This is a genomic window from Paenibacillus sp. J22R67 (assembly GCF_059692175.1).
In genome coordinates this window covers 115,343-171,980 of the sequence record NZ_JCAUAX010000001.1, presented here as the reverse complement: position 1 = coordinate 171,980, position 56,638 = coordinate 115,343, and the positions used below count along the sequence as shown (strand labels likewise).

Here is a 56,638-nt window from a genome sequence, read left to right as displayed (position 1 = left end):
AGCATTGAAGAGGCGATATTCCTATCGGACCGCATCTATGTTCTCTCGAACAAACCTGCACATGTGATCGAGGAGTTTGTTGTACCTTTTGAGCGGCCACGTCATGAAAAAGTGATGATGGACCCGAAATTTCACGAGCTGCGCCAGCATATTCAGAGCTTACTGCGTCAGGAGATCCTATCATGAAAAATCATACAGCTATTGATGCACATATTCATCTTGATATGTATGAAGAAACGAAAGCTCAGAAGATCGTATCTGAGCTAGATCAGTTTCAAGTCGAGGCGCTCATTGCTGTTTCCAGAAATTTGACATCCTGTGAGGCGACTGAAAAGCTGAGCTTACAAGTGCCCAAGCAGGTTTATGCGGCTTATGGCTATCATCCCGAGCAAGACATTCCCCATGAAGCCGAGCTCCAGGAGCTGTTAGAATGGATAAGCGAGCGCGCGAATGCCATGGTCGCGGTTGGTGAGATTGGCTTGCCTTACTATCGGAGGCTCGAAGCGGAAGAGAGAGGGGAATGTCTTGACTATACCCCTTATGTTCAACTACTAGAGCGCTTCTTGAAACTCGCTGCGAAGTTAGCAAAGCCTGTCGTCCTGCATGCGGTATATGAAGATGCTGACATTGTATGCGATCTTCTACAGAAGCATGGTATACAGAAGGCGCACTTTCACTGGTTTAAAGGGTCGCCTGAGACCGTACAGCGTATGATTCGAGCTGGATATTATATTTCGATCACGCCGGATGTTCTCTATGAAGAAGAAATCCGCGAGCTCGTTCGAAACTATCCGCTTGAGCTGCTTATGGTCGAAACAGACGGACCATGGCCGTTCGAGGGAATCTTCGAGGGTCAGGAAACGCATCCGGGTATGATCCACAAAGTCCTTGAGCAAATTTCACTTCTTCATGAAGTAGAGACAGACATCGTGGCGGAAACGATCCTGCACAATACGAAACAATTTTACAACCTCCTTACCAGTGGTTAATCGAAGCTGGACATCTGTTCGCATTGGTTTTATAATAAAACAGAACAAATGTTCGATTTCTAGATGAGGTGAGTATATAAAATGACGGTCAGATGCTCTTGGGTCAATGAGGATCCGTTATATGTTAATTACCATGATCATGAATGGGGAGTTCCCGTCCATGATGATCGCAAATTATTCGAGATGCTGAATCTAGAAGGGGCGCAAGCTGGATTAAGCTGGTATACCATACTGAAGAAGCGCGAAGGTTACCGCGATGCATTTGACGGATTTGATCCGGAAATCATCATTCAATATGATGACAAGAAACTGGCTGAGCTTCTGTTGCATCCTGGGATCGTACGCAATCGATTGAAGATCGCATCTGTGGTCCAGAATGCAAAAGCTTTCCTGAAAGTGCAGCAAGAATTTGGGTCTTTCAATCAATATATTTGGGGGTTTGTTGGCGGTCAACCGATCAAGAATCACTGGACGGATATGAGCCATGTGCCAGCTACATCAGAGATTTCAGATGCTATGAGCAAGGATTTGAAGAAACGTGGTTTCAAGTTCGTAGGTTCGACGATTTGTTATGCGTATATGCAAGCTGTCGGCATGGTGAACGATCATAACCAAAAGTGTTTCCGGTATCACGGTGTGAACTAAAAAGGAGAAGGCCATCGGTTGAGGACGAATGTCCCAAGCAGATGGCCTTTTGTGTGCTTCACTCAGGCATATTGGAGTTGTTTCTCCATCAAATTATGTTTAATTAAATAGATCCGCTTGCGTACATAAAAATCATAAACGGCACCCGTTAATTCTCTTGGCTTGATGCGGTTATTCGTGTCATTGTCTATGATAATCACGGAGCCGTCGTCATAAAACTTGAACGTGTAATCGGCATAGTGAGAATGTGCTTCGTCCAGCATGGCGTCGATCTGTCCAGGGAGAAGATGGTCAGTGTCACACAATGTCTTATGGTACCAATAATCTCTCTCAATAAACCGGAAATTGTGACTGGCGTTCATCATGTAACTACCTCCTCATCTAAATGGAACATTTGTTCTTGTTTTCATTATAACAAACAAATGTTCGCATTGGAAGAGGAATCTCTGAAAAACAGGAAATATTTTCATAGAAAACACCCTTCAATCAGCTAGATTGAAGGGTGTTTGTGGACATGATATGTTTGGTGATTGCTAAGCCATGCATACGGCCTGTTTCAATGAAAATTTCGTTCGCAGCATATTTGGATGAAGCCACAACACCTGCAACATACAAGCCGGGGATACTTGTTTCCATTGTTTCGGGATTAATGATCGGAGCATTCGTTTCTTCGTGAAAACCGACGCCTAGCGAAGTTAGGAGCTCCCGATCAGGCCGGAAGCCTGTAAGGGCAAGCACGAAGTCATTGTCCAACGTGACATGTTCGGTTTCTTTTCGAACCTGAATCGAATGTTCTTCAATGCTCTCAACCTGGGAATTAAACCACATCTGGATTCGGCCTTTGTTCACCATACTTTCAAAAAGAGGGCGGACCCAGGGTTTAATATTCGCCGAGAAATCTTTCCCCCGATAAATAACCGTGACCTCAGCGCCTACTCGGATTAAATCCATGGCAGCATCGACAGCGGAGTTATTCCCGCCGATTATGGCCACTTTGGTACCCGAATAAGGATGTGCTTCTTTATAATAGTGTGTTGTTTTCGGCAGATCCTCGCCAGGAATTCCCAGCATATTAGGATGATCAAAATAGCCAGTAGCTACAATAACTTTCTTAGCCGTATAGACCTTCTTTTTGCCAAATTGATCAGCTGTATGGACGCTAAATCCTGTCTCTATTGGTTCAATAGAGACAACTTCTTCATAAGAATTAATGCGAAGCTGCTCTCTTCTGGCGACCTCTCTATAGTAAACCAATGCTTCTTGGCGATATGGCTTTTCATGAGGGGTGGAGAATGGGTAGCCGCCAATTTCGAGCAGCTCCGGTGTGCTGAAAAACTGTAAATACGTAGGATATAAATAGATAGCGTTCACGATGCAGCTTTTTTCTATCAATAAGGGGGAAAGCCCTTCACGCTGCAAAGCGACGGCGGCGGACAATCCGCAAGGTCCAGCCCCAATGACGATAACTTGTTCCAAAGTATGACAACCTCCTCTTAGCATTTCCCTCATCCTATAGTATCGCAAGCCGAAGGGGATGCCAAGTTCGGGCAAGCAAAAATAGAGCAGAGAGCTCCCCCGATTTAGTTTCGGAAAGCAATCTGCCCTTCATTTTAAAGGAAACTGAGTTACTTTTGGTTCAATTGGTGCCCCTCATCGCCTTCGCTAATATCGTCTTTGGCTAGATTGACGGGGGTAATACTAGGTGCATTTTCTAAGGTGTCATTCACGAACTCCATGTCCTGATTTTTTGCATTCATATTCGTTGTTCCTTTGTAGTTGCCTGTATGTTTTTTGTTTTCCATCGTTTGTCATCCTTTCTGCGTCAGATTAACGTTCAGCCTTAACGTGTACACTTGCGGGGTATTTTATTCCCCATATTAAGGAAGTGATGCGAAAATGCTCTCTGGAGCTGTGCATGAAAGCTGTCAAGCAGGGTTGTGTAGTTCGCTTCAGCAAAATCCGCTATAATAAGTGGAGTTGGATAAAAAAGGAGACATGAGACGATGAATTCAAAGCGCATTAAACATATGGTTATTTTTAATTTGCAAGTTGGCAAGGATACTTCGGAAGCGGAACAATTTCTCAGAGGAAGCGCGCAAGAACTTGCTGCAATACCTGGCGTCGAGCAATTTGAAGTATTTCGTCAAGTGAGTGCGAAAACGGATTATGATTTTGGATTTTCAATGGTTTTTGCGGATCAAGCGGCCTATGACGCGTATAATGTTCATCCCGTACATACGAAATATGTGGCAGAACGCTGGGTAAAAGAAGTTAGCCGTTTTCAGGAAATTGATTTAACTCTATACGAATAAGGAGCCTCCAATTGAAACCATTGAAATTACCGAAAGAAGAGAAAGATACGCTGATCAGTGACTTGCAGGAGCACATGGAAGCCGATCACGGCGTTGCCATGGGAAACTTAGCGGCAGAGCAACTGTTAGACTATATGCTTCAACAATTGTCGGCACCTATTTATAATCAGGCGATTGAAGATGCTAGCAAAACATTAATGGATAGAATGAGTGTATTGGAAGACGATTTGTACGCGATGAAAATATCGAAAAAAACGCGCAGATAACGCGGTGTCATGTAAGTCTGAGGAGGAACGGAGCACGTTGAATAAGTCAGAAGAAATGTTTGATATCTATGATGAGAAAATGAATTGGCTTGGACAAGCACCACGCTCCGAAGTTCATGCCAAAGGCTTATGGCATGCTACTTTTCAATGTTGGATTGTAAGTCTGGCAAACGAAGAGCCAGCGCTGCTGCTTCAGCTAAGACATCCAGATAAGGACTTGTTTCCTAATTTGCTCGACATCTCCTGTGCTGGACACCTGGCGGCGGGGGAAACCGTTGAAGATGGCGCTCGCGAGCTGAAGGAAGAGCTGGGCTTGAACGTGGATTTCAATGAGCTGATACCCTGCGGGTTGTTTGCGGAAGAAGATCTGATGTCCGATCATCTTATCGATCGTGAGTTTTGCCATGTTTTTATTTATCGCTGTGATCAATCTCTGGACAAGTATGTTTTACAAGCAGACGAGGTTACGGGTTTATTTAAAGTGAGTGCAGCGGGGTTAGAACGTTTGGTTCATGGTGAAATAGGAGAATTAGAAGCAGTGGGCTATCAAACAGGACGAAACGGACAGCTTGAAGAAACGAGTTTGCTTGTGACACCGAAAGATTTGGTCCCGCATCCTGCCGCTTATTACGATCTTGTTTTTCAAACGCTAAGGAAACATGCATTGTTCGTATGAAAAAGAGCCTATTTCGATGAAATAGCGCTCTGTAGTTCCCCTTGCCAGGGAAAAAGCGCTCAAGAGATAGCAACAAATTTCTTGGGGTATAGTGCTCAACACAAATAAATCTGGGGTAAGCTTCGCTTACCCCAGGACCCAAAACATACAAATTGCTTATATATTGAAAAAGAACCGGATCGGTTAAACCCGACCGGTTCTCCAAAGCGTTTTAGACGAAGTATTTATTCGCTATGTAGGAGTAAACGATATAACCTGCGATAGAGAGTCCGAAACAAACAATTCCTAACGCGATTTTACGTTTAAACAAAAGCAAGAATCCGGCACTAAAGGCCGATCCTATAACTAACATTGCTACAAATGTGAGAATTCCCATCGATCTTTATCTCCCTACCCTTTGTTTACGTAATCACGTACCATGTCCTCGGTTACATAAGAACGTAGAGGAGAAATACCTTCTTTGGCGTGGGCGATGATTTGAGCCGTAACCGCATTGATTGCATCAACGGTAAACGGAAGCCCGCTTTTGCACAGCTCTACAGCTGCATCAATTGCACTCTCGCGCTGCGCATCTAGTTCTGCAAATCGCACAAGGTGCAGATGCTGTGCAGTCGAATGTTTGGTTATTGCTTCGTGTACATTCATCTTCAAGTTCTCCCTTTCGTGACCAGATATTCCTTCAGTATACACGATTGAGTGGGTCAGGAACAGTTTTTACAGGTGGAATTCTGAATAATAATCGACAAATATCCAGACATTTCGGAGAAAAAGACTTGAAAACATATCAAAGTGTACAAAGTAAGCGATCTGAAGACTTATTGATAGCTCGGAGTGAAGGAAATGAAGACATTACCGATTGAGTCGGTTCTCCCGCAATTGAAAGAGGCATTGCGAAACCAGGTATGCGCAGTGCTGGTCGCTCAGCCGGGTGCAGGGAAGACAACGCAAGTGCCGCTTGCCCTTCTGCAAGAAACATGGCTGAATAACCAGAAGATCTTAATGCTGGAGCCTAGGAGATTGGCAGCCCGCGCTGCGGCGCGTTATATGTCGCGACTGCTGGATGAAGCGGTTGGACAGACTGTTGGATATCGCGTGAAAAATGATACCTGTGTAGGTCCGAGCACGCGGATTGAAGTCATTACGGAGGGAGTCCTTACCCGTATGCTTCAGACAGACCCTGCCCTGGAAGGGGTAGGGATTGTTATTTTTGATGAGTTCCATGAGCGCAGCCTGCATGCTGACTTGGGCTTGGCGCTAAGCCGGCAATCCCAAACGCTTCTGCGAGAAGATCTGCGAATTCTCATCATGTCTGCGACGATTGAAGCAGAGCCAGTAGCAGACATGCTGGATCGGGCTCCAATTATTCAAAGTGAAGGGCGCGCTTATCCCGTTACAACGCATTACTTGAATACGAAACAAGAGGAAAAGTTAGAAATTACAGTGGTTAAAAGCATTCGCCAAGCCTTACAAATGGATGCAGGCAGCTTACTTGTATTTCTTCCTGGCGCAGCAGAAATCCATCGCGTGGCTGGCAGCCTTGCGGCGCTGCAGCTGGGAAAAGAGGTGGAGATCGCACCTCTATACGGGAATTTGACGCAGGAGGCGCAGGATCGAGCCCTGGCGCCAAGTCTACCAGGGCACCGCAAGGTCGTGCTCGCGACCTCGATCGCCGAGACCTCCTTAACCGTCGAAGGTGTCACGGTTGTGATCGACAGCGGCCTCATGCGAGTACCGCGCTTTTCGCCGCGCACCGGCATGACTCGGCTAGCGACGGTGCCCGTGTCCGCGGCCTCTGCGGATCAGCGCAGGGGCCGGGCAGGCCGTCTCGGTCCAGGCGTGTGTTACCGCCTATGGACCGAGACCGAGCAGCGGCAGCTAGCGGCAAGCTCCACGCCAGAGATCCGCGAAGCGGATCTGGCGCCGCTTGCGCTCGAGCTGGCCGCCTGGGGCGTGACAGACCCAGCGGAGCTGGTCTGGCTGGACATGCCGCCTGCTGCTGCTTATCAGCAGGCGCGGGAACTGCTCGTGCAGCTAGGCGCGCTGCACGAGGACGGCGGCCTAACACCGCACGGGAAGCGTGTGGCGGCGTTAGGCCTGCACCCGCGGCTTGCGCACATGGTGCTGCAAGCCATGCCGCTTGAGCTCGGCGCGCTGGCGTGCGAGCTCGCCGTGATGCTGAGCGAGCGCGACATTCTGGCGGGCGCTCGGGGCCGTGATACGGATGTTCGCACCCGCATCGAAGTGCTTTGGAGCGCTGCGCAGGGCGAGCAGCGCGCGGACGTTGACTTTGGCTTATGCCGCCGGATTACGGCGGAGGCCAAAGGGTTGATGCAGTCGCTCGGCATACGGAGGGGCGAGCAGCGGGCATCGGCGAGCGGCTTGCTGCTCGCCTTCGCCTACCCTGATCGCGTCGCGCAGCGGCGATCGACCGGGCGGTTCTTGCTCAGCAGCGGACGTGGCGCCGTGCTGCCTGAGCTGCAGGAGCTCTCAAACGCGCGATATCTCGTCGCGGCCGAGCTGGATGACAATGGGGCGGAAAGCCGTATTTTTTTAGCCGCCATTGTCGAGGAAGAAGATCTGCTGGAAGCCTTCGGAGATCGCCTCCTGCAGGAACAGGAAGTGCTTTGGGATCCAGCGGCAGGAGGTGTTAAAGCCAGACAGCGGCTGCGATTAGGCGCAATTATACTCAAAGAGAAGCCGTTGCATGAGCCTAATCCTGATCTGCTCGTGCAAGCTTTGATTACGGGCATTCGTGCTGAGTCGCTCGAGCTGCTGCCGTGGAGTCGTAGTGCGCGCCAGCTGCAGGAGCGAGTTGTTTTTCTGCATCACAGTCATGCAGGCGAATGGCCGGATATGCGCGATGAGGCACTGCTCGAGGCACTGGAAGATTGGTTAGCGCCGCATCTCTACGGGATGACAAGTAAGGGAGCTCTCGGGCGGCTTAACTTGACAAATATATTAGAGGAAATGCTAACATGGGAGCAGCGGCGATGGTTGGAGGATTGGGCGCCAACTCACATTCAAGTACCCAGCGGTTCGCGCATTCCCGTTGACTATAGTGTGGCAGAGTCGCCGACTTTGTCTGTGCGTCTGCAAGAAATGTTCGGGTTGTCCGATACCCCGCGAATTGCCAAAGGGCGGGTGCCGCTTACCCTGCATTTATTATCGCCGGCACAACGTCCCGTCCAGGTGACGAAGGATTTGGCGAGCTTTTGGCGCGATGCTTATTTTGAAGTCAAAAAAGATCTTAAAGGTCGTTACCCCAAGCATTATTGGCCGGACGATCCGATGGCTGCTATGCCGACCAATCGGGCGAAACCGCGTGTTTGATTTATTTGGCAGAAGTTGTGCCGTGAAGGGAACTGAGTGATCCATGACCGTTCACTCCGAATCGGAGGAAATCGTCATCTACATAACGGCTGGCTTTGCTACGGCGCCTGATTTCTTGGACCGGTTTGGCGCGGCGCTTGCGGCTTGTTTTGAAAAGGCTGGTGCGAGGGTCCGCGTTGTTATCCATTTTCCGTATGGGGACTGGAGCCGGCAGCGCCAAAAGCAGCTTCGCGAAATTACGAGTGATCTGTGGAATAATGCCCACAAGAGGCCTTCGCGATATGGCGGCAAAAGCTTAACAAAGCTGATCACAGACCACTTGAGGCCAGGTCAGAAATTGCTTTTTGTCGGACACAGTGCAGGTGCTGTGGCGTCTGTTCAAGCGGCAGGAGCTTTGATGAGAGCGGGCATCCCCGTACTTGGTGTGATCCAGATCGGATCGCCGAAATGTGCGATTCCTCCCGAATTGAAGGATCGAGTGCTATATCTAAATGGGGTCAATCAAATGGACCAAAAGGTGGACCCGATTCCGCGGCTTGGCACCTGGGGAGGCTGGATCAAGTCTCGTTTTGGCGTATTACGCTGGCATCGATTGAAGCATGCACCTATTCACAGGAAAACCTTGCCAATGATTGGCGGACATGCTGATTATTTTAGAGATCACAACCCCTACATCTGGCAGGAAGCAACGAATCTGCAAACGACGATTGATTCAATTTGGTCGTGGTTGACGCAATTGCAAGAACATTTTATAGAAAAGAAAGAGGAAGATTAAGATGATTACCATCATAAAAGCAAACATGGAACACAGCAAAGCGGAGGGGTACCTTGGACATGTTCAGTTCAGCGTAGAAGGGCACGAGCATCCTTATGAAATTACGCTGCAAAGCATGCGCAACAAGGACGATTGGAGTTACGCGCTGAACTTTTTAAGTGAATCCGGTAAAGAAGAGGATATTGAAGCAGTTGAAGAGCTTTTGGAAGAAGACGAGTGGTTCGATCTGTTAGTGAGTGCGGGACTTCAGGTTTTAGAGAAATAGTTAGGACAATGGATGCAGATGTAAAGGGGGATGATGAGCTTGGATTCATCGAATGATTCCGAGGTCAAACAGGTGCTGAAGGCGAGTTATGACCAGCAGGCTAGACAACGAAATGGGGAGACGATGCAGTCTTGGAAGTTAGACGAGCTGAGTGGTTTCCTAGAGAGATTGGAAAAGTCTGGTGGCAGCAGCAAGCGTGTGTTAGATCTTGGCAGCGGTCCGGGTCATCAAGCTGATTATTTGCGGGAACACGGCTGCGAGGTGGTGTGCATCGATTTGTCTGAAGAGATGGTCGCCATTTGTCGTGAAAAAGGACTCGAAGCCTACGTCATGGATTTCTTCGCTTTGGATCTGCAGCCAGCGTCGTTTGATGCGGTTTGGTCAATGAATGCCTTGCTGCATGTGCCGAAAGATAACCTTCTGGAAGTGCTCAGAAACGTTGAGAGCGTGCTGAAGCCTGACGGCATCTTCTATTTGGGACTCTATGGCGGGTACGAAAGCGAAGGGATCTGGGAGAACGACTCGTACAGACCGCAAAGGTTTTTTGCTTTTTATGAGGATGCGCATATTCAGCAGAAGGTGGGAGAGGTGTTCGATGTTGAGCGCTTCAATGTGCTCCAGATGCCGGATATGCAGCCCGATTATCAATCGATCATTGCGAAGCGCAAGCAATTAAACCCGTGATTTCACGGGTTTTTTGTTGAGTCGATGGATTGCTTAACATTAACACCGATTACTCCTGTTATTTTCCACATATTATCCACTTTAACCCAATTAACTGTACTTCCTCCCGCTAATTTCAACTAATATAGGTAATTTCGTCCAATATCGATAATTTAAAGGTAGTTTCTCCGGCTATTTCATTCCCAGGAGCGATGTTGCCCCGATTAACGCCAGATTTTCCTTCTATTCACTTCTATTCAAGCTGAAGCATCGTCCAAGTCATAGCGTATTTGAGTTACAACTTTAGTTCGCTTACCCTCCAGCAGCTCCGTGATTTCCTCTTACCTCGTTAATCCGTCATACCAGTCGTTTTTGCACATCCCCCCAATATGTACATACAAGTTAAGCGAATGTTATAATACGTTCAATATTACGTTCAGAATCAAACGCCTGAGGTGAAACCGAAACATGAAAGAAAAGCAAATGCCGAAATACTTACAGCTTAAACAGGAAATTTTAACGTGGCTTCACACGGGGAGACTGAAACCGAACGATCAGATGCCATCGGAAAACGAAATTGCCGAACAATTTCAGATGAGTCGTCAAACAGTTCGCCAGACGTTTGGTGAACTTGAGCAAGAAGGTTGGTTGTACCGGATGCAGGGAAAAGGAACCTTCGTATCTACGCCACAAACGCAAAAAGGCCGTGATGTGCAGACGATCGGCATCCTGACCACGTATATATCCGATTATATTTTTCCTCATATCGTGAGAGGGGCGGAATCGGCTTTACGTGCAAGAGGCTACAGACTTGTCTTGTCGTCAACAGACAATGATAAGGACAAGGAAAAGGAAAGTTTGACGATGATGTTAAGCCAGCCCCTAAGCGGTTTGATTATAGAGCCTACGAAAAGTGCGGAAGGCAACCCGAATCTCAACTATTATCTTTCGCTCGACTACCAGCATATTCCGTATCTAATGATTAATGAACGCTATCCGGAGATGAACTGTCCATCTCTAGTAGTAGACGATGAAGAGGGCGGCTTCAAGGCGGCGCAGCATCTGATCGAGCTGGGGCATCGCAAGATTGCCGGGTTTTTCAAGACGGATGATTTGCAGGGAATTAATCGTCTGAAAGGATTTATTCGCGCCCATCACCATTACCAAGTTCCATTATTACCGGAGCTCGTCATCCACTACACAACAGAAGAAAAAAGGCAGAAGCCTTACGAGCACGCGCTCTCTTTGCTCAGCCATGAGGACGAACGTCCAACCGCTTTCATTTGCTATAACGATGAGCTGGCTGTCCATCTACTTGAAGCTGTACGTACGTTAGGGCTTCAAGTGCCTCAAGATGTCTCGTTAGTAGGTTTCGACGACTCTTCTTTAGCGATGGCAACTGAGGTGAAATTAACGACACTTTCGCATCCCAAAACGGAGTTAGGCACAGATGCTGCTGAGCTTTTGATCGATATGATCGAGAATAAGCGAGTAACAGGAAGAGAGACAGGCAAGGTCTATAAGCCAGAACTCATTGTCAGGGAGTCGACAATCCGCCTTTCTGGAGGAGAAATTTAATCTAGCCAACTTGTACGTACAAGTGTTATACTGGACATAGAGATTGGAAAATCGAAGGAGGTTCTCTATGTCTAAGAAGTATGCAATTGGCGTTGACTATGGTACGGAATCCGGACGCGCCGTTCTAGTTGATTTGAGTGATGGCACAGAGGTTGCAGATCATGTGACCCCGTACCCGCACAATGTTATTGACGAGAAACTGCCGATTTCTGGCATTAAACTTGAATATGACTGGGCGCTTCAGCACCCGCAAGATTATCTGGATGTACTTACGCGCTCAGTACCTGCTGTCGTGCAAGCTTCCGGCGTAGATCCAGCCGATATTATCGGACTTGGTATCGATTTCACAGCATGCACGATGCTTCCGGTGGATACGCAAGGTCAGCCGCTTTGTTTCAATCCTGAGCTGACGAATAATCCGCACAGCTGGGTGAAGCTGTGGAAACATCATGCTGCCCAAGACGAAGCGAACCTGATTAATGAAATCGCTGAGCGCAGAGGCGAAGATTTCCTTCCACGGTACGGCGGGAAAATTTCATCGGAATGGATGATTGCGAAAGTTTGGCAAATATTGAATGAAGCTCCTGACATTTATGAGCAAACAGATCGTTTCTTAGAAGCGACTGACTGGGTTGTCTCGCAAATGACAGGCGCAGCTGAGATTGTACGTAACAGCTGTACGGCTGGTTATAAAGCGATTTGGCATAAGAAGAAAGGCTTCCCGAGTAACGAGTTCTTCAAAGCGTTGGACCCTCGTTTGGAGAATGTAACTCAGACGAAGCTGCGCGGTGAGGTTGTAGCTCTTGGCACCAAAGCCGGTGAATTAACGGAATCGATGGCTAAATTGATGGGCTTACAGCCAGGCATCGCCATTGCTGTAGGGAATGTCGATGCCCACGCGGCTGTGCCGGGTGTAGGCGTTGTAACGCCTGGCAAATTAGTGATGGCGATGGGAACTTCGATTTGCCATATGCTTCTTGGGACAGAGGAGCGGGAAGTTGAAGGCATGTGCGGTGTTGTGGAAGACGGCATCATCCCGGGATATTTAGGCTACGAAGCTGGGCAGTCAGCTGTTGGTGATATTTTTGCTTGGTATGTGGAACAAGGAGTACCTGCTTATGTGCAAGCTGCGGCGGAGCAAGAAGGAACGAATGTACACGAATGGCTGGAACGTCATGCATCCGCTTACAAACCAGGCGAAACAGGTTTGCTCGCGTTGGACTGGTGGAATGGAAATCGATCCGTACTGGTAGATACAGAACTTAACGGCCTTATTCTTGGCTACTCGCTTTTGACGAAGCCGGAAGAGGTGTATCGATCGCTGCTGGAGGCTACGGCTTTTGGGACTCGTAAAATTGTCGATGCTTTTCACAATAATGGCGTTGAAGTACAGGAATTGTATGCATGCGGCGGACTTCCGCAAAAAAATCGCTTGCTGATGCAAATCTATGCGGATGTTACGAATCGTGAGATTAAAATCGCTGATTCCAAACAAACGCCGGCGCTAGGTGCAGCCATGTTCGGTGCCGTTGCCGCAGGCGCAGCCAAGGGCGGTTACGATAATATCGTAGATGCCGCACAGAAAATGGCGCGTGTACGCAAAGATACCTTTAAACCTATCCCAGAAAATGTTGCTGTTTACGAGAAGCTTTACCAAGAGTACAGCAAGCTGCACGATTATTTTGGTCGCGGAGAGAACGATGTCATGAAACGCCTTCGTGCAATCCGTGAGGAAGCGCGGCACTAATTCACATTCATCCATTCCCATAATCCAAGGAGGCAAAATTGCCATGAAAGCTTCAGCAGAAAAGGTATTTTGGTTTGTAACCGGAAGTCAACACTTATACGGACCTGAGACATTGCTCCAAGTAGAGGATCATTCGAAACAGATTACAGAAGGAATTGACCGTGATCCCTCGATACCTTGTAAGCTTGTGTTCAAACAAGTGTTGACGACGCCAGATGCTATTCGCAGACTATGTTTGGATGCTAATGCGGATGACAACTGTGCAGGTATAATTACTTGGATGCATACATTTTCTCCAGCGAAAATGTGGATAGCTGGCCTAGCCGAGTACCGCAAGCCGCTGCTCCACTTACATACCCAATTCAATCGCGATATCCCATGGGAAACGATTGATATGGATTTCATGAATCTCAATCAAGCGGCGCACGGTGATCGTGAGTATGGCTTTATTGGAGCGCGTATGGGCATTTCCCGTAAAGTGGTTGTTGGTTACTGGGAAGATCCTGTTGTCCTTTCCCGCATTGCAGGATGGATGAGCACAGCGGTAGCTTTTGTTGAAGGACGCAGCTTGAAAGTGGCTCGTTTTGGCGATAACATGCGCGAAGTGGCTGTAACTGAAGGGGACAAAGTAGAAGCGCAAATTAAATTCGGTTGGTCCATCAATGGGTATGGTGTAGGCGATCTTGTTCAGCGCGTAAGAGACATTTCCGAGTCGGAAGTGGATCAATTAATGGATGAATACAATGAAGTTTATGATATAACGCCAGAGGGACGTTCAGCAGGTCCGGTGCGTGAGGCGATTCGTGAGCAAGCCCGCATTGAACTTGGTATGAAGAGCTTTCTGCAGGAGGGCGGTTTCGGCGCATTCACGACGTCGTTCGAAGATCTTCATGGTCTCAAGCAGCTCCCAGGACTTGCCGTTCAGCGCTTGATGGGGCAAGGGTATGGCTTTGGCGGTGAAGGTGACTGGAAAACAGCAGCACTCACACGTGTCATGAAGATTATCGCAGGCAATAAAGGGACTTCCTTCATGGAGGATTACACATATCATATGGAGCCAGGAGCTGAGCTTGTACTTGGCGCTCATATGTTGGAGATTTGCCCGACAATTGCGGCGACACGTCCAAAAATTGAGGTTCATCCGCTTGGAATCGGCGGGAAAGCTGATCCAGCACGCCTTGTTTTTGATGGAGCTTCCGGCCCAGCACTGAATGCATCCCTTATCGATATGGGCAACCGTTTCCGCTTGTTAATTAACGAAGTGGATGCGGTAAAGCCTGTGAAAGAGATGCCTAAGCTGCCCGTGGCGCGCGTTTTATGGAAGCCGCAGCCGTCCCTGCGTGATTCAGCAGAAGCATGGATCTATGCAGGCGGGGCTCATCACACCGTCTTCTCCTACCAAGTAACTACAGAACAGTTGGTAGATTGGGCAGAATTAGCTGGTATTGAAGTTGTCATTATTAATAAAAACACATCTACGCTGCAGTTCCGGAACGAACTTCGTTGGGGCGAGGCGGCTTGGAAGCACTAGAATCGCAAGCCATTCAACTGTACGTACAACTGAGGACCGTTCTTCCCTTGAGGGAAGACGGTTTTCTTTTTCCGCCTGAATAAAAAAGTCACTTTTGTCGATATCCGTGCAATTTTCATCCATTGACTTCCTTGTTTCTCATGCTTTAAAGTAAAATCATATGAGCCTGTCCAAATTATGGGCATCGCATTAGGAGGATTACACAGATGACAACGAAAGCCTACGAAGGAACATTCCAAGGAGAGAAAGCGGTGTGGCTGCAAGCGGGCCGTTATGAAGCAGCTGTTTTACCGGAAATCGGCGCGAACTTGATTGCTTTTAGAGACAACGAAAAGGAATACCGCTTTCTGCGTGAGCCATCCCTTGATGAAATGGAAGCGTTTAAAGAACGTCCTATTATACATGGTATTCCTGTTTTATTTCCGCCGAACCGTTACGAAGACGGGAAATTTCCTTGGAAGGGCAAGGTTTTTCAATTTCCGGTTAATGAGCCAAAAACGGGCAATCATCTGCATGGTTTTGTCCATGATATCCCTTGGGAAGTAGAAAGATTTGGCACAAATGAAAGCGACAGCAGTGTCACTTTAGCGCTTAAAGTTAGAGAAGGGCATTCCGTGTATACGTATTTACCGTTCGAGTTCACGCTCCGCTTGACTTATGTGCTGAATCAATTCGGTTTGCAACAGCATATTTCTGTCCATAATGAAGGTCAAGAAGCGATGCCTTGCCTAATTGCCTACCATACAACGATCAATGCGCCTTTTGCGCCGAATTCACAAGCATCGGATTACAGTTTCAAAATGACCATCGGCGATCGTTGGGAAATGAGCGAGAGAATGCTGCCGACTGGCGAGTATCAACCGCTGTCAAGTGAGGAAGCGAAGATGAAAGTCGGAGGCTTATCCCCATTCTTCGAGTCAATGGACAATCATTATACGACGGCTCCACAAAATGGACGTAACTACATGGAATTGACAGACGCACGCGAAGGCGTCAAACTTGTGTATGATGTGGGTACATCCTATAAACAATGGATGATCTGGAACAATGGCGCTACAGAAGGCTTCTTCTGTCCAGAGCCACAAATGAATTTGGTTAACGCCCCTAATGTCGATATGCCAGCTGATCAAATCGGTCTAGTGAGTCTGGAGCCAGGCGAAGTGTGGAGCGAGTCAGCCCGTCTTTATACGATTGAATCAAAGAAATAAGGCAATAAGCAAGCCCCCTTTTGACGCATGGAGAGAATCCACCGTGATGCTCTGCAAGCGGAGAGGGGGCATTTTTATCGAAAGCTCAGGTGAACATCATGGATAAAGAACAATTAATCGCAGAGAATGAACGTTTGAAGTTGGAGAACGAGAAGCTTAAGCAGGAAATAGCCAAGCTTCGCGGAGTTAAGCGGTCCACAGCCGGTTCAATGGACAGCATGTCTACGAAGCTGAAGGAAGCGCTCAGAGAGTAGGGAATCCGCAGCGTTCGACAAATCGGATCTCATTGGTTATAATGAGTACTGGAAAAAGGAGGGAAACAACGATGAACGAAACATTACCACCAAAAACTTGCACCATTGACCGCCTTGTGACCAAAGAAGCTGAAGTTGGCAAAGTATTAGCTGGCCAAAAAACAGCTTGCAGACGTAACGGACGTTATGCAGACATCGGTGAAACGATGGATCTTCAGGGCAATACGTTTACTGTAACGAAAGTCTACCAGCAAGCGCTTGGTGAACTGACAGTGGATGATGCAAAAGCTGAAGGACATGAGACGATCGACGAATATCGCGACAGTATCTTATCCATTCATCCTGGCATGCCTTGGCTGCCACAAATGAAAGTATGGGTACACGAATTTCAAAAAGCCGAATAAGAGATGAAAAAAACAGTGTGGATCGTAGGATCTACACTGTTTTATTGAATTTTTCTACAGAATGGATGATGGAGTTGTCCTGGTACATATTGCTTTTATATATTCATATTTTTAGTGTTGTACTCAGCATTGGTCCTTATTTTGTGTTATTTCCTTTATTGGCGAAAATCAGAACAGCGCCGTTTGAGCTTCTGCCTGAGTATTTGGAGCCCTTCCGCATAACGGTACGGCTTACGAAACATGCTGGCCATGTGTTGGTAGCGACCGGAATTTTGCTAACTTGGCTAACGGCATGGACTTGGAAAACATCATGGATCGTTTTCACGGTGCTCATTATGGTAGCTTCCTTATATTTTATTGCGCGTGCGTTTTCACCGCTGCTGCGAAAGCTCCGTGCGCCACACGATGACCGCAGCGTATTAGTGAACCAACTGCGCAGCGCGTTAATCTGGTATGTGATCATTACGCTGACGATGATGTGGTTCATGGTGGCCAAACCTTCGTTTTGGTAAGGTTAAGCTTCTGGCTTCTGAGCGAACATGACGACAAAGTTGTAATATTTGTAGACACAGTCTACATCTGCGAAGCCGCAGGCTTTAAGCCAAGTAAGCTGCTGATCGAGAGGCGCCATTTTATCCAGTTTGGTTCTTTCATAGGCGGCTTGAAGCTCTTCGCGGGTTAAGTCAGTTGCTTCTATTTTCGCTTCCCAATCCGCGCGATACAAGCGATCAAGAAAAGGCGTACTACCTTGGACTTGTTCCGCATTTACGAAGATCCCTCCAGGCTTTAGCAGCTCAAAAATCCGCTCATATAGGTTCTGTTTGGCTTGATCCTCCAGATGATGAATGGACAAGGCCGATACCACACAATCAAAGGGTTCGTCTGATTCAAAAGCGGTGTAATCGCCTGCCTGAATTGTCAAATTTGAGCTCGACTCACTAAATCGCAGCTTAGCGATGTCTAGCATCCCTTGGGATAGGTCGATTAACGTTAGCTGTGCTTCTGGATATTGGCCCATGATATAGGAGGAGAGAAGTCCCGTTCCAGCACCGAGATCAAGAATGCGTGGTGAAGCAGCTTGCGGCCGAACAAGCGAAGTGGCCGTCCTGTAGAAATCATCAAAGCAGGGAATGAGCTTCCTTCGTTGACCATCGTACTTTTCAGCGATCTCATCGAATTTCGTTATCAGCTGATCATTATATTTCGCAGTCATGGGGATCATCTCCTTATCGTTGTTTGGCGGTATTTGCTTCTTGGGACTATTTTATAGGGAAAAGAAGGAAAAATCTAAGATATAAATCCGATCATATTTATAGGTTAAACCTATGAATGTTCTGCGACCTATTGTGATAGGTCAAAAATGGCTATTTGGCCCTCCGGCGAAAAAGCTGGTTCAACACTTCGGAGAAGACAAGTCCGATCGCGATTGCGCCAGAGAGCATGAAGGCTTTGGCAGCCAGCTGCACGGCAACATCGTAATGATTGAGGACGGCATTTTTCATCGCGTCATAAGCTAAACCGCCTGGTACTAAGGGAATAATTCCAGCGACACTGAACACAATGACCGGAGTCTTGTAAATTCTAGCAAAAAATTGGCTAATGACAGTTACCAAGAAAGACGCAATCAGAGTTGCCAGAATTGGATCTATGGGAATCAATTGTGAAGAAACGTACATCATCCAACCAACCATTCCAATGAATCCACATTGGATGATCGTGCTTCTAGGCACATTGAAAAGAATGGCAAAAGCTGCCGTTGAGATGAAGCTGGTGACGAGCTGCCCAAGCATATTCACGCCATGCCCTCCCCATTGTAAAAGGATAAGACGAAGGCAATCCCGGCCCCGATTGCAAAAGCCGTTAAAAAGGCCTCAGCGCCCTTAGAAACGCCTGACACAAAATGACCAGCCATTAAATCCCTCACCGCGTTCGTAATGAGGAGCCCTGGAACTAGCGGCATCACCGAACCGATAATGATCGTATCCAAATCATGACCAAATCCTATGTACACGAATAAAAAAGCTAACGCTCCTATGAATAATGAGGCCAGGAATTCAGCAAAGAACTTAATTCGAACTAAGCGATTAAAATAACCGAGGAAGGTTAAACCTGCCCCGCCAGTAACAAATGCCGGTAGGAAGTCATGCCACATCCCTTTGAACATGATTAAGAAACAACCGCTCGCTACCGCGGCGGCAAGTATTTTAACCCATGTCGGAAAGCTGGTATTGGCCGCATCGATCTCTGAAAGCAGGCGATAGGCCTCCTGAGGTGTTAAATCTCCTTTGCTGATGCGTCTGGAGATCGCATTCACGACGGTTACTTTATGCAGATCGGTTGATCGTTCCGAAATTCGAATCAGTCTTGTCGTCTGCTCAGGCCCATCGATCGAGAAAATAATGCCGGTGGGTGTGACGAAGCTATGTGAGTTAGGGACACCAAACCCTTCTGCTACGTGGGTCATGGTATCTTCGACACGATAGGTTTCACCGCCGTTTTCGAGCATAATTTTACCGGCTAACAGACAAACTTGAGCGATTTCATAATTGGTTGGCGGGAGAGGTTCCTTCATTGCTTTTCTCCTGTTTTCGTATTTGACCAAAGTATAATACATTTGGGTAGTAATTCCTAAGACAAGCCTAACGTATAGTGAACATCTCGTAAATAGCAGAAAAAATAGGGGTGTCTCCTAAGGTTATGAAAACCTGATGGACAACCCCTTTTGAATACGGTACATTCATATTATTGAGCTCGTTTGGCAGGATGAACAGCTGTTTTCTCCCAATCCAGCAGCAGTTTGATGGTCTCATCCAATTGCTGCTCCGCAGATATTTCTGCAGGCTGATCCCCTTTTTGAAAGCCATAACTGCCAAATTGCGAATGATTTCCGCCTCGGATCGTATGATATTCAGCTGTATTTGGTAAATCATTTTTTGCCTTGGTTAGTGCAGCCATATTGACGGCTCCATCATTTGAGCCTACGACGGAGAACACAGGCAAATTAGACGAAACTAAGCTTCCCTTTGGATCTGGATAGGAAGCAAGGAAAAACACGCCTTGCAGTTCGCTGGCATGCGCAGCAGCATAACGAGCTGCCATCACGCCGCCGAGGGAATGACCGCCAAGCAGAAAAGTCTCATCCGGATGCTTCGCGGCAATAATCGGCTGAGCGCGGTCTCCCCCGAAAATGGCCAGATTCAGAGGCATTTTCACAATATAAACACGATGACCTGCTTGCGCAAATGCTTGGGCATAGGTCGCATAGCTCTCTGGCTTCACGAGACCGCCAGGATAATAAATGATGCTGGGTTGTACAGGTGTTTTCGGTTCAAACCGTATAACCTGCTCCTCATCACTGACCATGATCTCGTCATTAGACTGCATGGCAGACAAGGCTGCTAGACTAGGTTGGTATGGTCTCAAGTACCAATAGATTAATCCCATCAGAATGATAAGAAGGGCTAGCCCTCCTTTCCACCAGTGGCGTTTGAAAGCTTTCACGATCCATCACCTCTCGCCAAGTAGGTTATCAATTCAAAGGGGGAAGTGTCAAGTGAATCCATGTGAGGAGGTTGTTTGATGAACAGAGGTTATTATTTGACTGATTTAGACGGAACCTTGCTTCGCTCAAATGCCACCTTATCTGATTACAGTGTGCGTGTAGTCACTGAAGCTTTAGAAGCTGGAACGGTTATCAGCTATGCAACAGCAAGGAGTTATCAAAGCTCTACGGCTGTTGTTTCTCAAATTCCATGGCGATACCCGCTTGTACTTTACAATGGGGCTTTACTATTTGACCCCGTGCATGAAAGCGTGTTAGACGGTTACTTTCTTGATCAGGAACGAACAGAAGCGATTTTAGCTATCGGCAAATCAAGAGGATTTGTTCCTCTCTTATTCGCGTTAGACCATGAAGATCAGGAAAAGGTCTTGCATGAAAAGCTTATTAGAACAGGAGATCTGCAATTTGCTGCAAGTCGACCGAATGATCCTAGATTCAGCGAAGTGAAAGAGCTAAGCTGTCCCCCCCATTTACGAACGCTGATCATCACTTATATTGGTTTACTGGAGGAGCTGGAGCCACTTAAACAGGCCGTCACTACAGCATTTGGCACAGAGGTTCACGTTCATTTGATGAAAGACAATTATATTGAGCATCATTATTTTCTGGAATTTAGCCATCCGCAAGCTAACAAACAGGAAGGGCTCCTTTTATGGGCAAAACACGTTGGCTGTGCGCCCGGCGATATCACGGTATTTGGCGATAACCTTAATGATGTCGGTATGTTCCTCGCTGCTGGCCGCAAAATTGCTGTGGAAAATGCGCATTCTGAGATTTTGAGCATGGCAGATGAAATTGTGCCTAACAATGATCAGGATGGCGTCGCCGCCTATGTGGAAGCTCGTTTGAAAATGGGTGTATAATGGAAATAAATAGGGGAAAGGAGTGAGTTAACCTATGCCTTATAACGATGAGCATATGAGTTATACGAATACGTTCATTCAGGTGGCAGCAGATTGTCCAGTTGAAATGGGCGTCGTTCCGCCGATGAAAAAAGAAAGCAAAACAGCTCATCGGATTCAATATGAGCTGTTGTCGCAGAACCCGTATAAATTCACGCAAGGCGAACTCATTTATGCCGTACATCTACAGCACAAGCAGATTCCAGATACGGACAGCGAGCTGCACGGTGCAGAAATTCGTGAGGCGTTGTTTGCTAAGAATCACCCCTGTCTGCGAGCTTCCATGCTTCCTAAGAAGCACGGTTGGGGCGTTCACTACGATGAAGAAGGCAAAATAGCGATCTATCCGATGGAGTCGGAAGCGTACCGGCAGTTTGTTGAAGCAGGGACACACCAGCCAGACGGGCCGACGCTTTTATTTGCAATGCGCAGTTCACGCGGATGAGATTTACATGTTTATGGGGTAACCGTGGGTTATCCTTTTTTTTGCGTTTCGTTGACATTTTAATAAACAAAATAATATAATGTCTATGAATTAATAAACAACTTGAGGAAGTGTTTGCTTTGGAAGTGTTTGATAAGTTTTGGCAGGCTTCAATCGATGACTGGAAACGCGGTTATGTGAAAGAGAATGATTTCTATACCTGTCTGCTTTGCGGCAAGCGGACGGAAGCGGGAATTATCTATCCGGAAAGCGGAATTCTATATGAAGCAGAGCGTTATATGAAATGGCACATCCAGCATGCGCATATTTCGGTTTTTCACTATTTAATCGGACTGGACAAAAAGCTCACTGGCTTAACTGATCATCAGAATAGTTTGCTGAAGCTTTTCTATGAAGGCAAGAACGATAGTGAGGTACAGCAGGAACTTGGGATTGGCAGCGCCTCAACCATTCGGAATCATCGCTTTGGACTGAAGGAAAAAGAGCGGCAGGCCAAGGTTTTTCTAACCATGATGGAGCTATTGAAAGAAAAAGATCAGCATGCGCCAACCTTTGTAGATATTCATAAAACGGCTACGATGGTGGATGAACGATACAATGTAACGCAGGATGAGTATGAACAGATTGTTCAAAAATATTTCCCAGAAGGCACTTCGGGAAAACTTACCTCCTTTTCGCAGCAAGAGAAACATAAGTTTGTTGTTCTGCGTGAGATCGCCAAACGATTCGAACTGGATCGCTTTTATGGAGAAAAGGAAGTCAATGAATTGTTAAAGCCGGTGTTTCACGACTATGTGAAAGTCCGCAGGTATCTTATTGAATATGGGTTTCTGGACCGCGAACCAGATGGCAGTCAATATTGGTTGAAAGGATGAAAATGAGAACATGACAAAAAGAGAATCAAATCAACGGAGACAAGAACTGCAACAAATGTACAAAGAGACAAAAAAGGAATCAGGTGTATTCCAAATCCGCAATACGGTGAATGATAAACGATGGATTTCGAGCACGAAAAATTTGCGTTCCTTGAATGGCAAGCGAATGGAGCTTGACATGGGTAAACACATGAATAGTGCTCTGCAATTGGAATTGAACGAATTTGGGAGCAGCGTATTTGAAGTAGAGGTATTGGAAGTGCTTGAAGTAAAGGAAACAGGGTACTTCGACGAGGACGACGCCTTGAGGAAGCTGGAAGACAAATGGTTGGAGCAGCTGCAGCCGTATGATGATCGCGGCTATAACAAACGAAAGCCTGTATAAGCCGGTAATTTCACCATTCATTATTAAGGTTTTGGTTTAGTAATGGATTTACTGAGATTTTTTAGTATAATCGTAGGTAGAGATTGAAAGCTCTTCCTACACTTTTACTAATAAGGAGTCGTATCATGTCAAAAACACTTATTTTCGGACATAAAAATCCGGACACTGATTCAATCACTTCAGCAATTTCTTATGCAGCACTGAAAACGAAGCTTGGCCAAGAGGTTGAAGCCGTTCGTCTAGGCAGCGTGAATGGTGAAACACAATTTGCATTAGATACATTTAAGGTCGCGGCGCCTCGTCAAGTTGAAACGGTTGCGAATGAAGCGGCGAATGTGATCTTGGTTGACCACGTTGAACGTCAGCAAAGCGCTACGGATATTGATCAAGTGCGTGTAGTGGAAGTTATCGACCATCATCGTATTGCAAATTTTGAAACTAGCCACCCGCTATACTACCGTGCGGAGCCAGTTGGCTGCACAGCAACAATTTTGAATAAATTGTACAAAGAAAACGGTGTTTCCATCGATAAGGACATCGCTGGTTTGATGCTTTCTGCTATCATTTCAGATTCCTTGTTGTTCAAATCCCCAACTTGCACAGAGCAAGACGTTGCCGCAGCTCGTGAACTTGCAGCCATTGCAGGCGTAGACGCTGAAGTATATGGTCTTGACATGCTGAAAGCCGGCGCGGATCTGAGCGACAAAACAGTTGCACAATTGATCTCCCTGGACGCAAAAGAGTTCCAAATGGGCAGCTACAAAGTTGAAATCGCACAAGTGAATGCAGTGGACGTGAATGATGTGCTTGCGAAGCAAGCTGAAATCGAAGCTGCTCTGAACACAATCATTGGCGAGAAAAACCTTGATTTGTTCCTATTCGTTGTTACAGACATTCTCAACAATGATTCCGTTGGTCTTGCACTTGGACGCAAAGCTGAAGCAGTTGAAAAAGCGTACAATGTAACACTTGCAGATAACAAAGCAATTCTTAAAGGTGTAGTTTCCCGTAAATCGCAAATCGTTCCAGTTCTTACGGACATTTTCAACAATCTGTAAGCTCGAAATGGCATAACGAAGGCATCGTTCACGCAAGTGGACGGTGTCTTTTTGGTTATCGCGCAAACTTTTGGTATGATAGAAGTGATTTCAATGAAAGAGGTGGAGAAAGAGATGGAAACTAACGTTCAACAAAGCAAGTATGACAAGGCAACATTTGCCGGGGGATGCTTCTGGTGCATGGTTACGCCGTTCGACCAGCTGCCAGGGATTGTGTCCGTCGTATCTGGTTATATAGGTGGACATACAAGTAATCCGACGTATGAAGAGGTATGCTCGGAAACAACTGGGCACGCTGAAGCCGTCCAAATTACATTTGATCCTGAACTTTTTTCGTACAATAAATTATTGGATACCTATTGGCGCCAAATCGACCCTACAGATGCTGGCGGTCAGTTCCATGACCGCGGCTCATCTTACCGTACAGCGATTTTCGCACATACGGATCAGCAGAAGGTGGAAGCAGAAGCCTCCAAGCAAGCGTTGCAGGACAGCGGCCGTTTTAACGCTCCAATCGCAACGGAAATCGTGCGTATTGATGCGGATGCTTTCTACCCTGGAGAGGACTATCACCAGGATTATCATCATAAAAATCCGCTGCGCTACAAAGCATATCGCAAGGGCTCCGGGCGTGATGCGTTTATCCAAAAACATTGGAACACAGCTAAAGATAAAGAGGAACGTAAGACAAAACTTACTCCGCTGCAGTTTGAAGTTACGCAAAATAATGCAACAGAACGCCCTTTTGAGAATGAATTCTGGGACTCCCATGAAAGAGGATTGTACGTAGACATCGTTTCAGGCGAACCGTTGTTCACATCCATTGATAAATTCGATTCTGGCTGCGGTTGGCCTAGCTTCACGAAGCCGGTATTCGAAGGCACCGTGAAAGAGAAAACGGACACCAGCCACTTCATGGTCCGGACAGAAGTTCGCAGTCAAGAAGCGGATTCACATTTGGGTCACGTGTTTAATGATGGTCCGGGACCAACTAAACTCAGATACTGCATCAATTCGGCGGCGCTTCGTTTCGTTCCGCTAGCTGATATGGAAAAAGAAGGATATGGCGCCTATCTTCGTTTCTTTGAAGGCAACTAAACTACGATATATGTGAAAAGACGCTAGTCAGGTTAAGTGCCTGATTAGCGTCTTTTCGCTGTTCAATCCTTTAATCTTCATACCAGGGATTCAAGTGGATGAGAACTTCATCTACATCCGCGTGCTGATCCATGATCGACTTTTTGATCACACGGGTAATGTCGTGCCCTTCTTGAACGGTTAGTTCACCAGGTATGGATATTCTAGCGTCTACAAGAATGTAGTGACCATGTTCGCGAGCACGAATACGGTCTATTCGTTTTACTTGGGGCACCGCCTCGATAAGTAAGATGTACTGGTGAAGTTTCTCTTGATCAACCGTTTTCTCCATCAAAATATCGAAGGATTCTTTGCCCATTTCCACGGCTAATCTTAGAACAAGCAAGGATACGATAATTCCCGCCGCGGCATCGCCAAAGGATAACCACCCAATGTCATAGGCTCCCCCGACAAAAGCCAAGCCAATACCTACAACTGCGGCAAGCGACGCATAGACATCCGCTAAGTGATCTTTCGCAGTCGCGATCAGCCCCTTGCTGTTCGTGCTAACACCAATTCGCATCGTGTATTTATATAGCACATATTTCCAAACGGTTGAAATAATAGATGCAGTAAAAGCGACCCAGCTCGGGGATTGAGGCTCATGAAATAAGGCAACAGTAGAATGATAGCCAATATAAAGAGCAGCAATAAGTAAGACAAAAGCGACAAATCCGGAACCAAGCACCTCGGCTTTGCCATGTCCATAAGGGTGGTCCTCATCGGCTGGAAGTTTGGATATACGCATGGCGCTAAGCGCTGCGATTGTGGCGATAATATCCCCGGCATTATGGAGCCCATCGGCAAGTAAAACTTCACTTTGGAACCATAACCCGATAATAATCTTCATGATGGTGAGAAAAATGTTGCTGATTAGCGATAACCAAATCGCGAACACGGATGATTTGTTGTCTCCAGTCATTAATGATGACCTCCTGCAGAAGTGTTTCCCGAAGGAAAAAAAATCCCTTGACCTAAGGTGCAGCTTAGGACAAGGGATTTATTGATTTATATAGGAATCTAGTAAATATTAATAGGCGCATAATCAACACTTCACTTTACACAAATATCTTTGTATAATACCACACATAGCAGAAATTAACAAACCACGAATCAGATGCTCTTGGAGAGGCATTTATTAGTGGGGGAAGGAAGTCTAAAGAAATAATGTTAAAGCCTTGGTTGCTCGAAATCGAACATCAATTATTACCACAATTAGAGATATACAGTAAACAACCCTACGAACCGATTGTCGTTCATTATATTCCGAAACCGTGGAAATTGCTTGGTTCAGGTAACTATGCTGCGGTACTTATGCACCCCAATTATTCGGATCTTGTTGTTAAAGTGTATGCGCCAGGCAGGCCAGGAATCGAGGAAGAAACAGAAGTCTATCGACGACTAGGCAAGCATCCTGCTTATTCCGAATGTTTACATGCCGGGGAAAATTACTTAGTTCTGCGCCGATTAACTGGCGTTACGCTATATAAATGTTTGCAGCGCGGGCTTCCTATCCCGAGGCAGGTGATTCAGGATATAGATGAAGCATTAGCATATGCGGTAAATAGAGGACTAAATCCACACGATGTTCATGGGAAAAATGTGATGATGAAAGATGGCCGAGGATTAGTCGTGGACGTTTCGGATTTCATGAAACAGGAATATTGTCCAATGTGGGATGATTTGAAGAACGCTTATGACCGATTTTATTATCCGTGGGTTCGTAAAATGCCTATTCCTAATTTCGCTTTAAATGTTGTGCGGAGAAGCTATCGGAAATGGAAGAAATTCCGCCGAACTCGTGGTACAATCTAAGTGGAAGAGATGAGATTTCCTAAATTTTAAACATAAGGAAGGCGCGTCTATGAGAGTACATGAATTCGAGCTTGGTGCTGATTTGCAGCGAAGTGATCTAACGGCGATTTCGGCTAAATCTTCTCATTTTATGTCTGACATTACCATTGATTTTGAGTATGATCATTCCAAGCACTGTGTCGATGTGAAAAGTTTACTAGGTATGTTATTGGTACCGATCAGAGCGGGAACTATGCTGCGCTTACTGACCAAGGGTAAGGACGAGGAAGAAGCGATGCACTTCATGTTCGATTTGTTTGAATCCTATCGGTAAAATAAGAATAAATGATCATAAAGACGTCCATTTTGACACTCCCGAATGTTTTGGTATTCGATGGTGCAGAAGGGACGTCTTTTTTCAGAACTGGATGTAAGCGGTTAAGTTAGGACAAGATGTGGCGATTATCCGTCAAGATTGGATAGAGCATGTGCCAGACAAAAGGGATAAAATAGGTTTATATAGACGCAATAGAGGAGCGTGACTACTTAAATGAGTAAGCATCAAATTGTGATCGTTGGTTGCGGAGGCATGGCAAAAGTCTGGGTTGACTACGTGTTAAAACGAGAAGATTGCTCGATTGTGGCACTCGTTGATATCAAGAAGGAATTCGCTCAGGCGATGGCGGATAGGCATGATCTTACATGCGGAATTTACACAGATCTGGAGCAAGCCATTGGGGAGACAGGCGCGAATCTGGTGCTGGACATCACCATACCGGCCAGCCATTTCCAGGTGGCGACGACGGCGCTTCGCCAAGGCTGCAACGTCTTCGGCGAGAAGCCGATGGCTGCCACCATGGCAGAAGCACGCGAGCTCGTGCGGCAGGTGGAGCAGGCGGGAGCATCGCTCTCCGTCATGCAAAACCGGCGCTATGACGCAAACATCCGCGCCCTGTGCGAGCTCATTCACGCGGGCACGATCGGCCGCGTGGGGTATGTGGGGGCCGATTTCTTCCTCGGCCCGCACTTCGGGGGCTTTCGCGATGCGATGGAAAGCCCGCTGATCCTGGACATGGCGATCCATACATTCGATCAGGCTCGCTTTATTACAGGGGCAGACCCGGTGTCGGTGTACTGCCAGGAATTTAACCCTCCCGGCTCCTGGTACGCCGGGAATGCTTCTGCGATCTGCATCTATGAGATGTCAGACGGCACGGTGTTTTGTTACCGCGGCTCCTGGTGCGCGGAAGGGGCGCCGACCTCCTGGGAGGCGTCATGGCGCGTGACGGGCGAGACCGGCAGTGCCATCTGGGACGGTGCTGGCGCACCGTACGCTGAGATTGTAGCCGGCGGCGACCAAACCGGCAAGTTCCTCCGCGAGCATACGCGTATAGACGCGGAAGTGAGCTGGCAGGGTCGCAGCGGGCACGCTGGCTGCTTGGACGAGATGTTCGCGGCGCTGGAGCAGGGACGTCCTGCGGAGACGGATTGCCGCGACAACATCAAGAGCATGGCGATGGTACTTGGCGCCATTGACAGCGCGAAGAGCGGCCAGAAGGTCGATCTGAGAAGCTACTGGAGATGAATAAAAGGGTTGAACAGGCAAGCTCCTGTTCAACCCTTTTATTGTGTTTAGTGAATGTCTTTCTTTTTGAAGCGGCCGCCTTTGACATCGTGAATGTTTCCGATGGCGAGAAAGGCTTTGGGATCCAGCTCATCGACGATGGATTTTAATTTGGCCTCTTCCAGCCGGGTAATGACACTGAAGATGACTTTCTTGTCATCTCCCGTGAACGCGCCTTCGCCTTTGAGATAAGTGACACCACGGCCTAAACGGGAGGTGATGGAATCACCGATTTTATTGAACTCATCGCTGATAATCCAAACGGATTTGGATTGATCCAATCCTTCGATGGTGATATCAATCATTTTGAATGCAATGTAATACGCAATCAGCGAGTACATGGCATGATCCCAGCCGAACACAAAACCTGCGCTGCCGAGAATGAAGAAGTTGAAAAACATCACGATTTCGCCAACAGAAAACGGTGATTTTTTGCTAAACAAGATCGCGACAATTTCAGTCCCATCCAGTGAACCGCCAGAACGGATAACGAGTCCGACACCGATACCCAGTATAATACCGCCGAAAACTGCGGCTAACAGAGGATCAATCGTGAATGCTTGAACGGGATGGAGCAGGGTCGTTCCGATAGACATTAAGATAACGGAAAATAGCGTAGATAGGGCAAAGGTTTTACCAATCTGCTTATAGCCGATCAATAGAAATGGCAGGTTTAACAACACCAGAAAAATGCCTAACGGGAAGTGGGTTAAATGCGACAAAATGATTGAAATACCCACAATACCGCCATCAATGATGTTATTCGGGACTAGAAAGATTTCTAAAGCGACAGATACTAGGGCTGATCCAATGATCATAAACATGACTCTGCGTAAAAATTTGAGACGGGTCAACTTTTGATGCTGGGAGCTTATTTGCACCGCTCCATTTGTAAGGTTAGACATTATAGGTTCCTCTTTTCCATCATTCATTTCTAACGTAGCGTTTATGAAATAGGAAGAATGAGGCCCGTATAACCCGAGGTGAATTTAAGGAATGACAGAAGAATGCTTTTTAATCTAAGCCAAATTTTCTTGACTAGATAAACAATGAATATGACAAAAATGGTAATTTCATATTGCGTAAAAATATCATACGGCCATAGGAGCTTATCGAAGCGTGTATAGATCGTTTTTTTTGTAGGAACATGCTCCTGAATCGAAAGAACTTGCGTGGTATTGGCGAGAACAAGTATTTCTGTATCTGATGAAAAATGATGGGAAATTGGTGGAGTCAAAGGGAAAATAAATAAACCGAGAATGATCCAGACCAATATTTTCCACTGATGTTGCCGCGTAAATCGATGCAAGAGTCATCCCCTCCTTGTGCAGCGTACAACCAAATTTGTTTGAATTGTAGCACTTCATCTTATCTGAGTCAAACCGCCAGGCGGTTGATTTATTATTTTCAATTCATGCAGGGGGTGATAAAATGGGTTAAGAAAACAAAAACCGACAAAGTAAAACAGCAGGGCGATTGACTTACATTATTTGTAAGCGCATACAGATTATTTGAGATTGAAAATTCGTCATTTTTTTTGAAGGAATTGAAGCAGGGCACAACCAATTCATATAAAAAGAAGAGCACATCCGTAGCCAACAGCATCAGAGGTTCAGCATCTGTGGGGGGAATTTGTTTGATTAAAGGGTTACTGCACAAAAATACTTGGTTGCGGTATGGGATTGCTGGCTTAGTGTCTTGTGGCCTATTTCTAGGGTTATATCACATGATGACGGTCGAAGGGGCCGATAACAATCCGCGGTTCATGATGTTCCGATTGGAAGACATTGGACCAGGCGGTTACTATAGCTCTCTTGAGGGACTCGGCAAGTTAAGGGCGGTCCTGGGTTATTTGGACGAGAAACACGTGCAGTTCGCCATGGCTGTCGTTCCGCGTTGGATAAATATGACAGAAGACGGTGCTCGATACGATAAATCCATCGATCAGTTGGATGATACTTATATCCAAGCGTTTAATAAGGTTATCAAAGAGGCTGCTGAACATCGAGGAACCATCGGCATGCACGGTTATACGCATCAAGCGGGAGAAGTGCACCGCGATGATGGCCAGCATGCTTCCGGAGTTGGCAATGAGTTTAATGTCAGCGATTTGCCGGAGACGAAGACCACAGCGTTTGCAGAGAGTCGGGTCAAAGAAGGTTGGGGGCGATTCCGTAAAGCTGGCATCACGCCTCATTTCTGGGAAGCACCGCATTACCATACAGCTCCCGAGCAGGATAAGGTGTTCCGTTCCTATTTTGGACTCCTGTATCAACCAGATGTTACAATCGATCCCAACCCGCCAGTGGCGAGATATGAAAATATCGTTAATAAAGGTTACGGAAGTACATCGCTTGGCAGCGTATATGTACCAACGACGCTTTCCTATATTCCAATGGGCAAAGATGAGAAGTTTATACTGAATCAATTAGGGGTAGCAGAACGCATTTATTCTTTCTTTTATCATCCTTTTTTGGAATTCAGCTATTTGGAGCCTGAGCTTGATGAGTTTGGCATTCCTGTCGTCCGCGACGGAATTCCAGCTTACCAATATACGGGTGAGAATAAAAGTGTACTTCAAAAATTGATCTCACAAATTCAGCTGAAGGGATATCCATTCTATTCGATTCATGATTATGTCCCTTTTACACCGGCGGAACGAGTAAAGGTTGGCAACACGAAAACAGCGTTAGTTGAGATTGGGAACGTCAGCGGCAGCGGACAGATGGACATTGTGACATGGGATAAGAAATCGGCTGCAATGTCAGTCATCCAAGGGCAATACACAGAGCTGCGCAATGACCGTCAGCCTGCTTCGCACGCTTGGGCGTCGATTCCGTATACCGATGGTTCGGCATTTACGTTAAACAGCAGAATCGATGCGAAGAAAAAAGGACTTTGGATCGTGCGTCCAAACGGCAAGCTTGAAGCTTACGCATCAACGGGAGATTCATTCAAGCGCAGCCAAGTCTGGCCGATTCCAGCTAATCGCTGGTACGATTTATATGAACTAAGGCAGCCTAATGGCGACTGTATTCTAGCTGGTCAATCGCAGGATCGAAGTAAGCTTCTCGGCGTATACCTGCACGGAAACGAAGTTAAAATCATTAAACCTTATACGTTCAGATCAAGTGCATCTCGTGATTTAATCGTGCGGAATTTACTTAACCAAAATCAGCAGAAACTGATGTTGTTTAAAGAAAATACATCGCAAGGCGTGGAATTTGAACTGGATCAGACGAGTATGCAGTGGAAACTGGACAAAGTAGAGCTCGATATTCCAGACGAGTTAGGCAGCATTCGATTCGGTGATTTTAATGGCGACGGGAGAGAAGATATTCTCCGCTGGGACTCCGGAAATTTAACCAATCGTGTGTATCAACAAACAGAGGATCATACGTATAAGCTGCTGTCTATTTTTGGACCATGGGGAAAAATGAACGGACGGTTATCTGTCGCTGATTTCGATGGAAACGGGAAAGCGGATATTGCGATGTATGGGAATGAAGATGGATTCTTAGATGTAGCTTTATCGTTTCAGAGCGATCATGTAAAATAAAATAGGTTCATTCGGAATGAAAAATTTGGAGGATCACCATGCGAACACCTATTTTATATGGATCGGTACACATTTTATTTTATCGAAATGATGAGGTTTTATTGTTAAAACGGCAAAATACCGGATTTCAAGACGGCAATTGGAGCGTAGTTGCCGGCAGGATGGATGGCAACGAAGAGGTCGTTGCTGCGGCGATCCGAGAAGCCAAAGAAGAAGCTGGGGTGGAGATTGAGCCCGAACAGCTGGAAATCATCGGAATGATGCATCGCAAAAATACGACTTCCGAATGGGTGGATTTCTTTTTGAAAGCACATGCTTGGAAAGGCGAGATCACAAATATGGAACCAGAGAAATGCGAGCAATTGAAATGGTTTCCTATAACCGAGCTTCCGAGCCAGATGGTTAGTTATATTCGGGTTGCCATTGAGCATAAACAAGATGGTCTTTGGTTCGAGAGTATAGGTTGGAAATGAAATCGATGGCGAAACTTGAGGAATTAGCAGGATAATTTCCATCTAATGTCCCGAGAGCAGCAGAAATGAACAAATTAACAGCACTATTTCCCGTTAAATTTGGGTGATGGGTGATGGTGACGGTGATGGGCCACTGACGGTAACCCCCGGATATCTCGATAACAAAAAAGCTTAGCCGGATCCCCAAGATGGATCTAACTAAGCTTTTTTGCTGTGACAAGCTACGATTACTTTTCGCAGCTTCCGTGTTGTGCTGCCTTAATGCCGTTCTTTCGGACCAGAAGGAAAGCAAATGCATACAGTGTTATTGATGATTTTTTGGTGGAGGTGTTCATATGCGCAATGTAGTGGGCATTCTTTTGGATCGAAAAACGTACTTAGGTATTCAGAGCAAACAGACCGGGTATGAACAAATTGAGCTGTATAATCAAGCGGCTGAGAAACTTGGTATAACGCTTTTTTATATTTGCCTGCAGGAAACAAGCGGGAAATCAGCCCTTGGTCTATGTTATGAGGACAAAAGGTACCGTCTTCTCCGTCTTCCATTCCCCAAAGTCATCCATAACCGGGCCTTATCGCTCTCGCCCCACATGCTTAAGAAATTGAAACATCTTGCTGCTTCAAGTCGGGTCTTCAATCGTCAAAATCGGTATGATAAGCTGCTTATTCATAAACTGTTACATACGAAGGAGTCGCTACGGGCGCACCTCCCAGCGACTTTAGCGTATTCTCGCGCGCATGTACTTGAGGCTATGGAACGATTCACAGATTTCTTCGTCAAACCAACCAACAGTTCATTAGGCAAAGGGATTATGAAGCTTTCGAAGTTAGAATATGACACTTGGGAATTGTTTTGGAGCAATAAAGAGCCCAGGGAGTTGAGCCGGGAACAAACGCTGGCTTTTATACAAACGAAGGTTGGAAAGCAATCCTATCTCATTCAACAAGCCATTTTATTAGCAACGCATCAAGGCAGGCCCTATGATTTAAGAGTGTCTGTGCAGCGCGGAGCAAAGGGCAAGTGGCAGGTAAGTGGGATTGCAGGAAAGGTTGCCGCCAAGGGCAGGCAGGTCACCAATCTGGGCAAAGGTGGAGAAGCTTGGGCATGTGAACTCTTATTTCAACGCAGCGGGTTTCAGCCTGAGCGGATGAAAGAAGCTGTTGAGCAGGTATCCCTAAGATTAGCTGAAACATTGGGCAACCGATTACCGCATATGGCGGATATAGGATTGGATATAGGGGTCGACTTGATGGGGCACATCTGGTTTATCGAAGCAAATGGGAGGGACCAGAGATACGAGTTCAAGCAACTGAAAATGGATGATACGTTCTATCAGACGTATGAGACACCGCTTTTGTATGCCAAATACCTATTAAATAAACGGGGATCATCTCCCTTCTAGAAATGGAGAATTCATCTAGTACACTAGCAGTATAATGTGAATAAACTATTAATATAGCGCTGTAAAGGTGGAGTTTGATAGTGAAAAATAGGGTGTTAGTCATTAAAATGAATTTATTGCCCTGGTACAACGAGCTAGATGATGATTTGGAAATCAACCATCCGGCATTCCCTGGGCCTGTAAAAACGAAAATTTTATTGTTCGGTGACTTTTCTATTGTAGCTATTAATCGGTTTGAGACAAGGTTAAGACAGATAAGCCAACAATCAGATGAAAAAAACCTCCAAAAACCGTGATATGACGATTTTGGAGGTTTCTTTTTATAAGTGAAATCTGGCGATTTGTTCCCATTGCTGTTCAAGCTCTAATATTTTCTTTTGGATGGGACCAAACAGGTCGTAATGCGGATAAGAGGGACTATGGTGAATGTATCGCGGATTGAGACCATGTGACACACACCAGTTGGTTAATCGTTCCAAATCTGAGCAGCCAACCTTCGTTACGGTCGTTACGCCGGCAAATCGATCATCAAGCCAATAGTGGGTTAAAAAGGCGATTTCACCGCGGCTGACGGCGTCTTTCCAGCGATAAAGCTCATCTCTTTTTATGCCAAATGCCATGTTGAACTCCGTCCTACTGTTTATTTTCAATGTTAAGGCTTAGAATATATAAAAGTGTGTTATAATTATACAATACATCAATGGTTCATGGAAAAGGGGCACAAAAATTGAAAGTTCATCTGAATTTTACGAACAAAGGTAAGCTGGTAATCGAGAATTTTAACAACGAGGAATTAATCGAAATTTTTAGTCGATATATGAATACATTGACGAAGAAATATGCCGTAGATGTTAACGTTCCGGAAGAGGCCAATCAAAACATTGTCCAGGACGGTTCATTTAAGGTTGTTCTTAGCAATGTACAATGTGATGTTGACACGTTTTTCAAAGAACTTGGTCGAGATATCAAAGTTCCTTTGAAAAAAAGATCTGAAGGCAAATTGGAGAACGTATTTAAAATTCAAGTGATGGAGTAATTGACGGATGCTCAGTTTAGAAGAAAAGTTAGCGATTGTAGAATCATTTCCCGAGTTACATCGCAAGGATGTTTCTCTGGGACGCATTAATTTTCATTATGAAGAAAGCAGCTATGATAAGAAGATTGTTGTATACCACTTGCACCCGAACGGCAACGGATTTGTTTACGCGGAGTATGTGAAGGGGTATGCAACCGACAGCAAAGGGTTAATTAATATTCGCGATTTTAGCGCGGAAGAGCTTCGTGACATTATTCAGAAGTCCATCCTGTCCTTGACGAATGCAGCGATAAAAGCGCAACCCAAGACGGAATTGTCAGCGGAAGAGCTGTGGACGGATGAAGATGGTCATGCTCTTGCCGTAACTTTTGTAGAAGATCTTTGGTATGTCTATGCCGGTAGTAACCTGGACTGCGCGTTTGAAACATACGAAGAAGTTGAAGAATACATGGCAGAAGAAGGATTTATTAAGCAATAAGATAAGTACATATAAGAGACAGGCCATCCCGGACATAAGGGAAGGTCTTTTCTATTTGGAGATATGACCTAGGTTCTTCACTAATAGAATGTGCTATAATAAATGGAAAATCGAGTTAGCTACAATTGCGGATAGTGGGGGTAAAGACATTGGAATTTCGGCCATGCATCGATCTACATAGCGGGAAAGTGAAACAAATTGTTGGTGAAACGTTAGGCACAGAGGGAAAAGCTATTATTGAAAATTTTGTATCTTCATATGACTCCAAGTATTATGCCGCAATGTTCAAAAAAGATCAATTAGTAGGCGGACATGTTATTATGCTCGGGGATGGGAACCAGGATGAAGCCGTTAGCGCGCTTCAGGAATATCCGGGCGGCTTACAAATCGGTGGCGGAATTCACTCAGAGAATGCCAAGTATTATCTGGACCGCGGCGCATCCCACGTCATTGTGACGTCCTACATTTTCCGGGATGGACAACTCAATCAAGAAAATTTGGATAAAATAGTAGCTGAGGTTGGGAAGAAACGATTAGTCATTGATTTAAGCTGCAAAGAGAAGGACGGCAAGTGGTTCGTTGCGACCAACCAGTGGAAACAATTAAGTGATTTTGAGCTGAATGAAGATAATATTCGGTTTCTGGAGCAATACTGTGATGAGTTTCTTATTCATGCCGTTGATGTAGAAGGCAAGCAAAGCGGTATTCAGCAAAGTCTCGTAAGCACGCTCGCGGAATGGGTTACGATCCCCACAACATATGCCGGTGGAGCCAGATCTTTCGAGGACATTGAGTTATTTAAACAATTATCTGCTGGAAAGCTGGATATTACGATTGGCAGCGCGCTGGATATATTCGGTGGCAACCTTTCGTATGATGAAGTTGTCGCCTACATGAAAGAGCAATGAAGTTGAGAAGAAAAGTAGCGAACTCTCCGTAAGAGAGCGTCAGCTACTTTTTTACATAGGAAAGGATGCATAGGATGGCTCTTTGGCAAAAGTTGTACTACTCGGCTATGGTTCTGACGCTGCTCTTAGTTGTAACAGGGGAGTTGATCTGGCTCCCGGACCCACTGCGTCTGGGCTCTACGATCTACTGGATTGATGTAATCGATGAACTCATCTATGTCCTGATCCTGATTCCATTGATTTGGATAGCTGGTTCACTCCTCCACCTAAGGTCGCATAGAAAGGGCTGGATGTGGGTCAGAGCTCTGTCCATAATCGCGGCAGGCTTGGCGTGCGTCATCATCTTATTGACCGTGCCGAAAAAGCTGGAGTATTCGGCTGGGGCATTTATTTTGACCTGGTTACTGGTTTTTGTAGATTTATTCGTTCATGAACTCAAGAGGCGTAAGCTGCCGGTTAAGAGTATAAGTCTTTTTGCCGTAACGGTGTGTTTGATGCTGGTGATGTTCTGGCCGACCAAGTATTTGGTCACCTATCCGGGTTTGACGCTGAATATGAACCGATATGCACACACGAGTGAAGGCAATGTCCATGGAGACATTTCAGGCGTGCTGGTGTTTGAGCGTCCTGCATTCCCCATCGACTGGGTTTATGCGAAGCTCTTTGCGAAGTATTCGTTTGAAGTCGAAAATCTAGGAATGACACTTGGTGAATACAATCAAGAAGTACGGCTAATGAAGGCCGATGCGAACGCCGCGGGAAGTGCCATTGCCTTTCAAAAGGTGGGAAAAGGCAAGGGAATCTCATCCAGTGGTGTTCGAATCACAGCCATCCTCAAGAACAGTCCAGCTAGCGGCCAGATACAGCTAGGGGATGTGATCCAACAAGTGAGTGGGCAAACCGTTACCACACTTCAAGAACTCGCTGAGCGTATGAAAACGGTCAAGCCTAGTGATCAAGTATCTATGACCGTGCTGCGCGGCGGCAAGCAAGTCAGTCTACAAGCTAAGACACTTCCAAATCCTGATGATCCGAGTCGTGCAGCATTCGGCATTCAAGTAGCGAACGAAGTGCAATATGATCTTCCAATCCTTGTGAATTATCATGATTATTTATTACATGAAGGCGGGCCTTCCCATGGTGCTATGCTGGCGCTAACCTTGATTGATCAGCTTACACCTTGCGGAATAACCTATGGCAATCATGTTGCAGGTACAGGAACTATGGAACCGGACGGTTCAATCGGCCCTGTAGGGGGATTAGAACAGAAGGCTTATACCATTAGCAGGACGAATGCTGATGTGTTCTTTGTTCCCGTTGCGAATGAGTCCGAAGCGAAGAAAGGGGCTCCTAGTCTTCAGATCGTGCCTGTACGCTCGCTAGACGATATGATGAAATGGCTAAAAGAACACCCGAAACAAACAGCTGGTCAGCTTTCTTGTCCTTAGTCTCTCGCGGCCTCGTACAGCTTACGAGCGATACGTTTGGGTTCAAATTGAATCGTTGTCATATGATCGCCTGGCGCTTGGATGAGTCTGAACAAGCCCAAACGGCTGGACATATGCGGATGCCATCCATATTCGGGATTCCCAATTGGCAGTACGGTATCATCTGTTAGGTACACATAACTTCTAGGCACGGTTAGGCTGTAAAATTTCTTTAGATCCAGCTTTTCATAGGAAGGTGCTGCAGGTTCTGGCGAAGTTTTATTATAGAGGGACTGGACTTGCGGAAGGCTTCCCAGATTCGCAAATTGTTCTCTATACACGGGAAACGGCAGCATGATTGTATCATCCTTCGAGTTTTTCCTAAGCTGCTCAAACATAGCTTGCACAGGAGGAGGAAACTCATCAACCAGCCTTTCGCCATCTTTTAATACAAAAGCATTAATAAATACAAGCCTTCTTAAGCGATCTGGGACTAGCTCTGCTACTTTTTGTACCAAGGTACCGCCGAAGCTATGGCCAACCAAAATGATATTGGTTAGATTATGTGTTTTGATATAATCCGCAATGGATTTTGACAGCATTGCATGAGTGACAGCCTTGTTAGGGTCAGCGCCATGTCCTGGGTATTCGGGGACGTAGACGGTATGGCCCTTTTTGCGAAGCTCAGCGGCAACACCCGCCCAGAAGCTAGCATCTGCCCAAGCGCCATGAATAAGTACGAAGGTGAGGGGCTGTTCCCTCTCACGGTATTCGGGTTCAGCATCTTGTTCCCAAGGAGACGGCGTCATGAACGGCCAGTTGTTGGAGGGAAACGGAATCTGCCCAGGATAGGGTAGCGGCCAATACGTCGGCGCATAGGGTGGAGTTTCGTAGTTGTGCATCAGGTTAGACTTCCTTTCAAAGAAGATGTAATACTATATGCCCACAATGGACTTTTGCCCATGAAATCTAGGTAAGATGTCCGGATAGGGGATTTATGGTAAGATGGGGATGGTTTTTCACTAACATTTAAGTAAAGTAGGTTCAATATATGGTAACGAACGATCAGAAATGGTATCGGTTTAGTGAATCTCCCATCTGGCAGCTGCAGCGAGCCTATTATGAAGAACAGGGCATAGACGCATGGCAAAATAACGAAGTTCCCGAGTACATCACAAGTAATCCGATGATTGCTACCTCCTATGCGGAGATGATATTTGGTTTTCTTCAAGATCGAGCACAACTAGGGTGCTTATCTGAGCCTGTTACGATTGTTGAGCTTGGTGCGGGCTCTGGCCGACTCGCTTTTCATGTGCTGAAGGAATTGTGCGCCATGAGGGATTATGCGGCACCAATGTCACTACCCGCTTTTCGATATGTCATGACGGATTTGGCGCTCAAAAACTTGGCTTACTGGAGGGAGCACCCAAGCTTGCGGCCTTATGTGGAGCAAGGGATCCTGGATTTTGCTCAGTTCGACGCAGTGAAAGATGCCGAACTAGACTTAACGGAGACTGGCATCCGTATACGAAGAGGAGACTTGCAGCAACCACTGCTAGTTGTCGCAAATTATTTTTTCGATAGTATCCCGCAAGAGCTGCTGTATGTGGATAATAAGCACGTCTATGATTGCATGGTATCGCTGCGTTTCTCTGAAGAAGTTCCTGGTCGTAGCGCGACTGAAATGCTGGAAGACGTAACGTTCGAGTATGAATATCGGCTTTGTGAAGAATACAAGCAAGAATCGTATGCCTACAGCAATGTTATCGCGCAATACACCGAAAAATTGGAAGATTCCCACGTTCTATTCCCAGTTATTGGATTGCAATGTCTTGAACGGTTGAATCTGCTTTCAAGGGAAGGATTTGTCCTGCTTACTGCTGACAAAGGAGACCATCACTTGGAAAGCTGGGAGTACAGTGAGCCGCCGCAGCTGATCCACCACGGCAGTTTTTCGTTAACAGCGAACTATCATGCCATGAACGATGTTTGGGAGCAGAAAGGGGCTCTGTGTCTATTTACACAGCATCCTTATCACCATCTCAACATTGGCTGTATGTTAATGCTGACTAATCCGGCTGGATATGGAAACACTCGTTTAGCGTATCGGCGATTTATTGAGCGTTATGGTCCAGATGATTTCATCACAATCAAAGAATGGCTCGATGGGTATTTAGATCAGCTGGAAGTGCCTCAATTCCTTTCTTTTTGGCGATTATCCGGGTATGATGCTCAGTTCTTGCTGCAATTTGCAAGCCGGCTTATGGAGCTGTTGCCCATGTGTGAGGAAGGAGTTTTCTCCGATCTACGTCTAGGAATTTATCAGATGTGGGAAGGGTACTATCCGATGAAGGAGCAGTATGAAATGGCTTTGGAGTGCGCAGCGCTTCTGTATCAGATGGAGATGTATCAGGATGCTAGTGTCTTTTTCGAAAAAACGGAAAAAGCGTATCATCACAACCCTGATGTACTCTATGATAGGGCGATCTGCTACTATGAGGTCGGGGATGTTGAAGCTGCTAAGCGTTACGCAGGGCTCGCATTGAAGTTTGCCCCAGAGCACGAAGGCGCTCTAGCTCTATTGGAGCTTGAAGATTAGCGGTAAATCAGTGCTGCAAGATGAGGAAAGGTAATTGTTAATTAAGTTCAGTTAAAGGACAAGAGATCGCTCAACCTTCGGGCTAAAAAAAAGCATAGATGAGATCATGCTGGTTGAGTTTTGAATTATTTTGAAAGTGGGAAGGATCTGCTTCTCAAGAAATTAAACCAACCCACAGCGCATATCAAGCACATTGCAATGATGCCTACCAAATCGAACCACTCCTCTTGAAGCAGCAGCAGGATACCTGGTTCTTTTTTTATTTGCAGAACAGCAAGCTGCGCTAACAAACCGGCTATGACGATTTCCAGCCAAGGCATTTTGAAGAAAAACTCTTCCATTTTGGAGGAAAAAAAGAAGAGAAGAAATAAGGCCGGGAGCACGCCCGTTGCTATAAAAACTACATTATCCGAGAGTCTGGCTGATAGCAGAATACTGTCAATACCCATGACTAAATCTAAAGATGCTATGCTGCTGAAAATCCATAATAAAGAGAAATGCTTTCTCATTTGATTTTTTGGCAATACCATTCGAATAGCAAAAAATAGCATGATGGCGGCAGTAGCTAGATTGATGTAAGGAATTCGATACCAGGACTGGACACAAGCGATATAGGTGATGCGGAGCAGGCATAAAAGACCAAGAAGGTACAATCTGAATTTACTTCTCAGGCTATATCTGTTCAGTGAATTTTGAATCATAATGGCATTATCGACGTTGGTAAATAAATTGTATATGAAAATAATAAACCAATTCTGCATCTATGCGCTTCCTTTCCAGAACATCGGCCTGTCCTTAGAAACTAAGATCAGTATATGATTGAGATTCCAAAATAAACCAAATACTACAGATAGAAAAGAGAATAAGAATGGAAATAAAAGATCTTGTACGGATAACAGATGAACTTAAGGAGTCTGGAATTTCCTGCGCGCTGGGTGGAAGTGGTTTATTGCATGCTTTAGGACTTGTAGAACAAGTTAATGATTGGGATCTTCTTGTGGAGTGTCCGAAAGAGAAGCTTCTCAAGGTCATTCAAGGATATTCATGGCAAGAGCAGTCAAGTGGTGATGGACTCTTTGCTAGCGAATATCGGATACAAGTTGTACCCTATTCCATCGATTTTATTGGCTATTTCGCACTTCGGAGCACCAAAGGGATCGTGAGGCTACCGCTTGAAAAAGGAGAAGCTGGGGGGGAAAGGAATGGGAATTGGAACACCTGGCATGGTATCCCATTGAGTGCACCAGAAACGTGGTATGTGGCCTATAAAATGATGGGCCGGGAGCCGAAGGCAGAGCTCTTGTTTAATTATTTGAAACATACAGCTCGGAACGAAGAATTCATTATGAAGCTTGTAAGAAACGACATGTTGGAGGAGTCGATCAAAGAGGACTTGCTTCAGTTGCTCGTATGAACTAAGAATAATGAGCTGGCCTGGTATATTTTGCAACATTTTTCGGGCAAGTAACGTTAAGAAGGTAACTACAATCGAGTCATCTCAAAATTTGCAAAGGAGAGAATGATGATGAAAAAATTAGCCGCTGTAACACTAACGTCCCTGTTAATTAGCTCACTTACTTTTAGTTCGGCATTTGCGTTTTCAGACCTGGAAGAGGGTCAATCAGAAGCTGTTTTGGCGCTGAAAAATCGTGGGATTGTAAGCGGTATCGACAGTGAGCACTATGTGCCGAAAGGTAAAATCAGTTATGCACAAAGCGTGCAAATGATTGTGAAAGGCTTGAACTTGAATATGGATACGATACGTTTCATCAAGCAGCCATTGGCATCGGACACATACTCTAATGTTCCTAATGATGCGTGGTATGCGGACGCTTTTATCATTGCTCATTATAATGGTCTGGAGATTCCTAAGGATGTAAATCCGAATGCAACCATTTCACGTGAGCAATTTGGGGATTTATTAGTGCGTGCGATTGAAACCAAAGGCAATTTCCCGCTTGTTAAAATGTTTATTGTGATCAAGGATGAGGATCAAATTAACATCAATTACCAAGGCACTTTGCAAAGATTGCTGTTGTACAAAATCACCCAGCTCGATCAAGACGGCAAGTTCAATCCGAAAGCTGAACTAACACGCGGCGAAGCAGCGAACTGGGTCTACCAAGCGATTCAATTTGTAGAATCTCATGCACAGAACCAAGCTCCGGTTGAAGAGGTCTCGGTGAAAGTTGAGAAAGTGAATGACGAAGTCAACAAAGTGACACTGTCCAAAGAACTGCCAAATCCCGGATATGGCATTGCCATACAGGCAATTGAGTTCCAATCTGACGGGCAAGCTGTGATTCGCTATACGATTCAGAAACCAAAGCCGGGTATGATGTATCCGCAAGTGATTACAGAAGCTAAGGCAGCAACCTACGTTTCTTCCAAATATACAGCGATCGCTAAACCTGCGGTCTCGAAATAGATTAATGAGATGCTGTTGCCTTGAATGAGGCAGCGGCTTTTTTTGTGCGTCTGCATCCCTGTCATTTGGACATGTCCGATGCTAAGTCTCTCTCATAGAATATAGCATCCTATGTTAATAGGAGGTGAGAGAGATGAAAGTAAACTACTATACGTTAACTTTAGGCTTAATTGGTGCTGCCAAATTGATTTTGGACGCGTACGGTATGGACCTTATTAAAGATGAAGATATGAATGCGATCGCCAATGGTGTTGCTGCGTTGCTATCTGTTGTAGGTATTTATACAAACCATCAGAAATCCTAATCAATTTCAATTTGGGAAAGGGATGGGAATGGACAAAGCGGGCTCGAGTGAAAACTCGGAGCTTCTTTGTTTTGGGGGAGGTGGGGGAAGGCTGAGGGGGAAGTATGGATGCTAGTCAGCAGAATTGCGGGAGTTGGCGGGATACGGCGGGAGAGTCGGAATACGAGTTACATAAGAATCAGGCATCGCCCGCAATTGTTATTTTTGCCGGGACAAGGGCTTCAACAGCAAATGTCGAAATCATTCTATCGACGATTAACAAGCTGGATTGGATAGGACGAAAATTTTGGTGAGGGGACGGATATGGACATGGACAAAAGAATTCTGCGAATAAGAGCCGAAGAAAGGAAATACCATGAGGCCTGCTATGACAATTATACGTTGTTCGAAGCTGGAACATGGCTGCATAAACCGGTAAAGTCGGTCATGGACACGTTAGATTTTTTTGATGATTATGAGAGTCTAAGCGTACTGGATCTTGGCTGCGGAGTGGGCAGAAACAGTATTCCTATTGCGGAGAAGCTGCAAGGAAGATCTGGTAACGTTATCTGTGTTGATCTGCTTGAATCGGCGCTTGATAAGCTTATGACATATTGTGAGCAACACAATGTGAGTTCACATATAAGTCCACACCTATCAGATATCGCCGACTATGTAATTCCAGTAGATCATTTTGATTACATAGTAGCGGTTTCTGTTATCGAGCATGTTGAATCTGAAAGTAAACTTGCTTCGTTGCTATCCAACATGGCGCTAGGTACGAAAAGAGGCGGTATTACCTGCATCATTATGAACTCGAACTTAGAAGAAGTAGATGCCGAAACCGGAGAACCACTGGAAGCCTTAATGGAAATTAATTTAACGACTGAGCAAGCAAGTGCGTATTTGAAAAAAGCGTTTGAAGAATGGACGGTTCTCAAGTCAACCATAAAGCCATTAGTTTTCAATATTGAACGCGAGATGAGAAACACTTTGCTGAAAACGGACTGCATCACATGGATCGTACGAAAATCATGAAACATAAAGCCTTGACCCACTAGATGTTTGTCATCTGGGTCATAGGCTTTTTTTATCTGAAAATATGTCCAAAGGTTCTTGAATATCGTCATGGTAACGCTTTCTGAAAGTTATTATAGTTAGGTTGTGGGCAAGAAGAGGAAGAAGGGGGATCGAATAAGAAAAAGCGATAAAAGGGTCCATTGGTGTGGGCACTCCTTATTATCGCTCGTCGGTAGTGAGACTGAATTTTTGGCGAAATTCAATCATCACTACAATTTTGACACAAGATGGTCATGAGATGCAACTACTATAATCTGTGTTTAAATGGAAGGGAGCTTGAAGATATGATGAAAATGAATAGCTTTAAAGTGATCAGTTTGACTTGCCTTTCTTTCGCTATGGTTTTGACGGGATGTTCGTCAACGAAAACAGCCGAACCAGCTGCGGGGACAACAGCACCGGCAGCTTCGACTGCAGCAGCAGCGACCAAAGCGCCAGAGCCAGCAAAAAGCGGCGAGAAAATCACCGTGAACTTCTGGAATCCTTTCTCGGGCAATGACGGCCCTTTTATGAAGAAAATTGTAGACAATTATAATAAATCACAAGACAAATACAACGTGAAAATGACGATTCAACCTAGCGGCGACTACTACAAGTTGCTGGATACGGCGATTGCAACGAAAAAAGGGGTTCCTGATGTGGCCATCATGCATCTTGATCAAACGCCTACGTATATTGCCAAAGATTTGCTGCTGCCGTTGGATGAAGTGGCTAAATCGGTTGGTGTGGAAAAGAGTAATTTCCCAGATGCTACTGTGGATTATTCGACCAAAGATGGCAAATGGTACAGCATTCCGCTTGATATTCACCCATTAGTTATGTACTACAATAAAGATTTGTTCGCTGCGGCAGGTATAACAGCGCCTCCTACGAATCGTCAAGAATTTGTTGATGCAGCGAAAAAGCTCACAGATCCGTCCAAAGGGATTTGGGGAGCGGCAATGCCAACGTTCTGGATTCAGAACTTCTTGTTCCCGACGGTCCTGTTCCAAAATGGCGGCAGTTTCCTTGATGAGAAAGGTAACATTGCTTACAACTCACCCGCAGGCGTTGAGGCCGTTACCTTCATGAGAAGCTTAACAACGATGAAAGTCTCCCCGCCAACGGTGGCGGCTGATGGCGATTTCAACTTGTTCCAGCAAGGTAAAAGCGCCATGCATTTCAACGGTCCATGGGCCAAAGACGCTTTCGATAAAGCGAAAGTGAACTACGGTGTTGCCCAAGTGCCGCAATTAGGCACAGTGAAACAAGCTGTTTTCGCCGGATCGCACAACTTTGTTATTCCTAAGTCAACGACAGATGCAGCGGTGCTGGCAGGTGTCGGCGATTTCTTGAAATACGTATCGAGTAATTCAATTGATTGGGCTGAGTCCGGTCAGGCGGTTGCTTCCAAAGTCGTTCGTGACAGCGCAGCGTTTAAAGCAATGACGCAACAACAAACAGAAGTTGCCAAAGAATTTGATTATGTGCAATTTGCTCCTAAAGTATTGAACTGGGGTCCAATCTCCGACAGTATCTGGAGTGAGCTAGCGAATGCGCTGCAAGGTAAAAAGGATCCGAAAGCTGCCCTTGACGATGCAGCTGCAAAATCCACGATTGCTATGAACAAAAAATAGGGACGAACCAAGGCAGGCGGGTACACGTTACCCGTCTTCCATTTTAAAAAAAGGAGGGTTAGCCCTTGCTTACAACATCCTCTTGGAAATCAAAGCTGACTTCTAGCTTATTCATACTTCCGTATTTTGTGGCATTTATGGCGTTCACGTTAATTCCAATTCTTTATGGTTTCCTGATTAGTTTCAAACAATATAATTTGCTTGATCCCGTACATCCTTTTGTTGGACTGGACAATTACAAGAGCATTTTCACAGCAGGTACGCAAGAAAATGATCTCTTTTTTATCGGCATGAAAGCGACTTTGAAATTCGTCATCTTTTCTGTTCCGTTTCTAGTTATCGTAGGCTTAGGCTTTGCACTATTGTTAAATGCGCTTCCCGCCAAACTGCGTTCCTTCTTCCGCTCCATCTATTTCATTCCGTATGCAGTTTCGGCAACTGTGATGGCTGTTATTTGGAAAAGGATGTTTGATGTTACAGGAGGATTTATCAATTTGCTCTTGGCTAAGATGGGGATTCATGAATTTGATCCGATTCCTTGGCTGCTGGATAAACCGTTTGTCTGGATTGCGTTGGTCGTGGCGACCCTCTGGTGGACGATTGGCTTCAATATGATTATCTTTGTTAATGCGCTTAATGGCGTTCCAGAGGATTTATATGAAGCGGCTAGAATGGATGGAGCCAATGGCTGGGAAAGACTGAGAAGCATTACTTTACCGTCGATCAGGCCTGTGGTCATTTTTGTACTGATTACTTCTACGATTGCTTCTTATAATGTTTTCGCTCAACCCAATCTCATGAGTAACGCCGGGGACGAGACCAAGGTTCTGCTCATGGGCATTCTGCAAACGGCTTATACAGCGAGGGAGATTGGCTCTGCATCGGCCATGGCCATTCTGATGGGATTAACGATCATGATCGTATCCGTCATTCAATTTAAAGTCACGAACAGAAAGGAGTAGAGGACGTTGAAATCTTTGAAGCTATTTTATGTCGTGTTGGCTAGTGTGTTAGGCATCATATTCATTTTGCCCATCCTATGGATGTTTTCCAATTCGTTCAAAACCGACGTTGAAGTAATGGCTCCTGTGTTTCATTTGCTGCCGCGGGAATTTACTTGGGATAATTTTCATACGATTTTTGTCGGCGGTGACGTCGAGGTTCCGATTTTTCGATGGATCTTCAATTCGTTTTTTGTAGGCTTTGCAGCGACTTTCTTGGTTATTTTGTTGGACACGATGGCGGCGTACGCGTTAACGAAGCTTGATTTGCCTTTTAAAAAGACGCTAATTGCCTTGTTCGTCGGCTCTTTGATGGTACCTGGTATTATTTCGTTCTTGCCGCAATACTTGAACTTCAGCAATATGAATTTAATCAATACGTATTATGTTCTTATTTTGCCCTATTCCGGTGGTGCGCTTGGCGTATTTCTCTTGATTCAATTTTTCCAATCGTTCCCGCATGAAATTATTGAAGCTGCCAAAATGGATGGAGCAAACAAGTGGCATGTGTTCACGTCCGTTCTGCTGCCGTCCTCTGTTTCGATTGTGACAACATTGGCGATTTTCACATTTATGGGTGTTTTCAATGATTACGTATGGCCATTTTTTACGGTTACAGATTTGGAAATGCGTACGCTCACAGCGGGAATTGCCGTTATGGCTACTGGAAGTTTTGTGCAATCCTATGGTAAATTAATGGCTCTTGCCACGCTATCCACACTTCCAACCCTGCTGATTTTTCTTATTGGGCAAAGACAATTTATTCAATCTATTACAGCCACGGGAGTTAAGCAGTAAAAAGGCTGTTTCTCGAAGGCGGTGTGTGCTATGCGCATGTTCTTTGCAATCTGTATCTGTTTCCTGCTGATAACAGGTTGCACGAAAGGAGCTGGGAATGAGGGAATGACAGAGTCAACGAATACAACGAAAACATTTACAAATCCGATTCTGGGTAATGGAGCCGATCCTTGGGTCACTTCGAAGGATGGCACTTATTATTATACGCATACGACAGGGAACTCCATTAGAGTTTGGAAGTCGCAAAAGCTGACGGGGCTTGCTGACGCTGAGTATAAGGATGTGTGGTTCCCGCCTGTGTCTGGCCCTAATACTTCAAATATCTGGGCGCCTGAACTGCATTATCTAGAGGGGAAATGGTATATCTATTATGCGGCAGATGATGGACAGAACGAGAACCATCGCATGTTCGTGCTTGAATCAGAAACGGATGATCCACAAGGTCGCTATATCAACAAGGGAATGATGGACACGGCAGGCAGGTGGGCAATTGACGGGACAACGCTGCAAAAAGAGGATGGTTCCTTGTACTTCATATGGTCAGGTTGGGAAGGGAATGTAAATGTTAGCCAGCACTTGTATATTGCTCCAATGAGCAATCCATACACGATTAGCGGCAAGCCGGTCGAAATTTCGAGACCTACGTATGATTGGGAAATGATCGGCACACCAACCATTAATGAAGGTCCGCAGGTATTGCTGCATAAGAAGCAAGTTTATATCATTTATTCAGCGAGCGGCAGTTGGACGGATGACTATTGTCTAGGAATGCTGAGCGCAACGATGCAAAGTGATTGGTTGAACCCGGCGTCATGGAAAAAGCACGAGCAGCCAGTTTTTTCTAAAACAGATCAGGTATTCGGTCCTGGTCACAGCTCATTTACGAAGTCGCCAGATGGCAAAGAGGATTGGATTCTGTATCACGGAGCGAAGACACAAGGCTCAGGCTGGAATCGCAATGTACGCATGCAGCCATTCAAATGGCATCCGGACGGCTCTTCTCCTGATTTCGGTATCCCGATTGCAGAGGGAGTTCCTATTCCTGTGCCGAGCGGTGAATAAGGACAGAAACATCTCCTTGTCTGGAGATGTTTTTTTTTGCGACTTTTTGGGGAATCCAAAAATATGTCCATGTCTGGTGGAAATAGGTCATTGGATTCAGCAGGGCCAATTTGTATAATGAAGACACACTATGTATGGAGTGAGGGATTTCTGTGAGAGGCAAGCTGCGAGCTAGAATTAGCGCCATTATCCTTCTGATTCCACTCAGTTTACTAACCATAAGCTGCAGCACTCAGCTGGATACCCAAGTTGATGAAGCGGCGTCCAATAAGCTCAGAATTACGTTCTGGTCACCGTTTAGCGGCGGAGATGGGCAATTTATGGCTGAATTAATTCAACAGTATAACAATGAGAACCAAGATCATGTGAAAATTGATCAAATTAATAATAATTCAGGTGATTATTATACGAAGCTGTCAACGGCCATTGTAACGGAAGAAGCGCCTGATATCGCGATTGTCCATTCGGCCAAATATTCGCAATATGCGCCGGCCGGATTTTTAACCGACTTGAATGCGCTTGCTTTAGAGGCTGGCGTGAACTGGCAAGATTTTAACCAGACGATATTGAAAAGTACAGTTGCCGATGAGAAACATTTGGGGATTCCACTCGATACGCATCTCGAGGTCATGTACTATAACAAAACTTGGCTCAAACAAGCAGGCCTGCTAGATGAGAAAGAGAAGCCTGTTCTGATGAATGGCGAGGACGGGTTTCTGCAATTTTTACAAAAAATAAGACAACATGTACCGTCAGGTATCACTCCGCTGGCTGAACCCAATGTACGAATCGACTCTTTCTGGTTATGGTATTCCTTTTATAATCAGATGAATGTCGACGGAGGCAGATTCTACACAGACGACGAGAAGGAAGCGGCCATTGATAATGCTTCTGCACTTCAATCCCTGAATTTTGTTAATTCCCTTTATACACAAGGGCTAATTGTTCCTAATATTAACGATTCCGTACAAAACTTCGCGAAGGGGAACGCGGCTGTGTTGATTACCGGTGTGTGGGCGACAGGCACGTTTGAAAAAATTCCAGACCTTAACTTTGGCGTTACGAAAATACCACAAATCTATGATCATCCGGCTGCATGGGGCGATTCCCATACCTTTTCCTTGCCGTATCATGAAAAACCAGATAAGAAAAAGCAAATCGCTGCGCTAAAATTTGCGAATTGGGTAGCGGCGCATGGCGCCAGCTGGGCGAAAGCCGGCCACATTCCAGCCGTGAAGCAAGCGGTTCAATCCCCAGAGTTTCAGAGCTTGAAATATCGTCCGGACTATGCGAGTGCCGCTGACGATGTGAAATATTTCCCGAATCACCCTAGGCAAGGGAAAATGAATGAAGAAATTGTACGTGAGTTCGAAAAGATGATGGTGGGGCAATCCACACCGCAAGAGGTGCTGCGTAATGCGCAAAGGATTATTAACACGAATATTCAAATACAGCAGAATACAGCTCCAGACTAAAAAGCAGTGGATCCAGAATCTTCCGATCGTCACGAAGCTGATCGTTATAAGCATTATCCTCATTGCCGTTCCGCTGGGGATCGCCAGCTATTTGACGTTTACGAGCTACTCGGCATCGATTCAGAAAAACACCGGCAAATATCAAATGGACGTCGTAAAAGAGTTAATGGCTAACATTGACACGTACATGAATGAACTTAATCTTTTGACCTTATTGCCTTATCAGTCACAGGATATTGTGAAATATTTGGAGTCAAATAAGGGAACAGAAACAACGATCACGTTCGATGATCGCGTAACGGTTGAAGATTTCGCAAAGCGTGTGTATGCCAATGGACGTGTAGATATATCGGGATTAACGCTTTATCGATTATCTGGCGGCACTTATACAGCGATGTTAGAGGAACAAGCGAATTATACCTTGAAGAAGGTTGAAAATGAACCTTGGTACAGAAAGGTGTCCATGACAGGGAAGGTTGTCTATATCGGCACGTATAACAAGAATGCGTATGATACTACGAATCAGGTATACTCTTTTGCGAGGAAAATACGCAGTGTAGACACCGGAAGAGTGCTGGGGTACCTCGTTCTGGATGTGGATAAACATATTATTCGCAACAAAATCGAAACGATATCCAATGACAAGAAGAACATTATGATCGTCGACGGCGAAGGGGCTCTTATTTATAAAAGTACGGACTCCTGGATAGATCTGGACAAAGTTCAGCAATATCAAGGGACAGGCACAGTCATCTACAAACAGGGACAAGATACGGAGCTATTATCCTACTATACTTCGCCGAATACCGGGTGGACGATGATCGAGATGGTGCCGCTCGCGTCTTTGCTGCAGGATACCGTGAATGTGAGGAATTACATCATTCTGATTGGCGGCGTTTGCTTGTTGCTGGCTGTCATTCTGTTTACAGCGTTAGCTTTTCGAATCACAAATCCGATTGGCGAGCTGCGAAATCTTATGAAAAAAGTGGTTCTTGGCGATCTTGACGTTTCTATTCCCATTCGAAGCCGTGATGAAATTGGTCAGCTAAGCCAATCCTTTAACCTCATGGTTTCGAAGCTCAGCGATCTGGGCTACCGGCTTTACGAATCGGAAATTAGAGAGAAAAATGCACAAATTTCAGCATTGCAGAGCCAGATTAATCCTCATTTTTTGTACAATACGCTTGGCTCCATCAGTATGTTTGCTGAGATTCAAGGTAACCGCGAAGTTGTCAAAATGACGAATAATTTAGGCAAGCTGCTGCGCTATAGCATCAATAGCTACAAAAGCCAAGTGCCTCTGAATATGGAGTTGGAGCACGTGATGGGTTATATGGCCATCCAGCAAATCCGATTCGAGGATAAAATACAATTTCGGGTCGATATTGAGCCTGAACTGCTTGGCTATTCGGTGATACGGTTTATTTTGCAGCCAATTGTTGAGAACAGTATTGTTCATGGTATTGAAAGAGGAAGCGGGTACGGGACTATCACGCTTAGCGGGAAGAAGCAAGAGGACACAATGGTCATTATTATTCAGGATGATGGCGCGGGGATGAGTGAAAGCCGCTTGCAGCAAGTACTTCAGAAACAATTTGATTTCGCCGCAAGCGAAGAGGGGACAGGCGGTCACGGATTAATGAACGTGCATCGGAGGATTGTGCTTCGTTATGGCAATCAATTTGGCATGAAGATTGAAAGCATTTTACACCGAGGAACGATGATTATCCTCACATTACCACTCATCGCAGATGAACTTGAAGGGGGCAAACTGGATGCCTAAGCTTCTTATCGTGGATGATGAAACCATCTTCCGTAAAGGTATTGGTTTAATGATTGCTGACATGCAGTCGGAATGGTCCGTTATTGACGAAGCCAAAGATGGCGTGGAAGCTTTAGAGAAAGTTGAGGCTTTACAGCCGGATTTAATCATTACGGATATTAAAATGCCGCGCATGGACGGTATTCAGCTGCAGTACATCGTAAAGGAACGATATCCGCATATTTCCTGTGTGGTGATGAGTGGATATAACGATTTTCAATACGTGCGTGAATCGCTAAAGTTAGGGGCAAAGGACTATTTGATGAAGCCATTCGAACGGGCAGAGTTGTACACTTTGCTTGACAGACTGCAGGCTGAAATCGCGGTAGAGAAGGAACAGTTGACTACAAATAAAAAAGATAAACAAGTTCAGAATCAAATGCGCCAGCATGTACTTGCCGGACTGTTGACAGGAAGCGTTCATCATGGAGAAACGGAGCTGCTCGACAACGTTGGGGTGCAGTTTCCACTTCCCTTCACAAGCTGTTTGGTTGCTAAGCTCGACCGTGATTCCGTAACGGATGAAAGGTATTACCAGTTAAATCCATCCTTGTTTTCTGTTTATATTCAGCAGTTTATTCAGGAGAGCATCGAGAAACCTCATCTTGGTTATGTGTTTATTTTAAATGAGAATGAAGTTGTTGCGCTAATTAATCACGAAGGTACGTCATCTTCCTTCGCTGACATCGAGAAATTAACGAATCGCATCCGCAAGGGAATTCGGGGGCAATCCAATTTTACAATCTCATTCGGGCTCGGAAGCCCTGTGAAAGATTTGGAGTCGATATCCAAGTCATACAAGGAAGCGGGTTTGGCTCTACTCTATCGGCTAGTTATAGGCGGGGATCGCCTTCTTTCCAGTGACACAATAGCTGAAATGACGATGGAGAAACTTGAGTGGCATACCGCCGATTGGAATTTGCTCAATCAGTATGTTCAGGAGGGCGATTTGGCGAATGTTCATCTGCAAGCCAATCAATTCGTCACCAAGCTGTGCCAGCAGTGGAGAGATCCAGAACTGATTCATGAACAAATTTGCAAAATGCTGCTGCATTTTTATGAATTGGCTGTAAATTTAACCGTGGTGAAGATGTGGCTGCAAGGCACGGATATGAAGCAGGTCTTGATGGAGATTTATTCGATTTCATCCAGCAAAGAATTGAGCGAGCGCTGTCAGAAGCTGTTAGGGGATTTAAGTGTGTGCATGGTGAACCGCAAGAGAAAGTTCGTGACTAGCCCTGTTGAGTTGGTGGTGAGGTATGTGGAGGAGCACTACGCTGAACCGATCACCCTGAATATGATGGCGGAAATCGCCTATCTCAACCCTTCTTATTTGAGTTCTTTGTTTAAAAGCAAGCAAGGCCAGTCCTTTATCGATTTCTTGACGGAAAAGCGGATTGAGAAAGCGAAGGCGATGCTGCTCCACTCCGATGAGAAAATTCAAGTGATATCGGATTCAACAGGTTTTACGAACATTCGCCACTTCAACCGCGTATTCAAGACGCTAACCAACCGAACACCAACGGAATACCGGGAGGGCAAACAAACGAGCTGACACCTGGCTGTTCATGTGTGAGGGAAATATGTTGCTGGGCATACTATTGGAAAATGTCTAGCAGGAGGGATTTCGCTTGCATAGGAAACGCGTTGTTGGGATAGCTTTGATGTTGACACTTACTTCTGGCTGCTTCTATACGGCGAACCCTTCTGCTGATAGGGAAGCAAGGCTTGAGAAAGATCGAGTTGATGCTAAGCAGGAGCAAGTGGACGAGAAACAAGTTCGTATAGATGGTAGTCATGAAGCTAAACAAGAAGCTAATCCAGGAACCAAACCAGAAGCCAAAGAAGTGCAGCCACCAGTAGCGACTATTCCGCCTATTATATCGAAGCCAAGAGTAAGTAAAGTCACACTGGCCGCCATTGGCGACGTACTCATCCACAGCGAAATATACCAAGATGCCAAGCAAAAGGACGGCACGTATAACTTTTCCAAAATGTTTGAGAACGTACAGAGCTATTTGCGAGTGCCTGACATTTTGGTAGCGAATCAGGAGACGATGATTGGAGGGAAAGAGCTGCGACTTTCTGGCTATCCGTCGTTCAATAGTCCGCAGGAAGTTGGGGATGCTCTCAAGACGGCTGGCGTGGACCTAGTTACAGTGGCTAATAATCATTCGTTGGATCGCGGGGAAAAAGTTATTCAAAGCGCTCTCTCGTACTGGGATCGACTTGGCATCCCTTATACAGGATCATTTAAATCTAAGGAAGACCAGAAGAATATTCGTACGTTGACTAAAAATAATATCACTTTTTCTTTTCTGAGCTACGCCTATGGCACGAATGGCATACCCCATCCCAAAGGGAAAGCGTATCTGGTTAATCGAATTGATACCACTCAGATCGCTCAAGAGGTTGAGGAAGCCAAGCATTTATCTGACGTTGTTGTGGTTGCCATGCACTGGGGGACGGAGTATGAAACTTTGCCCAATGAGAGTCAGATGCTGCTAGCCCAAAAGCTGGCGGACTATGGCGTTCATATCGTCATCGGTAATCACCCGCATGTATTGCAGCCACCTGCTTGGGTATCGGGGAATAATGGCCACAAAACGCTAGTGTTATACTCGTTAGGGAATTTCATATCCGCACAAGGTGGAGTTGCCAAGCGAGTAGGTGGAATGGCGACGATTGATATCGTCAAAACGACGGGGAAAGAGAAGACCATTACATTAAAACATCCGTCGTTTCTTCCCACTTTCACCTTCTATCGAAATATGACACAATTCAAGGTGCTCCCAGTAGATCAAGCTACCCCAGTAAAGATTAGCAACGGTACAATCCAGTTTGATCATATTAAGCAGCATATGAGAACCTACATGCAAGAACTGCACTTTATCAGCGCGGATAAGGTTCAATAAAACACCCCTCGAACGTGGTTCGAGGGGTGTTCGTTTTTGCGCAGCATTACGAAAGACTTTCGTCATCCTCGCTGCTTGCTGATGATTGCGTTGTGCGCGCTTCTGCTAATTGTGCATGCGCCGCGTCTAGTTGTTCCTGTGCAGCCTGAATCACCTGCCGACGATTATTATCGGCTGTCTGGGCCTCATTCAGATTGTGTAGGGTATCTGCCACAGCATTGTGAGCTTGGATTTCTGCGTTTTGTTGTTGATCGGATTGTTGATCTGACATGGAGCCGCCTCCTAATTGTTGAAATTTTGCTTCGTTAATATGCCCAAGCAGGCAGGAATCATTCACTTTGCGATAGAAAATGTCAGGTAGAAGGAGGTTGACGAGTTGAAAATAAAAAGTTTAAACCATTTTCTTTTTTCGGTTACTGATTTAGATACATCGATTTCATTTTATCAGGATGTGTTTGGGGCGAAGCTGCTCATCAAAGGGAGAAGCTTAGCTTACTTTGACTTATGCGGCATGTGGCTTGCGTTAAATGTTGAGAAGGAAATTCCGCGGAATGAAATTCAATATTCGTACACCCATCTTGCTTTTACCGTAGAAGAGGTAGATTTTGATGCGATGGTGGAAAAACTGGAGCAATTAGGAGTAAATATACTTCCAGGGCGCGTGAGAGACGAGCAGGATAAACGTTCAGTCTACTTCACTGATCCGGATGGGCATAAATTTGAATTTCATACAGGAAATTTGGAGGACCGGTTAGCTTATTACAGGAAAGAGAAACCTCATATGGTGTTTTATGAGGATGATGATGCGCAATAGTAAAAATAGTGTCCCCGATCATGCTTGGGTATGAGCAACTGAGTGAGTGGACGGGCTACTGGGTGGATTACTTGTAATTAACGCCGATTACTCCTGCTATCTTCCGCGATTATTCATTCCACTTTTACCCAACTAACGGGAGTTTCTCCCGCTAATTTCGCCAAATCGAGGGGTTTTCGCATTGCGACCATCAACAACAAAGAGGCTGCCCTCAAGGTTAATCAACCTTTTGGACAGCCTCTTTGTTGTCTAACATGATCCTTATTCTTGCGACTGACTATTGGAAGAAGTGGATGTATTGGATTGGAATACTTCTGCCGCTTCCTCTGCAGAGAATTCTGTATCCTCTTGACCAGGAACTGGTAATTTATTTAGTTCGGTAGTCTGTACTTGGGCTTTGGATGCTTGATTAGCTTGATCTTGATTCGGCATAGTGACACCTCCTTTGCTCAGTAAACAACAAAGTGTAGTATGCCAAAGTCTGGAACTTTTTATACGGATTGTGTGGACATAAAAGAATAAATCAAATCTTGGATGTTTACGAACCGGCGCTCTTTGGAGAGCATGTGGTGCACAAGCCGCTTCAGAGGGGTGCGTTCCTCGTAGTACGGTGGTGCATACTTTCGAATGTGAATATACGGAAATTCCAGAAATGGGTGATAAAAGAATGAAGCCAAATCATCCGCATCGTATTGATTCACTTGATCCATAATTCTTGTGACGTCTTGCTCGACGGCATCACCACTGACATACCCCAGAGGCGTAGGGACGTAATAGGTTCTTCCAACGATGGAAGAAGCAATTTGATAGGTCACTTGACGATTGGTTGGGTCATGGGGATTGTTTTCGTAAATTAACCATGAGCATGTTTCTAAAATCGTCCGCTGCACCTCTGATGCTGCATAGTGTGGAGTTTCAAACCAATCGGGCCGCAGGCCAGCGGCTTGAAAGGCAGATAAGGCCATATGAAATCTGCCATAAGCATAAGACCTCTGTATATGCAGGCTGTCAGAAAGGGAAGACTTCGGGTCATCCG

General features: G+C 45.6%; 67 protein-coding genes (2 of these 67 cut by a window edge). 49 read left to right on the top strand and 18 right to left on the bottom strand.

Annotated features, from left to right (window positions below; genetic code table 11):
* The 3 genes from AC58VC_RS00890 to AC58VC_RS00880 form a co-directional block, all read left to right on the top strand.
* Positions 1-186, top strand: partial view of an ABC transporter ATP-binding protein gene (locus AC58VC_RS00890; protein WP_497367008.1) — the end only. Its footprint begins 579 nt before the window's first position; the window shows 186 of its 765 coding nt (coding positions 580-765); its start codon lies beyond the left edge, outside the window; it ends in the stop codon at positions 184-186.
* Positions 183-989, top strand: coding sequence for a TatD family hydrolase (locus AC58VC_RS00885; RefSeq protein ID WP_497367007.1), 807 nt, complete (start codon positions 183-185; stop codon positions 987-989). Before AC58VC_RS00890 ends, AC58VC_RS00885 begins: the two co-directional genes overlap by 4 nt.
* Positions 990-1,070: 81 nt before the next feature.
* Positions 1,071-1,634, top strand: coding sequence for a DNA-3-methyladenine glycosylase I (locus AC58VC_RS00880; protein ID WP_497367006.1), 564 nt, complete (start codon positions 1,071-1,073; stop codon positions 1,632-1,634).
* 62 nt (positions 1,635-1,696) lie between these two features.
* Here AC58VC_RS00880 and AC58VC_RS00875 read toward each other — a convergent pair whose 3' ends face one another.
* From AC58VC_RS00875 to AC58VC_RS00865, 3 genes are all read right to left on the bottom strand, one after another.
* Positions 1,697-1,999: a hypothetical protein gene (locus AC58VC_RS00875; RefSeq protein ID WP_497367005.1), complete on the bottom strand. Its 303-nt coding sequence runs from the start codon at positions 1,997-1,999 to the stop codon at positions 1,697-1,699.
* A gap of 121 nt (positions 2,000-2,120) precedes the next feature.
* Positions 2,121-3,110: a YpdA family putative bacillithiol disulfide reductase gene (locus AC58VC_RS00870; protein ID WP_497367004.1), complete on the bottom strand. Its 990-nt coding sequence runs from the start codon at positions 3,108-3,110 to the stop codon at positions 2,121-2,123.
* Between the two features lie 149 nt (positions 3,111-3,259).
* The gene (locus AC58VC_RS00865; protein ID WP_497367003.1) at positions 3,260-3,436 is read right to left on the bottom strand and encodes a hypothetical protein; all 177 of its coding nucleotides are present in this window, start codon (positions 3,434-3,436) and stop codon (positions 3,260-3,262) included.
* A 201-nt stretch (positions 3,437-3,637) separates the two neighbouring features.
* Between AC58VC_RS00865 and AC58VC_RS00860 the strand changes: the two genes are divergently transcribed.
* From AC58VC_RS00860 to AC58VC_RS00850, 3 genes are read left to right on the top strand one after another with little or no spacing between them, the layout of a single operon-like run.
* Positions 3,638-3,946, top strand: coding sequence for a Dabb family protein (locus tag AC58VC_RS00860; RefSeq protein WP_497367002.1), 309 nt, complete (start codon positions 3,638-3,640; stop codon positions 3,944-3,946).
* A gap of 11 nt (positions 3,947-3,957) precedes the next feature.
* Positions 3,958-4,212 carry a DUF2164 domain-containing protein gene (locus tag AC58VC_RS00855; protein ID WP_497367001.1) on the top strand — a complete coding sequence of 85 codons (255 nt, stop codon included), beginning with the start codon at positions 3,958-3,960 and terminating at the stop codon, positions 4,210-4,212.
* A 37-nt stretch (positions 4,213-4,249) separates the two neighbouring features.
* Positions 4,250-4,888 carry an NUDIX hydrolase gene (locus AC58VC_RS00850; RefSeq protein ID WP_497367000.1) on the top strand — a complete coding sequence of 213 codons (639 nt, stop codon included), beginning with the start codon at positions 4,250-4,252 and terminating at the stop codon, positions 4,886-4,888.
* A gap of 211 nt (positions 4,889-5,099) precedes the next feature.
* On the opposite strand, the gene AC58VC_RS00845 is transcribed toward AC58VC_RS00850, so the two are convergent.
* Both AC58VC_RS00845 and AC58VC_RS00840 read right to left on the bottom strand, forming a co-directional pair.
* Complete coding sequence (locus AC58VC_RS00845; RefSeq protein ID WP_161411834.1) at positions 5,100-5,264, bottom strand: hypothetical protein; 165 nt, start codon at positions 5,262-5,264, stop codon at positions 5,100-5,102.
* A gap of 14 nt (positions 5,265-5,278) precedes the next feature.
* Positions 5,279-5,533: a YpbS family protein gene (locus AC58VC_RS00840; protein WP_145654904.1), complete on the bottom strand. Its 255-nt coding sequence runs from the start codon at positions 5,531-5,533 to the stop codon at positions 5,279-5,281.
* A 195-nt stretch (positions 5,534-5,728) separates the two neighbouring features.
* Here AC58VC_RS00840 and hrpB point away from each other — a divergent pair, with 195 nt between their 5' ends.
* The 11 genes from hrpB (at position 5,729) to AC58VC_RS00785 (ending at position 17,155) form a co-directional block, all read left to right on the top strand.
* Positions 5,729-8,218: an ATP-dependent helicase HrpB gene (gene hrpB / locus AC58VC_RS00835; protein WP_497366999.1), complete on the top strand. Its 2,490-nt coding sequence runs from the start codon at positions 5,729-5,731 to the stop codon at positions 8,216-8,218.
* Positions 8,219-8,261: 43 nt separating this feature from the next.
* Positions 8,262-8,993, top strand: a complete 732-nt coding sequence (locus tag AC58VC_RS00830; protein ID WP_497366998.1) for a hypothetical protein — start codon at positions 8,262-8,264, stop codon at positions 8,991-8,993.
* Position 8,994: 1 nt separating this feature from the next.
* Positions 8,995-9,258 (top strand): hypothetical protein, encoded by a 264-nt coding sequence (locus tag AC58VC_RS00825; RefSeq protein WP_497366997.1) that lies wholly within the window; start codon positions 8,995-8,997, stop codon positions 9,256-9,258.
* 39 nt (positions 9,259-9,297) lie between these two features.
* A complete protein-coding gene (locus AC58VC_RS00820; RefSeq protein WP_497366996.1) occupies positions 9,298-9,942 on the top strand; it encodes a class I SAM-dependent methyltransferase in 645 nt (214 codons plus the stop codon).
* A gap of 447 nt (positions 9,943-10,389) precedes the next feature.
* Positions 10,390-11,499, top strand: coding sequence for a GntR family transcriptional regulator (locus tag AC58VC_RS00815; RefSeq protein ID WP_497366995.1), 1,110 nt, complete (start codon positions 10,390-10,392; stop codon positions 11,497-11,499).
* A 67-nt stretch (positions 11,500-11,566) separates the two neighbouring features.
* Positions 11,567-13,246, top strand: coding sequence for a ribulokinase (locus AC58VC_RS00810; protein ID WP_497366994.1), 1,680 nt, complete (start codon positions 11,567-11,569; stop codon positions 13,244-13,246).
* A gap of 43 nt (positions 13,247-13,289) precedes the next feature.
* Positions 13,290-14,777, top strand: coding sequence for an L-arabinose isomerase (gene araA, locus AC58VC_RS00805; RefSeq protein ID WP_497366993.1), 1,488 nt, complete (start codon positions 13,290-13,292; stop codon positions 14,775-14,777).
* A gap of 206 nt (positions 14,778-14,983) precedes the next feature.
* Positions 14,984-15,985 (top strand): aldose 1-epimerase, encoded by a 1,002-nt coding sequence (locus tag AC58VC_RS00800; protein ID WP_497366992.1) that lies wholly within the window; start codon positions 14,984-14,986, stop codon positions 15,983-15,985.
* A gap of 98 nt (positions 15,986-16,083) precedes the next feature.
* Positions 16,084-16,239, top strand: a complete 156-nt coding sequence (locus tag AC58VC_RS00795; protein WP_497366991.1) for a hypothetical protein — start codon at positions 16,084-16,086, stop codon at positions 16,237-16,239.
* 71 nt (positions 16,240-16,310) lie between these two features.
* Positions 16,311-16,643 (top strand): ASCH domain-containing protein, encoded by a 333-nt coding sequence (locus AC58VC_RS00790; RefSeq protein WP_497366990.1) that lies wholly within the window; start codon positions 16,311-16,313, stop codon positions 16,641-16,643.
* 44 nt (positions 16,644-16,687) lie between these two features.
* The gene (locus AC58VC_RS00785) at positions 16,688-17,155 is read left to right on the top strand and encodes a hypothetical protein (protein WP_497366989.1); all 468 of its coding nucleotides are present in this window, start codon (positions 16,688-16,690) and stop codon (positions 17,153-17,155) included.
* Positions 17,156-17,157: 2 nt separating this feature from the next.
* On the opposite strand, the gene AC58VC_RS00780 is transcribed toward AC58VC_RS00785, so the two are convergent.
* From AC58VC_RS00780 to AC58VC_RS00765, 4 genes are all read right to left on the bottom strand, one after another.
* A complete protein-coding gene (locus AC58VC_RS00780) occupies positions 17,158-17,856 on the bottom strand; it encodes a class I SAM-dependent methyltransferase (RefSeq protein ID WP_497366988.1) in 699 nt (232 codons plus the stop codon).
* A gap of 151 nt (positions 17,857-18,007) precedes the next feature.
* Positions 18,008-18,433: a threonine/serine exporter family protein gene (locus AC58VC_RS00775; RefSeq protein WP_161412114.1), complete on the bottom strand. Its 426-nt coding sequence runs from the start codon at positions 18,431-18,433 to the stop codon at positions 18,008-18,010.
* Between the two features lie 2 nt (positions 18,434-18,435).
* Positions 18,436-19,215 (bottom strand): threonine/serine exporter family protein, encoded by a 780-nt coding sequence (locus tag AC58VC_RS00770; protein ID WP_497366987.1) that lies wholly within the window; start codon positions 19,213-19,215, stop codon positions 18,436-18,438.
* A 170-nt stretch (positions 19,216-19,385) separates the two neighbouring features.
* The gene (locus AC58VC_RS00765) at positions 19,386-20,144 is read right to left on the bottom strand and encodes an alpha/beta hydrolase (RefSeq protein ID WP_497366986.1); all 759 of its coding nucleotides are present in this window, start codon (positions 20,142-20,144) and stop codon (positions 19,386-19,388) included.
* 78 nt (positions 20,145-20,222) lie between these two features.
* On the opposite strand from AC58VC_RS00765, the gene AC58VC_RS00760 reads away from it, so the two are divergent.
* The 6 genes from AC58VC_RS00760 (at position 20,223) to msrB (ending at position 24,968) form a co-directional block, all read left to right on the top strand.
* Positions 20,223-21,068: an HAD family hydrolase gene (locus tag AC58VC_RS00760; protein WP_497366985.1), complete on the top strand. Its 846-nt coding sequence runs from the start codon at positions 20,223-20,225 to the stop codon at positions 21,066-21,068.
* A gap of 34 nt (positions 21,069-21,102) precedes the next feature.
* Entirely contained in the window at positions 21,103-21,552 is a 450-nt protein-coding gene (locus tag AC58VC_RS00755) for a DUF6157 family protein (RefSeq protein ID WP_497366984.1), read from the top strand.
* Between the two features lie 119 nt (positions 21,553-21,671).
* Positions 21,672-22,427, top strand: coding sequence for a DUF2087 domain-containing protein (locus AC58VC_RS00750; protein WP_497366983.1), 756 nt, complete (start codon positions 21,672-21,674; stop codon positions 22,425-22,427).
* Between the two features lie 10 nt (positions 22,428-22,437).
* Complete coding sequence (locus tag AC58VC_RS00745) at positions 22,438-22,812, top strand: GIY-YIG nuclease family protein (RefSeq protein WP_497366982.1); 375 nt, start codon at positions 22,438-22,440, stop codon at positions 22,810-22,812.
* Between the two features lie 125 nt (positions 22,813-22,937).
* Positions 22,938-23,870: a manganese-dependent inorganic pyrophosphatase gene (locus AC58VC_RS00740; RefSeq protein WP_497366981.1), complete on the top strand. Its 933-nt coding sequence runs from the start codon at positions 22,938-22,940 to the stop codon at positions 23,868-23,870.
* A 114-nt stretch (positions 23,871-23,984) separates the two neighbouring features.
* Entirely contained in the window at positions 23,985-24,968 is a 984-nt protein-coding gene (gene msrB / locus AC58VC_RS00735; protein ID WP_497366980.1) for a peptide-methionine (R)-S-oxide reductase MsrB, read from the top strand.
* 70 nt (positions 24,969-25,038) lie between these two features.
* Here msrB and AC58VC_RS00730 read toward each other — a convergent pair whose 3' ends face one another.
* Positions 25,039-25,929 carry a cation diffusion facilitator family transporter gene (locus AC58VC_RS00730; RefSeq protein ID WP_497366979.1) on the bottom strand — a complete coding sequence of 297 codons (891 nt, stop codon included), beginning with the start codon at positions 25,927-25,929 and terminating at the stop codon, positions 25,039-25,041.
* A gap of 245 nt (positions 25,930-26,174) precedes the next feature.
* On the opposite strand from AC58VC_RS00730, the gene AC58VC_RS00725 reads away from it, so the two are divergent.
* The 3 genes from AC58VC_RS00725 (at position 26,175) to AC58VC_RS00715 (ending at position 28,386) form a co-directional block, all read left to right on the top strand.
* A complete protein-coding gene (locus tag AC58VC_RS00725) occupies positions 26,175-26,822 on the top strand; it encodes a serine/threonine protein kinase (RefSeq protein ID WP_497366978.1) in 648 nt (215 codons plus the stop codon).
* A gap of 49 nt (positions 26,823-26,871) precedes the next feature.
* Positions 26,872-27,135: an HPr family phosphocarrier protein gene (locus tag AC58VC_RS00720; protein WP_497366977.1), complete on the top strand. Its 264-nt coding sequence runs from the start codon at positions 26,872-26,874 to the stop codon at positions 27,133-27,135.
* A 216-nt stretch (positions 27,136-27,351) separates the two neighbouring features.
* Positions 27,352-28,386, top strand: a complete 1,035-nt coding sequence (locus tag AC58VC_RS00715; RefSeq protein WP_497366976.1) for a Gfo/Idh/MocA family protein — start codon at positions 27,352-27,354, stop codon at positions 28,384-28,386.
* Positions 28,387-28,433: 47 nt separating this feature from the next.
* On the opposite strand, the gene AC58VC_RS00710 is transcribed toward AC58VC_RS00715, so the two are convergent.
* Together AC58VC_RS00710 and AC58VC_RS00705 are read right to left on the bottom strand one after the other, a co-directional pair.
* Positions 28,434-29,330, bottom strand: coding sequence for a YitT family protein (locus tag AC58VC_RS00710; protein ID WP_497366975.1), 897 nt, complete (start codon positions 29,328-29,330; stop codon positions 28,434-28,436).
* A gap of 41 nt (positions 29,331-29,371) precedes the next feature.
* A complete protein-coding gene (locus AC58VC_RS00705; RefSeq protein ID WP_497366974.1) occupies positions 29,372-29,734 on the bottom strand; it encodes a hypothetical protein in 363 nt (120 codons plus the stop codon).
* Positions 29,735-30,061: 327 nt separating this feature from the next.
* On the opposite strand from AC58VC_RS00705, the gene AC58VC_RS00700 reads away from it, so the two are divergent.
* From AC58VC_RS00700 to AC58VC_RS00685, 4 genes are all read left to right on the top strand, one after another.
* Positions 30,062-31,984, top strand: coding sequence for a DUF2334 domain-containing protein (locus tag AC58VC_RS00700; protein ID WP_497366973.1), 1,923 nt, complete (start codon positions 30,062-30,064; stop codon positions 31,982-31,984).
* Positions 31,985-32,022: 38 nt separating this feature from the next.
* Positions 32,023-32,457, top strand: a complete 435-nt coding sequence (locus AC58VC_RS00695) for an NUDIX hydrolase (RefSeq protein ID WP_497366972.1) — start codon at positions 32,023-32,025, stop codon at positions 32,455-32,457.
* A 335-nt stretch (positions 32,458-32,792) separates the two neighbouring features.
* Positions 32,793-33,860, top strand: coding sequence for a YheC/YheD family endospore coat-associated protein (locus AC58VC_RS00690; RefSeq protein ID WP_497366971.1), 1,068 nt, complete (start codon positions 32,793-32,795; stop codon positions 33,858-33,860).
* 80 nt (positions 33,861-33,940) lie between these two features.
* The gene (locus AC58VC_RS00685) at positions 33,941-34,156 is read left to right on the top strand and encodes a hypothetical protein (protein WP_497366970.1); all 216 of its coding nucleotides are present in this window, start codon (positions 33,941-33,943) and stop codon (positions 34,154-34,156) included.
* Between the two features lie 24 nt (positions 34,157-34,180).
* Here AC58VC_RS00685 and AC58VC_RS00680 read toward each other — a convergent pair whose 3' ends face one another.
* Complete coding sequence (locus AC58VC_RS00680) at positions 34,181-34,480, bottom strand: hypothetical protein (protein WP_497366969.1); 300 nt, start codon at positions 34,478-34,480, stop codon at positions 34,181-34,183.
* Positions 34,481-34,587: 107 nt separating this feature from the next.
* Between AC58VC_RS00680 and AC58VC_RS00675 the strand changes: the two genes are divergently transcribed.
* The 4 genes from AC58VC_RS00675 (at position 34,588) to AC58VC_RS00660 (ending at position 37,730) form a co-directional block, all read left to right on the top strand.
* Entirely contained in the window at positions 34,588-34,896 is a 309-nt protein-coding gene (locus AC58VC_RS00675; protein ID WP_161411805.1) for a hypothetical protein, read from the top strand.
* 7 nt (positions 34,897-34,903) lie between these two features.
* Positions 34,904-35,374 carry a hypothetical protein gene (locus AC58VC_RS00670; RefSeq protein ID WP_497366968.1) on the top strand — a complete coding sequence of 157 codons (471 nt, stop codon included), beginning with the start codon at positions 34,904-34,906 and terminating at the stop codon, positions 35,372-35,374.
* Positions 35,375-35,523: 149 nt separating this feature from the next.
* The gene (hisA, locus tag AC58VC_RS00665; protein WP_497366967.1) at positions 35,524-36,282 is read left to right on the top strand and encodes a phosphoribosylformimino-5-aminoimidazole carboxamide ribotide isomerase; all 759 of its coding nucleotides are present in this window, start codon (positions 35,524-35,526) and stop codon (positions 36,280-36,282) included.
* 74 nt (positions 36,283-36,356) lie between these two features.
* On the top strand, positions 36,357-37,730 hold the full coding sequence (locus AC58VC_RS00660) for a PDZ domain-containing protein (RefSeq protein WP_497366966.1): 1,374 nt from the start codon (positions 36,357-36,359) through the stop codon (positions 37,728-37,730).
* On the opposite strand, the gene AC58VC_RS00655 is transcribed toward AC58VC_RS00660, so the two are convergent.
* Positions 37,727-38,611, bottom strand: coding sequence for an alpha/beta fold hydrolase (locus tag AC58VC_RS00655; protein WP_497366965.1), 885 nt, complete (start codon positions 38,609-38,611; stop codon positions 37,727-37,729). The genes AC58VC_RS00660 and AC58VC_RS00655 overlap by 4 nt on opposite strands.
* A gap of 149 nt (positions 38,612-38,760) precedes the next feature.
* Here AC58VC_RS00655 and AC58VC_RS00650 point away from each other — a divergent pair, with 149 nt between their 5' ends.
* A complete protein-coding gene (locus AC58VC_RS00650) occupies positions 38,761-40,308 on the top strand; it encodes a tetratricopeptide repeat protein (RefSeq protein ID WP_497366964.1) in 1,548 nt (515 codons plus the stop codon).
* Positions 40,309-40,433: 125 nt separating this feature from the next.
* Here AC58VC_RS00650 and AC58VC_RS00645 read toward each other — a convergent pair whose 3' ends face one another.
* A complete protein-coding gene (locus tag AC58VC_RS00645) occupies positions 40,434-41,069 on the bottom strand; it encodes a TerC family protein (protein WP_497366963.1) in 636 nt (211 codons plus the stop codon).
* 107 nt (positions 41,070-41,176) lie between these two features.
* Here AC58VC_RS00645 and AC58VC_RS00640 point away from each other — a divergent pair, with 107 nt between their 5' ends.
* The 13 genes from AC58VC_RS00640 (at position 41,177) to AC58VC_RS00580 (ending at position 54,788) form a co-directional block, all read left to right on the top strand.
* A complete protein-coding gene (locus tag AC58VC_RS00640; RefSeq protein ID WP_497366962.1) occupies positions 41,177-41,722 on the top strand; it encodes a hypothetical protein in 546 nt (181 codons plus the stop codon).
* 111 nt (positions 41,723-41,833) lie between these two features.
* Positions 41,834-42,736: an S-layer homology domain-containing protein gene (locus tag AC58VC_RS00635; protein ID WP_497366961.1), complete on the top strand. Its 903-nt coding sequence runs from the start codon at positions 41,834-41,836 to the stop codon at positions 42,734-42,736.
* Positions 42,737-42,869: 133 nt separating this feature from the next.
* Complete coding sequence (locus AC58VC_RS00630; protein ID WP_497366960.1) at positions 42,870-43,040, top strand: hypothetical protein; 171 nt, start codon at positions 42,870-42,872, stop codon at positions 43,038-43,040.
* A gap of 104 nt (positions 43,041-43,144) precedes the next feature.
* Positions 43,145-43,333 (top strand): hypothetical protein, encoded by a 189-nt coding sequence (locus AC58VC_RS00625; RefSeq protein WP_497366959.1) that lies wholly within the window; start codon positions 43,145-43,147, stop codon positions 43,331-43,333.
* Between the two features lie 16 nt (positions 43,334-43,349).
* A complete protein-coding gene (locus AC58VC_RS00620) occupies positions 43,350-44,057 on the top strand; it encodes a class I SAM-dependent methyltransferase (RefSeq protein ID WP_497366958.1) in 708 nt (235 codons plus the stop codon).
* A 326-nt stretch (positions 44,058-44,383) separates the two neighbouring features.
* Positions 44,384-45,715: an ABC transporter substrate-binding protein gene (locus tag AC58VC_RS00615; RefSeq protein ID WP_497366957.1), complete on the top strand. Its 1,332-nt coding sequence runs from the start codon at positions 44,384-44,386 to the stop codon at positions 45,713-45,715.
* 65 nt (positions 45,716-45,780) lie between these two features.
* Positions 45,781-46,677 carry a carbohydrate ABC transporter permease gene (locus AC58VC_RS00610; protein WP_497366956.1) on the top strand — a complete coding sequence of 299 codons (897 nt, stop codon included), beginning with the start codon at positions 45,781-45,783 and terminating at the stop codon, positions 46,675-46,677.
* 6 nt (positions 46,678-46,683) lie between these two features.
* The gene (locus AC58VC_RS00605; RefSeq protein WP_497366955.1) at positions 46,684-47,514 is read left to right on the top strand and encodes a carbohydrate ABC transporter permease; all 831 of its coding nucleotides are present in this window, start codon (positions 46,684-46,686) and stop codon (positions 47,512-47,514) included.
* Positions 47,515-47,619: 105 nt separating this feature from the next.
* Positions 47,620-48,576 (top strand): glycoside hydrolase family 43 protein, encoded by a 957-nt coding sequence (locus AC58VC_RS00600; protein WP_497366954.1) that lies wholly within the window; start codon positions 47,620-47,622, stop codon positions 48,574-48,576.
* Positions 48,577-48,728: 152 nt separating this feature from the next.
* Positions 48,729-50,051, top strand: coding sequence for an ABC transporter substrate-binding protein (locus AC58VC_RS00595; protein ID WP_497366953.1), 1,323 nt, complete (start codon positions 48,729-48,731; stop codon positions 50,049-50,051).
* Positions 49,993-51,834 carry a sensor histidine kinase gene (locus tag AC58VC_RS00590; RefSeq protein WP_497366952.1) on the top strand — a complete coding sequence of 614 codons (1,842 nt, stop codon included), beginning with the start codon at positions 49,993-49,995 and terminating at the stop codon, positions 51,832-51,834. Before AC58VC_RS00595 ends, AC58VC_RS00590 begins: the two co-directional genes overlap by 59 nt.
* Positions 51,827-53,428, top strand: a complete 1,602-nt coding sequence (locus tag AC58VC_RS00585) for a response regulator (protein ID WP_497366951.1) — start codon at positions 51,827-51,829, stop codon at positions 53,426-53,428. Before AC58VC_RS00590 ends, AC58VC_RS00585 begins: the two co-directional genes overlap by 8 nt.
* Positions 53,429-53,504: 76 nt before the next feature.
* Positions 53,505-54,788: a CapA family protein gene (locus AC58VC_RS00580; protein ID WP_497366950.1), complete on the top strand. Its 1,284-nt coding sequence runs from the start codon at positions 53,505-53,507 to the stop codon at positions 54,786-54,788.
* A 46-nt stretch (positions 54,789-54,834) separates the two neighbouring features.
* On the opposite strand, the gene AC58VC_RS00575 is transcribed toward AC58VC_RS00580, so the two are convergent.
* Positions 54,835-55,059 carry a hypothetical protein gene (locus AC58VC_RS00575; protein WP_497366949.1) on the bottom strand — a complete coding sequence of 75 codons (225 nt, stop codon included), beginning with the start codon at positions 55,057-55,059 and terminating at the stop codon, positions 54,835-54,837.
* A 105-nt stretch (positions 55,060-55,164) separates the two neighbouring features.
* Between AC58VC_RS00575 and fosB the strand changes: the two genes are divergently transcribed.
* Complete coding sequence (gene fosB / locus AC58VC_RS00570; RefSeq protein WP_497366948.1) at positions 55,165-55,602, top strand: metallothiol transferase FosB; 438 nt, start codon at positions 55,165-55,167, stop codon at positions 55,600-55,602.
* Between the two features lie 261 nt (positions 55,603-55,863).
* On the opposite strand, the gene AC58VC_RS00565 is transcribed toward fosB, so the two are convergent.
* Complete coding sequence (locus AC58VC_RS00565; protein ID WP_497366947.1) at positions 55,864-56,034, bottom strand: hypothetical protein; 171 nt, start codon at positions 56,032-56,034, stop codon at positions 55,864-55,866.
* Positions 56,035-56,093: 59 nt separating this feature from the next.
* Positions 56,094-56,638: the 3' portion of a DUF2334 domain-containing protein gene (locus AC58VC_RS00560; protein WP_497366946.1), read on the bottom strand. It continues 340 nt past the right edge of the window; only the last 545 of its 885 coding nucleotides appear in the window; its start codon lies off the right edge, out of view; it ends in the stop codon at positions 56,094-56,096.

Coding starts and splice junctions, on each gene's coding strand:
- AC58VC_RS00585 (WP_497366951.1), top strand. CDS start 51,827: ATGCCTAAGCTTCTTATCGTGGATGATGAAACCATCTTCCGTAAAGGT.
- AC58VC_RS00600 (WP_497366954.1), top strand. CDS start 47,620: ATGACAGAGTCAACGAATACAACGAAAACATTTACAAATCCGATTCTG.
- AC58VC_RS00865 (WP_497367003.1), bottom strand. CDS start 3,436: ATGGAAAACAAAAAACATACAGGCAACTACAAAGGAACAACGAATATG.
- AC58VC_RS00780 (WP_497366988.1), bottom strand. CDS start 17,856: ATGACTGCGAAATATAATGATCAGCTGATAACGAAATTCGATGAGATC.
- AC58VC_RS00770 (WP_497366987.1), bottom strand. CDS start 19,215: ATGAAGGAACCTCTCCCGCCAACCAATTATGAAATCGCTCAAGTTTGT.
- AC58VC_RS00790 (WP_497366990.1), top strand. CDS start 16,311: ATGAACGAAACATTACCACCAAAAACTTGCACCATTGACCGCCTTGTG.
- AC58VC_RS00720 (WP_497366977.1), top strand. CDS start 26,872: ATGAGAGTACATGAATTCGAGCTTGGTGCTGATTTGCAGCGAAGTGAT.
- AC58VC_RS00755 (WP_497366984.1), top strand. CDS start 21,103: ATGCCTTATAACGATGAGCATATGAGTTATACGAATACGTTCATTCAG.
- AC58VC_RS00740 (WP_497366981.1), top strand. CDS start 22,938: ATGTCAAAAACACTTATTTTCGGACATAAAAATCCGGACACTGATTCA.
- AC58VC_RS00745 (WP_497366982.1), top strand. CDS start 22,438: ATGACAAAAAGAGAATCAAATCAACGGAGACAAGAACTGCAACAAATG.
- AC58VC_RS00760 (WP_497366985.1), top strand. CDS start 20,223: ATGAACAGAGGTTATTATTTGACTGATTTAGACGGAACCTTGCTTCGC.
- AC58VC_RS00670 (WP_497366968.1), top strand. CDS start 34,904: ATGCTCAGTTTAGAAGAAAAGTTAGCGATTGTAGAATCATTTCCCGAG.
- AC58VC_RS00620 (WP_497366958.1), top strand. CDS start 43,350: ATGGACAAAAGAATTCTGCGAATAAGAGCCGAAGAAAGGAAATACCAT.
- AC58VC_RS00645 (WP_497366963.1), bottom strand. CDS start 41,069: ATGCAGAATTGGTTTATTATTTTCATATACAATTTATTTACCAACGTC.
- AC58VC_RS00635 (WP_497366961.1), top strand. CDS start 41,834: ATGAAAAAATTAGCCGCTGTAACACTAACGTCCCTGTTAATTAGCTCA.
- msrB (WP_497366980.1), top strand. CDS start 23,985: ATGGAAACTAACGTTCAACAAAGCAAGTATGACAAGGCAACATTTGCC.
- AC58VC_RS00860 (WP_497367002.1), top strand. CDS start 3,638: ATGAATTCAAAGCGCATTAAACATATGGTTATTTTTAATTTGCAAGTT.
- AC58VC_RS00625 (WP_497366959.1), top strand. CDS start 43,145: ATGGATGCTAGTCAGCAGAATTGCGGGAGTTGGCGGGATACGGCGGGA.
- AC58VC_RS00715 (WP_497366976.1), top strand. CDS start 27,352: ATGAGTAAGCATCAAATTGTGATCGTTGGTTGCGGAGGCATGGCAAAA.
- AC58VC_RS00710 (WP_497366975.1), bottom strand. CDS start 29,330: ATGTCTAACCTTACAAATGGAGCGGTGCAAATAAGCTCCCAGCATCAA.
- AC58VC_RS00615 (WP_497366957.1), top strand. CDS start 44,384: ATGATGAAAATGAATAGCTTTAAAGTGATCAGTTTGACTTGCCTTTCT.
- AC58VC_RS00875 (WP_497367005.1), bottom strand. CDS start 1,999: ATGATGAACGCCAGTCACAATTTCCGGTTTATTGAGAGAGATTATTGG.
- AC58VC_RS00630 (WP_497366960.1), top strand. CDS start 42,870: ATGAAAGTAAACTACTATACGTTAACTTTAGGCTTAATTGGTGCTGCC.
- AC58VC_RS00730 (WP_497366979.1), bottom strand. CDS start 25,929: ATGACTGGAGACAACAAATCATCCGTGTTCGCGATTTGGTTATCGCTA.
- AC58VC_RS00640 (WP_497366962.1), top strand. CDS start 41,177: ATGGAAATAAAAGATCTTGTACGGATAACAGATGAACTTAAGGAGTCT.
- AC58VC_RS00575 (WP_497366949.1), bottom strand. CDS start 55,059: ATGTCAGATCAACAATCCGATCAACAACAAAACGCAGAAATCCAAGCT.
- AC58VC_RS00775 (WP_161412114.1), bottom strand. CDS start 18,433: ATGCTTGGGCAGCTCGTCACCAGCTTCATCTCAACGGCAGCTTTTGCC.
- AC58VC_RS00830 (WP_497366998.1), top strand. CDS start 8,262: ATGACCGTTCACTCCGAATCGGAGGAAATCGTCATCTACATAACGGCT.
- AC58VC_RS00815 (WP_497366995.1), top strand. CDS start 10,390: ATGAAAGAAAAGCAAATGCCGAAATACTTACAGCTTAAACAGGAAATT.
- AC58VC_RS00840 (WP_145654904.1), bottom strand. CDS start 5,533: ATGAATGTACACGAAGCAATAACCAAACATTCGACTGCACAGCATCTG.
- AC58VC_RS00845 (WP_161411834.1), bottom strand. CDS start 5,264: ATGGGAATTCTCACATTTGTAGCAATGTTAGTTATAGGATCGGCCTTT.
- araA (WP_497366993.1), top strand. CDS start 13,290: ATGAAAGCTTCAGCAGAAAAGGTATTTTGGTTTGTAACCGGAAGTCAA.
- AC58VC_RS00565 (WP_497366947.1), bottom strand. CDS start 56,034: ATGCCGAATCAAGATCAAGCTAATCAAGCATCCAAAGCCCAAGTACAG.
- AC58VC_RS00725 (WP_497366978.1), top strand. CDS start 26,175: ATGTTAAAGCCTTGGTTGCTCGAAATCGAACATCAATTATTACCACAA.
- AC58VC_RS00825 (WP_497366997.1), top strand. CDS start 8,995: ATGATTACCATCATAAAAGCAAACATGGAACACAGCAAAGCGGAGGGG.
- AC58VC_RS00690 (WP_497366971.1), top strand. CDS start 32,793: ATGCGCAATGTAGTGGGCATTCTTTTGGATCGAAAAACGTACTTAGGT.
- AC58VC_RS00810 (WP_497366994.1), top strand. CDS start 11,567: ATGTCTAAGAAGTATGCAATTGGCGTTGACTATGGTACGGAATCCGGA.
- AC58VC_RS00650 (WP_497366964.1), top strand. CDS start 38,761: ATGGTAACGAACGATCAGAAATGGTATCGGTTTAGTGAATCTCCCATC.
- AC58VC_RS00800 (WP_497366992.1), top strand. CDS start 14,984: ATGACAACGAAAGCCTACGAAGGAACATTCCAAGGAGAGAAAGCGGTG.
- AC58VC_RS00695 (WP_497366972.1), top strand. CDS start 32,023: ATGCGAACACCTATTTTATATGGATCGGTACACATTTTATTTTATCGA.
- AC58VC_RS00885 (WP_497367007.1), top strand. CDS start 183: ATGAAAAATCATACAGCTATTGATGCACATATTCATCTTGATATGTAT.
- AC58VC_RS00590 (WP_497366952.1), top strand. CDS start 49,993: ATGCGCAAAGGATTATTAACACGAATATTCAAATACAGCAGAATACAG.
- AC58VC_RS00680 (WP_497366969.1), bottom strand. CDS start 34,480: ATGGCATTTGGCATAAAAAGAGATGAGCTTTATCGCTGGAAAGACGCC.
- hrpB (WP_497366999.1), top strand. CDS start 5,729: ATGAAGACATTACCGATTGAGTCGGTTCTCCCGCAATTGAAAGAGGCA.
- AC58VC_RS00660 (WP_497366966.1), top strand. CDS start 36,357: ATGGCTCTTTGGCAAAAGTTGTACTACTCGGCTATGGTTCTGACGCTG.
- AC58VC_RS00880 (WP_497367006.1), top strand. CDS start 1,071: ATGACGGTCAGATGCTCTTGGGTCAATGAGGATCCGTTATATGTTAAT.
- AC58VC_RS00655 (WP_497366965.1), bottom strand. CDS start 38,611: ATGCACAACTACGAAACTCCACCCTATGCGCCGACGTATTGGCCGCTA.
- AC58VC_RS00795 (WP_497366991.1), top strand. CDS start 16,084: ATGGATAAAGAACAATTAATCGCAGAGAATGAACGTTTGAAGTTGGAG.